This is a genomic window from Modestobacter sp. SSW1-42, from assembly GCF_046635825.1.
Taxonomy (GTDB): Bacteria; Actinomycetota; Actinomycetes; order Mycobacteriales; family Geodermatophilaceae; genus Modestobacter.
In genome coordinates this window covers 1,019,560-1,071,953 of sequence record NZ_JBISCA010000001.1, presented here as the reverse complement: position 1 = coordinate 1,071,953, position 52,394 = coordinate 1,019,560, and the positions used below count along the sequence as shown (strand labels likewise).

Sequence of the window (52,394 nt, the reverse complement as noted above, 5' to 3'; positions counted from 1 at the left end):
CCCACGTGTTACTCACCCGTTCGCCGCTAGGGCACCACCCGAAGATGGGCCTCGCTCGACTTGCATGTGTTAAGCACGCCGCCAGCGTTCGTCCTGAGCCAGGATCAAACTCTCCGTAGATGATTTGATCGCAGCTGAGACCAAGAGTTGGCACTCTCGTTCAATCAACCAAAGGAATCCCTCACGACACCCGAAGATGCCGCTGGGGGTTTGTTACTTGGCACTGACTTTCGGCACGCTGTTGAGTTCTCAAGGAGCGGACGCGCAGTGAACCAGACCCTCTCGGGTCGTCGTCACCAGCTTGTGTTGTCCTGCTCGGCGCTTCGGGCCCGGCCTCGCGGTCGTCCCCGGCGCAAAGAGAAAGTTACGTGGCTCCGGCGGCGGTGTCAAACCCGGGGTCGGGTGACGCGCGCCACCTGCCCGGAACGTGCCCGTCACCTGGCGTTCACACGCCTCGAGTGCCCAGGTCAGCGCCCGGATCAGGCTCCGGCGGCGCCCGCGGGGTCCGCTGCCGGGCAGTGCACGCCCGCCACGGAGCGCTTCCCCTTGCGCAGGACCAGCCACCCACCGGGCAGCCACTCCCCCGCTGCCGGCACCGCGTCGGCGTCGGTGACGCGCACGTTGTTCACGTAGGCGCCTCCCTCCTTCACGGTGCGCCGGGCCTCCGACAGCGAGGACGCCAGACCGGCCGCCTGCAGCAGCGCCGACACCGGGACGGCCGGGTCCGCGACCTCGACGGCGCCGGCCTCCCGGAGAGCGGCCTCGAGCGTGCCGGCGTCCAGGTCGGTGAGCTCGGCGCGGCCGAACAGCGCCCGGCCGGCGGCCTCGGCCTGGGCCAGCTCCGCCGGTCCGTGCACCAGCGCCGTGAGCTCCTCGGCCAGGGCCCGCTGCGGCGCCCGGGAGGCCGGCCGCTCCTGCGACTCGGCGATCAGCGCCGCCACCTCCTCCGGCGGCCGCTCGGAGAACAGCGGCAGCCAGGCTCGGGCGTCGACGTCGTCGAGGGTGAGCCAGTACTGGAAGAACGCGTAGGGGCTGGTGAGCTCCGGGTCCAGCCAGATCGTGGCGCCCTCGGTCTTGCCGATCTTCTTCCCGTCGGCGGTGGTGATCAGCGGGGTGCCGAGGGCGTGCACCGCAGCACCCTCGGTCCGGCGGACCAGGTCGATGCCGGCCGTCAGGTTGCCCCACTGGTCCGACCCGCCGGTCTGCAGCGTGCAGCCGTGCCGGCCGTGCAGCTCGCGGAAGTCGTTGGCCTGCAGGATCTGGTAGCTGAACTCGGCGTAGCTGATCCCGGCGTCGCTGTTGAGCCGGGCCGACACCGCCTCCTTGGCCAGCATGCGGTTGACCCGGAAGTGCTTGCCGAGGTCGCGCAACAGCTCGATCGCCGACATCGGCGCCGTCCACTCGAGGTTGTCGACGTAGATGGGCGCCCGGTGCCCGTCGTCGGAGGCCGGGCGGTCGAGGAAGGGCGCCACCCGGCGGCGGATCCGGTCGACCCAGGCAGCGACCTGGGCCGGGTCGTTCAGGACGCGCTCCGAGGTCGGCCGCGGGTCACCGATCAGCCCGGTGGCCCCGCCGACCAGCACGATCGGCTGGTGCCCGGCCCGCTGCAGGGCGCGCAGCACCATGAACTGGATCAGGTGCCCGACGTGCAGGCTGGCCGCGGTCGGGTCGAACCCGCAGTAGTAGGTGACCGGCCCCTCGGCGAGGTGGGCGCGCAGGGCGTCCTCGTCGGTGCTCAGGGCGATCAGCCCACGGCGGTGCAGCTCGTCGATCACGTCGGTCACGACTGCCCATCCTGCCTGATCACCCTGGCGGCGCAGGCCGGCGCCGGGGCCTGCCCCCGGCCCGGAACACGCTCACCGACGGTGCGTCGGTCTCCCAGAACCGCCAGGGCAGCTCCGTGGCCACGCTGATGCCGACCCGCGGCCCGGCGGTGACCAGGGCCGGCGGGGTCCCCCGGTGCAGGCGCACCGGGGAGGCCGGGTCGAGCAGGTGCGCGTCCTTGTCCGCGGGGCCGATGGCCAGCGCCTGGGTGAGCTTGGCCGGTCCGCGGGCCAGGTCGCGCAGCGCCTTCGCCGCGGGACGGCGGACGGCGGCCAGCTCCTCCCCCACGACGACCTCTCCGGCGCGCAGCAGGACCGCCGAGCCGCGCCCCGCCGGGCCGACGACGACGTTGGCGCACCAGTGCACGCCGTAGCTGAAGTACACGTACAGGCGTCCGGGCGGGCCGAACATGATGGCCGCCCGCGGGGTCGGGCCGCGGTGCGCGTGCGACGCCGGGTCCTCCCCCTCCCCCGAGTACGCCTCGACCTCGGTGAGCCGCACGGCCACCTGCCCCTCGGGGCGGTCGGTGACCATCCAGCAGCCCAGCAGCGACGGGCCCACGACGTCGACCGGCCCGAGCAGGTCCGCCTCGGTGAGGAGGGGACCCGGCCCGGGCCGGTCGACGGGTTCGGCGGGAGAGCTCAGAGCGCCGCCGCCACCGGGGAGAGCGTCGACCACTCGGTGTGCCGGCGGGCCTGCTCGGCCAGCGAGCTCAGCTGCTCGGCCACCCGCTCGGGAGCCGTGCCACCGCGTGCCCGCCGGGCGGCCAGCGCCCCGTCGACGTGCAGCACCGAGCGGACCTCCGGGGTGAGCCGCTCGTCGATGGCGGCCAGCTGCTCGTCGTCCAGCTCGTCGAGCTCGAGGCCGGCCTCCTCGCAGAAGGCGACCATCGCGCCGCTGATCTCGTGCGCGGACCGGAACGGCACGCCGTTGGACACCAGCCACTCGGCCACGTCGGTGGCCAGGGCGAAGCCCTGGGGTGCGGCGGCCTCCATGACCTCGGGGCGCAGGGTGAGGGTGGCGATCATGCCGGTGACCGCGGGCAGCAGCAGGAGCAGCTGCTCGACGGAGTCGAAGACCGGCTCCTTGTCCTCCTGCAGGTCGCGGTCGTAGGCCAGCGGCAGGCCCTTGAGCATGGTCAGCAGCCCGGTCAGGTTGCCGACGAACCGGCCGGCCTTGCCGCGGGCCAGCTCGGCGATGTCGGGGTTCTTCTTCTGCGGCATGATCGACGACCCGGTGGCCCAGGCGTCGTCGAGCCGCGCCCAGCCGAACTCGGTCGACGTCCAGAGCACGACCTCCTCACCCAGGCGGGAGAGGTGGACGCCCAGCAGCGCCGCCACGAAGCAGAACTCCGCGGCGAAGTCACGGTCGCTGACCGCGTCGATGCTGTTGTCGGCGGCCCGGTCGAAGCCGAGCTCGATCGCGACCGCGTCGGGGTCCAGGGCCAGCGAGGAGCCGGCCAGCGCGCCGGAGCCCAGCGGGCTGACCGCGGCCCGCCTGTCCCAGTCGAACAGCCGCTCCACGTCGCGGGAGATGGCGTGCGCGTGCGCCAGCAGCTGGTGGGCGATGAGCACCGGCTGGGCGTGCTGCAGGTGGGTCATGCCCGGTGCGGCGACGTCCCGGTAGCGCAGCGCCAGCCCGATCAGCGCCTTCTCCAGCCCGGCCAGCTCGTGCACCAGCGCGCGGACGTTGTGCCGCAGGTACAGCCGCAGGTCGGTGGCGACCTGGTCGTTGCGGCTGCGGCCGGCGCGGAGCTTGCCCCCGAGGGTGCCCAGCTTGTCCAGCAGCCCGCGCTCGAGCGCCTCGTGCACGTCCTCGTCGGCCTCGACGGGGGCGAAGGTGCCCGCGGCGACCTCGGCGGACAGCTCGGTGAGCGCGCCGATCATCCGGGCCAGCTCGTCGACGGTCAGCAGCCCGGCCCGCTGCAGCACCCGGGCGTGCGCCCGGGAGCCGGCCAGGTCGTAGGGCGCCAGCCGCCAGTCGACGTCGGTCGACTTCGACAGGGCCGCCATCGCCGCCGAGGGCCCGCCGCCGAAACGACCGCCCCACAGCCGGGTGTGGCCGCCTCCGGTGCTCTCGCCGCTGACCTCGCTCACGGTGCGCTCTCCTCCACGTCGTCGTCCAGGTCGGTGTCCGGCCCCTGGGGTGCCGGTGCGGCGGCGGCGCGCTCGGCGAGCGCGCGCAGCCGGTCGGCCAGGGCCGGGCCCCCGTCGGGGGCGCGGGAGACGACCATCAGAGTGTCGTCCCCGGCGATGGTGCCCAGCACGTCGGGGAGGCCGACCTTGTCCAGCGCCGAGGCGAGGAACTGCGCGGCGCCGGGCGGGGTGCGGACGACGGCGAGGTTGGCGCTGCCCTCGGCGCTGGTGAGCAGCTCGGCCAGCAGCCGGGTGAGCCGGGCCGGCGCGGACTGGGCCGGGCGCAGCGGGGCGTTCTCCGGCGGCAGCACGTAGGACGCCGGCGCCCCGTCGGACCCGCGCAGCTTGACCGCGCCCAGCTCCTCGAGGTCGCGGGAGAGCGTGGCCTGGGTGACCTCGACCCCGGACTCGGCCAGCAGCCGGGCCAGCTGGGTCTGGGAGGTCACCGGCCCGGCGGTGATCAGCTCGGCGATCCGGGCGTGCCGGGCCGAGCGGGTCAGCGCCGTGGTCACCCCGATCGCTCGAGCAGCCACAGCAGCAGCGCCTTCTGCGCGTGCAGCCGGTTCTCCGCCTCGTCCCACACCGCGCTCTGCGGCCCGTCGATCACCTCGGCGGCGATCTCCTTGCCCCGGTAGGCCGGCAGGCAGTGCAGGACCACGGCGTCCGACGCCGCGCGGGCCAGCGCCGGCTCGTCGAGGGCGTAGGGCACGAAGGGCGCGCTGCGGGCGGCGTACTCGCCCTCCTGCCCCATCGACACCCAGGTGTCGGTGACCAGGACGTCGGCGCCGTCGGCGGCCGCGTCCGGGTCGGCGGTCCACTGCACCGACCCGCCGGTGTCGGCGGCGATCCGCGCGGCGCGGGCCAGCACCGCCGGGTCGGGCTGGAAGGTCTCCGGCGAGCCGATGCGCACGTGCATCCCGGCCAGCGCGCCACCCAGCAGGTAGGAGTGCGCCATGTTGTTGGCGCCGTCGCCGAGGTAGCTCATGGTGAGCCCGGCCAGCTGCTCGCGGCGCTCGAGCACGGTCTGCAGGTCGGCCAGGATCTGGCACGGGTGGTAGGCGTCGGTCAGCGAGTTGACCACCGGCACCCGGCTGACCGCGGCCATCTGCTCGATCCGCTCGTGGGCGCCGGTGCGCCACACGATGGCGGCGACCTGGCGGTCCAGCACCCGGGTGGTGTCCTCGACCGACTCGCCGCGCCCGAGCTGGCTGCTGCCGGCGTCGATGACCAGGGGCTGGCCGCCGAGCTCGGTGACGCCCACGGAGAAGCTGACCCGGGTGCGGGTGGAGGGCTTGTCGAACAGCAGCGCCACGGTGCGCGGCGCGCCGTTGGCCGCACGCAGCGGGGTGGGCGCCTCGGTGGTGTGCCGGCCGGCCTTCAGCGAGGCGGCCAGCGCGAGGACCTCGGCCTGCTCCTCGGGCGTGAGGTCGTCGTCGGCGAGGAAGTGGCGGGTCACTGGTCGGCCTCCTGCAGGGCGGCGTCGAGAGCGGCGGGCAGGGCGGCGACGAAGGCGTCGATCTGGGCGTCGGTGACCACCAGCGAGGGGGCCAGCCGCAGCACGTCGGCGGCGACGGCGTTGGTGAGGAAGCCGGCGGCCCGCAGGTGGGCCTCCAGCGCGGCGGCGACCGGAGCGGTGAGGACGACGCCGAGCAGCGCACCCCGGCCGCGGACGCCGCTGACGCCGGCGTGCCCGAGGCCCTCGACGCCGGCGGTGAACCGGTGCTCGATCTCCTTGGCCCGCTCCAGCAGCCCCTCGTCGCGGATGGTGTCCAGGACCGCCAGCGCCGCGGCGGCGGCGATCGGGTTGCCGCCGAAGGTCGAGCCGTGCGAGCCCGCGGTCATCAGGTCCGCGGCGGCGCCGAAGGCGAGGGTGGCGCCCAGCGGCAGGCCCCCGCCCAGCGCCTTGGCCAGGGTGATGACGTCGGGGGTCAGGCCGTCGGCCTGGTGCGCGAACCACGACCCGGTGCGCCCGGTGCCGGTCTGCACCTCGTCGACGGCGAACAGCGCGCCCACCGAGCGGGCCGCGGCCTCGGCGGCGGCCAGGTAGCCGGCCGGGGCGGGCAGCACGCCGCCCTCCCCGAGGATCGGCTCCAGGAACACCATCGCGGTGTCGTCGGTGAGCGCGAGGGCGTCGGCGTCGCCGTAGGGCACGTGCCGGACGCCGCCGGGCAGCGGCGCGAAGGCCGCGGACTTGCCGGGCTGTCCGGTGAGCGCCAGCGCGCCCATCGTGCGGCCGTGGAAGGAGCCGAGCGCGGTGACGACCTCGGTCCGGCCGGTCAGCCGGCTGATCTTGAACGCGGCCTCGTTGGCCTCGGCGCCGGAGTTGGCGAAGAAGACCCGCCCGGGCCGGCCGGCGAGCTCGATCAGCCGCTCGGCCAGCACCAGCTCGGGCTCGTGCATCGCCAGGTTGGACACGTGGCCCAGCAGCTGCGCCTGCGCGGTGATCGCGTGCACGACCGCCGGGTGGGCGTGACCGAGGATCGTGGTGGCGATCCCGCCGAGCAGGTCGGTGTACTCGCGGCCGTCGACGTCCCAGACGCTCGCACCGGCGCCGCGGGCCAGTGCCGCCGGCGGGGTCTTGTAGTTCCCCATCATCACCGCCGACCAGCGGGTGGCCAGCTCCTCGGTGTGCGTGGTCATGGTGCGGCCCCCTCTTCTGCGTCGGCCGGGACGACCATCGTCCCGGTGCCCTCGGTGGTGAACATCTCCAGCAGCAGGGCGTGCGGCAGCCGGCCGTCGACGACGGTGGCCCGCTTCACCCCGCCCTCGACCGCGCGCAGGCAGGCGGCCATCTTCGGGATCATCCCGGCGTCCAACTCGGGCAGGATCTCGGCGAGCTCGCGGGCGTCGATCTGCTCGACCAGCGAGTCGCGGTCGGGCCAGTTGGCGTAGAGCCCCTCGACGTCGGTGAGGACGACGAGCTTCACCGCGCCCAGCGCGACGGCCAGCGCGGCGGCGGCGGTGTCGGCGTTGACGTTGTGCACCCGGCCCGCGGCGTCGGGCGCCACGGTGGCCACGACCGGGATGTGCCCGGCCTCCAGCAGCGCGGTGACCGGGGCGGGGTCGACGGCGACGACGTCCCCGACCAGCCCGACGTCGACCGGCTCGCCGTCGACGACGGCCGCGGTGCGCTCGGCGGTGAACAGGCCGCCGTCCTCGCCGGACAGGCCGACGGCCAGCGGTCCGTGGGAGTTGATCAGGCCGACGACCTCCGGGCCCACCTGACCGGTGAGCACCATGCGGACGACGTCGATCGTCTCCTCGGTGGTGACCCGCAGGCCGCCGCGGAACTCGCTGCTGATGCCCAGCCGGTTGAGCATGGCGCTGATCTGCGGGCCGCCGCCGTGCACGACGACGGGGAGGATCCCGCAGGTCCGCAGGAAGACCATGTCCTCGGCGAAGGCCCGGCGGCACTCCTCGTCGACCATCGCGTGGCCGCCGTACTTGACCACCACGACGTTGCCGTGGAACTCCCGCAGCCACGGCAGCGCCCCGGTGAGGACGGCGACCTTGGCCGCGTCGCCCGCGGGGTCGTTCACCCGCATCACCCGGTGGGTGCCGATGGTGCGCCGCGGCGGGACCTCGTCGGGGGCGACGTCCGGCGGGGTGGGGTCCTGGGCGGTGCTCACGTCGTTGCTCATCCCGCTGGTCACGTCGAGTAGGCCGAGTTCTCGTGCACGTAGGCGATGGACAGGTCGTTGGTCCAGATCGTCGCCTCCTCGGTGCCGGCGCGCAGGTCGACCTCGATGGCGATCGCGCGGCCGGAGAGGTCGACGCCCTCGCGCGGGTCGCCGATGGCGCCGCCGCGGCAGACGGTGACGCCGTTGATGGTCACGTCGACCTGGTCGGCCTCGAAGGCGGCGTCGGTGGTGCCGATCGCGGCGAGCACCCGGCCCCAGTTCGGGTCGTTGCCGAACAGCGCCGTCTTCAGCAGGTTGTTGCGGGCGCAGGCCCGGCCGGCGGTCAGCGCGTCGGCGACGCTCGCCGCGTTGCGGACGGTGATCGCGATGTCCTTGGTCGAGCCCTCGGCGTCGGCGAGCAGCTGCATGGCCAGGTCGGTCATCGCCGCGGTCAGCGCCTCGGTGACCTCCTCGGCCGTCGGGGTGACCCCGCCGGCGCCGCTGGCCATCGCGACGACCGTGTCGTTGGTCGACAGGCAGCCGTCGGAGTCGACCCGCTCGACGCTCACGCTCGTGGCCCGGGCCAGGGCGGCCTGCAGCACCTCGGCCGGGACGACGGCGTCGGTGGTGAGGACGACGAGCATGGTGGCCAGGCTCGGGGCGAGCATGCCCGCGCCCTTGGCGATGCCGCCGACGGTCCAGCCCTCGCGGCGCACGACGGTCGTCTTGGGCACCGAGTCGGTGGTCATGATCGCCTGGGCCGCGGCCGTGCCACCGTCGGCGGAGAGCCTGGCGACCGCGGCGCTGACCCCGGGCAGCAGCTTGTCCATGGGCAGCCGGACGCCGATGAGGCCGGTGGAGGCCACCGCGACGTCGATCGCGCCGATGCCCAGCTCGGCCGCCACGTGCTCGGCGGTCGCGTGCGTGTCCTGGAACCCCTCGGGGCCGGTGCAGGCGTTGGCGCCCCCGGAGTTGAGGACGACGGCCTTGAGCCGGCCGCCGCTGAGCACCTGGCGGCTCCACTGCACCGGCGCGGCCGGGAAGCGGTTGGTGGTGAAGACGGCGGCCGCGGCGTCGTCCGGGCCGTCGTTGACGACCAGCGCGACGTCGGGGTTGCCCGAGGTCTTGAGCCCGGCGGCGACGCCGGCGGCGCGGAACCCGGCGGGGACGGTCACGGTCACGGGGCGACTCCGACGAGCGGGAGACCGGTGGTCTCGGGGAGGCCGAGGGCGAGGTTGGCGCACTGCAGGGCGGCGCCCGCGGTGCCCTTGGTGAGGTTGTCGACAGCGGCGACGACGACGAGCCGGCCGGCGTCGGGGTCGACGGCGAGCTGGAGCTGCACGGTGTTGGCGCCGAGCACCGCCGCCGTGGTGGGCCACTGGCCCTCGGGCAGCAGCTGCACGAAGGGCTCGTCGGCGTAGGCCTCGGCGTACGCGGCGCGGGCCCGGGCGTCGGTGACACCGGGGGCCAGCGGGGCCGAGCAGGTGGCGAGGATGCCCCGGCTCATCGGCACCAGGGTCGGGGTGAAGCTCACGGCGACCTCCGTACCGGCGGCCTGCGACAGGTTCTGCACCATCTCCGGGGTGTGCCGGTGGACCCCGCCGACGCCGTAGGCGCTGGCCGAGCCCATGACCTCGCTGCCGAGCAGGTGGGTCTTGGCCGACTTGCCGGCGCCGCTGGTGCCGCTGGCGGCCACGACCACGATCTCGGGGGCGACCAGGCCGGCGGCCAGCGCCGGGGCCATGGCCAGGGTGACCGAGGTCGGGTAGCAGCCGGGGACGGCGATCCGCCGCGCGCCGGCCAGCTGCTCGCGCTGGCCGGGCAGCTCGGGCAGCCCGTAGGGCCAGTGCCCGGCGTGCTCGCCGCCGTACCAGCGGGCCCAGGCGGCCGGGTCGTTGAGCCGGTGATCGGCGCCGCAGTCGATGACCAGGACGTCGTCGGGCAGCTGGGCGGCGATGGCCGCGGACTCCCCGTGCGGCAGCGCCAGGACGACGACGTCGTAGCCGGCCAGGCTCGCGGCGTCGCTGGGCTGCACCTGGAGGTCGGCGTACGGGGTGAGGTGCGGCTGCAGCTCGCCCAGGCGTCGGCCGGCGCTCGTGTTGGCGTGCACCCCGGCCAGCCGGAGGGAGGGGTGCCCGGCCAGCAGCCGGCACACCTCACCGCCCGCGTACCCGGTGGCGCCGGTGACCCCGACCGTCCACGTCTGTCCGCTGCTCACCTGCATGACCATACAGGGTCCTGCATGACTGTTCACCGTCGGGGCCGGACGGCCCACCCGTCTCAGGGCTGGTAGGTGACCTGTTCGGCGATCGCCAGCACGTCCTCACGGGACAACGTGTCGGGTGCCTGGAGCAGGAAGACCGGCCCGTCCGGCACCTGGCCCATGACGTACCACATCCGCGCCGGCTCGGGCTCGTCCGGGAAGCCCGGTCCGGTGAACGGGTCGGGCACCGAGGCCACCTCGGCCGGCCGGCCCTGGACGGTCACCGGCTCCACCGGCTCGCCGTAGGTCAGGTACTGCAGGTACCCGGGCACGCGGTAGTCGGTCTCCCAGCGGCCCCACATGCTCACGTGCAGCCCGTTGCGGAAGCTCGGGTCGGCCTGGTCGGTGAGGCTGAGGTTGCTGCCGGACTCGTAGCCGGTCACCGACCAGCCCTCCGGCGCCAGGCCCACCTGGACCGCCACCGGCTGCGGACGCTCGACGACGGACTCGGCCACCGCGACCACGGCGTCGAGCCGGCCGTAGGTGTCCCCCTCCCCCCACACCTGCAGCCACCTGCCGTCGGGGCGGTGCCAGAAGAGCTCGGCCAGGGTGTCCGAGCAGACCTGCACGGGCGGCTCCGTCCGGTCCAGCGAGCCCGGGACCGGGTCGCACTCGGGTTGGTCGCGGACGCTCAGCCGGTAGTCCGCCGGTGTCCCGGCCACGGTCGTCGTCCCGGAGTCCAGCACGCCGGTCGGCGGGGACGCGGAGTTGCCGGGGCCGAGGTCGCGGGGGTCGCGTGCACTGACCGTGAACGTGAAGCCGGGCTCGTCCGCCGAGCGGTACTCGGCGATCCAGCCGGGGGGTTCCACGCCGTAGGGCGTGGGCCCGCCCACCTGGGTGAGCTGCGCGGCGAGCCCGACCGGGGCGGGGTCCAGGGACCACGGGAAGGTGACGGCCTCGGCGGCGACCAGGGCCAACCCGCCGGGCGGGTCGATCGGCCCCGCAGGCGTCGGGGCCGGAGGGGGCAGCGGGGACACGGGCAGCGTGGCCTCGCCGGCCGGGGGCGAGGCGTCCGGCGACCGGCCCTCCTCCGGCGCGACGACGACCGCAGTCGTCCACGCCGCGGCGACGGCGAGCACGGCCGCACCGGTCCGGACGGCGAAGCGCCGACGGGGGCGCCTGCTCCGGGGCCGCGGGGCGGTGCGCGCCGCGTGGGCGTCGCAGACCAGCTGCCGGGCGGCCACCACCGACGCGGGTGCGTCGTCCCGGTCGGAGGTCTGCAGCACCTGCAGGAAGGCCGCCGGCAGCGGAGGCAGGTCGGCGTCCTGGACCGCCGCGCTCGAGGCGAGGAGGGCGTCCAGTTCCCGGTCAGTGAGCATGGTCGGTCTCCTCCGTGTGGGCGGTGGTGGCGAGGACGGTCCTCAGCCGGGTGCGGGCCCGGTACAGCCGCGTGCGGGCAGCGCCGGTGGTCAGACCGAGAGCCGCGGCGGCCCCTGCCGGGGTGAGGCCCTCCCAGGCGATGAGGGTCACCAGCTCGCGGTCCTCGGGCGAGAGCTGGGCGAGCGCGTCGCGCATCCGCTGCGTGGCCACCGACTGCTCGTGGACGACCGCCGGGTCGGGCACGGTGTCGGGCACGAAGGAGGCCGCGAGCCGGGTGCCGAGGCGGCCGGTCCGCCCGGCGCTGCGCAGGCTGTTGGCCAGGCAGTGCCGGGCTATGCCGAACAACCACGGGCGGGCCTCGGCCGGGTCGGCGGGCAGGTCGCCGCGGCGCCGCCAGGCGGTCGCGAAGGTCTCGGCCACGACGTCCAGCGCGTCCTCGCGGGTGGCGCAGCGACGGAGCACATAGCCCAGCACCGCCGTCCCCACCGTCCGGTAGACCTCGGCGAAGTGGTCGTCGGCTCCAGGTGGGCTGGTCATCGGGGCCCCTGCATCGAGATCACGTCCGACACATGTCCGGCTCGCGCCGATCGTCACAGGTCGCCCCCAGCGGGCGCCCGGGTCAGCGGAGGAGGCGGTCCAGCAGCGCGAAGGTGCGCCGGGCCATCAGGTCGGAGCCCATCTCCCGGACGGCGCGCACCCGCGCCCGGGCGCCCATCTCGGCCCGGCGCCCCGGGTCGGTGAGCAGGTCGCTGATCGCGCGGGCGAGCGCGGCCTCGTCGCCGACCGGGACGACCACGACGTCCTCCCCCACCGCGCCCACCACGTCACCGACGGCGGTGCTGACACAGGGCAGGCCGGCGGCCATCGCCTCCAACAGGGTCAGCGGCAGCGCCTCGCGGCGGGAGGACAGCGCGAAGAGGTCGACGTCGGCGAGGAAGGCCGGAGCGTCCTCCACGAAGCCGGTGAAGGTGACCGGCAGGCCCGCGGCCAGCGCGCGCAGCCGGTCGGCGTCCCGGCCGTGCCCACCGATGACCACCTCGAGCTCGTGGCCCTCGGCGACGAGCCGGCGCACCGCGCCGAGCAGCAGGTCGAAGCCCTTCTGCTCGGTGAGCCGGCCGAAGGCGCCCAGCCGCGGCGGGCTGTGCCCGGCCGGCCCGGAGGCGACCGCGGGCACGTGCACCCCGTTCGGGACGACGCCGGTGCGCTCGCGCGGGACGCCCAGCTCGCCGACCACCTGCGCGCGGGCGTCCTGGCAGGTGCCCAGGACGAGGCCGAACCCGGTGTAGAGGTCGGCCAGCCGGCGCCGCTGGTCACCGGCGCCGGTGTCGCCGGGCAGGTGCAGGACGCCGGCCGCGGGCGCGGTGGCCTGCGCGGCGGTGACCGCGGAGGCGTTGGAGCCGGGGTCGACGAGGTTGACCAGGACGGCGTCCGGGCGCTGGGCGGCCAGCGCGGCGCGGACCTCCGGGGCGTCGGCGCGGTGGCGGGCCAGCGGCACGACCGTCGTCGGCACGCCGGGGACGCGGCGGGCGAAGCCGTCGGCCACCGGCTCGGCGACCACCAGCGACGCCGTCCAGCCCGAGTCGGCGGCGTGCCGCAGCAGGTGGGACAGGTAGACCTCGGCCCCGCCCCAGGCGTCGGAGTCGGCGACGACGCTGATCCGGGGGCTCACCGGGTGCCCACCAGCTCGCGGGCCGCGGCGAGCACGGCCGCCACCCGCACCGACGCCGCACAGCGGAAGTCGATCGGGCAGACCAGGTGCGGGCACGGCGCGCACGGGACGTCGGCGACCACCGCACGCTGCCGCGGGCCGGTGTGCGCCCAGCGGACCGGGTCGCCGGGCAGGAAGACGGTGACGCTGCGCGCGCCGACGGCGACCGCCAGGTGCGCGGACCCGGTGTCGTTGCCGATCAGCAGCGCGCTGTCGGCCAGCAGCGCGGCCAGTCCGCCCAGGCTCGTGGTGCCGGTCAGGTCGGTGACCGGGGCCCGCATCCGGTCGCGGACGGTGGCGCTGATGTCCCGCTCGCCGGGCACCCCGGTGAGGACGACGTCCCAGCCGTCGGCGGCGAGCGCGTCCCCGACCGCGGCGTAGCGCTCGGTCGGCCACTGGCGGGTGGCCGCGGAGGCGCCGGGGTGCAGGACGACGTACCGGCCGGGCGCCAGGCCCGCGGCGGCCAGGGTGGCGGCGTGCTCGGCGCGGTCCGCGTCGGTGAGCGGGAAGTGCATCGCCGGGGCCGGCCCGGCCGGCAGGCCCAGGTGCTCCAGCAGCCGCACGTGCCGCTGCGCCTCGTGCAGGTCCAGCGGGTAGCGCAGGTGGAGGGGCTCGGCGCCCGCCGGCGGCTCCCAGCCGGTCGGGGCGAAGCCGCCCACCAGCCGGGCGCCCAGCGACGCGGCCACCCGGTTGGCCGCCGGCCGGTCGCCGTAGGCCTGCAGGGCGAGGTCGAACTCCCGGTCCCGGGCGGCGGCCAGGAACGGCTCCCAGCCGGCCGGGTCCGGGGTCCGCTCGGGGATGCCGTCGGTGCCGGGGAAGGGCAGCAGCTCGTCGACGTCGTCGGCGTAGCGGTCGACCACGCCGGCCATCTCCGGCCAGGTGATCAGCGTGACGTGCAGGTCGGGACGGGACTCCCGCAGCCGGCGCAGCGCCGGGGCCGAGCACAGCAGGTCACCGAGGCCCACCCGGAGTCGCACCAGGGCGATCCGCCGGACGGCCGGGTCGGCGAGCGGGAGGGTCACGGGGGCATCCTCTCCGCACAGCCGGGCCGCGCGCCCGTCGGGGCCGCGCGACCGGGTGGCGCCCGACCGGATGGCGCACGCCGGGCGTCCCGCCCGGGTCCGTGCTGTACTGCCGTCCCGGACCGGAGACGACGGTCCACCGACCCGGAGGTGGCAGGGGTGCACGTCCTGCGGCTGTGCAGTGTCTTCGAGCCGATCGCCGCGCCCGCGGACGCCGGGACGGGGCTGGACGCCCGGACGGCGCGGTTCGACCCGATCGGCGGGATGCAGAACCACACCGCGGCGCTGACCCGGTGCCTGGACGAGCAGGGCCACCGGCAGACCGTGCTCACCTCGCGCCTGGCCGGCCCCCGCCGCTCCGACCGGCAGGGCCTGGGCGCGCTGGTGCACCGCACCGGTGCGCGCACCCGGCGCGCCCGGCAGCTGTGGGCGCTGGCCGCCGTCCCCCGCGCCCTGCGCCGGACCGGCACCCCTGTCGACGTGGTGCACGCCCACCAGGGCGAGGACCTCGCGACGCTGCTGCTGGGCCGCCTGGCCGCCCGGCGGCACCGCTGCCCGCTCGTCGTGACCGTGCACTGCAGCGTCGGGCACACCCTCACCGCCCACTCGCTGCACGCCCGGGTCGTCCGGGCGGTCGGCGGGTCCATCGAGCGCCGCACCCTGCGCCGGGCCGACGCCGTCGTCGTCCTCACCGCGCGGACCGCGGCGGCGCTGCGTGAGGACGGCGTCCCGGCCGACCGGATCAGCACCATCCCCTCCGGGTTCGAGCCGGCGGTGTTCGAGCGCGTGCCCGCCGGCGGACGACGGGACCGGCCCCGGATCGGCTACGTCGGCCGGCTGGCCGCGCAGAAGCGGGCCGACCTGCTGGTCAGCGCCTTCGGCGCCATGCAGCAGGAGGCCGACCTGCTCGTGGTGGGCGACGGCCCCGAGCGCGAGCGCGTCCACCGGCTGGTCCGCACCAGCCCGGCGGCCGACCGGATCACCACGACCGGGTTCGTCGAGCACTCCGCCGTCCCGGGGGTGCTGGCGTCGCTGGACCTGCTGGTGCTCCCCTCGGCCTACGAGGAGATGGGGTCCGTGCTGGTCGAGGCGATGGTCGCGGGCCTGCCGGTGGTGGCCAGCGACGTGGGCGGGATCCCCGAGGTGGTCGTGCACGGCGAGACCGGGCTGCTGGTCCCGCCCGGTGACGTGCCCGCGCTCACCGCCGCCCTGGACCGGCTGGTCGCCGACCCCGCGCTGCGCTCCCGGCTGGCGGAGGGCGCGCGCGAGCGGTCCCGGCACTACTCCTGGCCGCACCTGGCGACCCGCGTCGCCGACGTGTACCGGCGGGTGCGCAGCGGCGAGCCGGCGCTGCCCGTCGCCGCGTGACCGGTCCGCAGGTCGCCGTCCTCGTCCCGGTCCACGACCAGTCGGCCTGGCTGCCGCGCGCGCTCGACGGGCTGCTGGCGCAGGAGGTGAGCGACTGGGAGGCCGTCGTCCTGGACGACGGGTCGCCCGACCCCTCCGCCGTGACGGCGGTGGTCACCGCGCTCGGCGACCCCCGCGTCCGGCTGGTCGCCTGGCCGGACAACCGGGGTCTCGGTGCCACCCTCAACGCGGGCCTGGACGCGGCCGCAGCCCCGGTGGTGGCCTACCTGCCCGCCGACGACGTCTGGGCGCCGGACCACCTCACCGCGCTGCTGGGCGCGCTGGAGGACCCCGCGGTGGCCCTGGCGCGCAGCGGGCTGACCGAGCCCGCGGACACGCCGTACGCCCAGCTGGTGCAGGTCGCCCACCGCCGCACGGCGCACCGGTGGACCGAGCGCGCCGAGCTGGAGGCCGACGACCTCGACCGGCTGCACTGGTCGCAGGTGTCGGCGGCCGGGCGCACCGCCGACACCGGCCGGGTCACCTGCACCTGGACGCGGCACCCCGGGCAGCGGTCGCGGGCGATCCGGGAGTCCTCTGACGGCGGGCTCAACGTCTTCCGCAGCCGGTACCGGGTCGCCCAGCCGCTGCGCTTCGCCTCCACCGACAGCGGGGAGGTCGACGAGGTCGCCCGCTACGCCCGCTTCCGCGACCGCGCGTACGCCGAGCCCGACGGGCTGTCGGTGCTGATCGTGGGCGAGCTGGCCTTCAACCCCGAGCGGGTGCTGGCACTGCGTGAGCGCGGGCACCGGCTGACCGGGCTGTGGACGAGCGACGGCCTGGGCGACTCGACCGTGGGACCGCTGCCCTTCGGCCACGTGCCCGACCTCGACCGGGACCGCTGGCGCGACGAGGTCACCCGGCTCCGGCCCGACGTGATCTGGGCGCAGCTCAACTGGCGGGCCGTCCCGTTCGCGCACGCGGTGCGCGACGCCTTCCCCGGCGTCCCGTTCGTCTGGCACTTCAAGGAGGCGCCGCAGCGCAGCATGGTGCGCGGCGAGTGGCCGCTGCTGGCCGACCTGGTCACCGGCGCGGACGCCTGCCTGCTGGCCACCGCCGAGGAACGCGACTGGTTCGCCGGGGCTCTGCGCGGCCGGGTCGACCCGGCCCGGCTGGGCGTCCTGGACGGCGACCTGCTCAAGCGGGACTGGCTGGACGCACCGCTGTCGCCGAAGCTGTCCGACGCCGACGGCGAGCCGCACACCGTCCTGGTGGGCCGGCCGGCCGGGCTGGACGCCGGCTGGCTGGTCGACCTCGCCCGCCGCGGCGTGCACACCCACCTCTACGGCCGGGTGCGGGCGCCGGGGCCGACCGGGTCGTGGACGAGCTGGCTGGACGAGGCGCTGGCCGCCGCTCCCGACCACGTCCACCTCCACCCGGCCGTCGGGCCCGAGGACTGGGTGCGCGAGCTCTCGCAGTACGACGCCGGCTGGTTGCACCGCTCCTCCAGCGACAACGGCGGCGACCTGCGCCGGGCCAGCTGGGACGACCTCAACTCCCCCGCCCGGCTGCCGGTCTGCCTGGCCGCGGGGCTGCCGCTGCTGCAGCCGGACCACCCCGGGTCGCTGGTGAGCGTGGCGCGGGTGCTGCGCGAGGACGGCACCGGGCTCTTCCACCGCTCGCCCGACGACGTCGCCGACGCGCTGGCCGGGGAGCTGGCGACCCGCAGCGGCGGCCGGGCCGCGCTCGCGGTGCGGGAGCGGTACACCTTCGACGCCCACGCCGACCGGCTGGTCGAGCTGTTCGGCTCGATCGCACGCTAACGCGTCGTCCGACGAGTTCCGGTGTGCCGGCCGGTCTCTGGGACATGACGACCACCACCAGCACCCTCACCCAGCTGTCCACGGCGATGTTCCCGGTCCGCGACCAGGACGCGGCCCTGGCCTCCTACACCGACGTCCTCGGCTTCGAGGTGCGCGCCGACGTGCGCTTCGGCCCCCGGGGCGAGCACCGGTGGGTCGAGGTCGCCCCGCCGGGGTCGACCGCCCGGCTCTCGCTGACGCCTCCGGGTGGCGACCAGCCCGCCCACGCCGCGATCGGCATCGACTCGACCGACGTCCTGGCCGAGCACGCCCGGCTGGCCGCGCGCGGCGACGTCGACCTGGACCCCGTGCCCGACCCCCTCCCGGGCGCACCGCTGGTGTTCGCGCTGCGCGACCTCGACGGGAACACGATCTGGGTGGTCTCGGCGGAGCCGTCTGCCTGAGGCCCCCAGCCGATCAGCAGGAAGCGCGCAGCGGTTCTGTCAGACCCCTCGGGCAGGGTCTGCCCGAGGTCGGCGAACGGTGCCGGCCTGGGGAGGAGACCCATGCAGAGCACCGACCTGCCCGGCGGCATCGACCTGGTCGAGGAGGACGGCGGCCCGGTGCTCCGGCTGCGCGGCGAGGTCGACTCCCTCGTGGTCGACGCCTGGGACGCGGTCCCGCACGGGGGACGCTCGGCGGTCGCCGTCGACCTCTCCGCGGCCACCTTCCTCGACGGGCCGGGGCTACGGCTGCTGCTGCGGGCCACCGAGGGGACCCGCCGGTCGGGCCGGGTGCCGGAGCTGCGCCGGGCCTCGCGCACGGTGCAGCGGATGGTCGAGATCGCCGGGATGGGGAGGTCGTTCGCCGCGGTCCCGTGACCGGCGCGCGCCCCCGGGGCTGAGCGGGCAGGATCTCCGGCGTCCCGTCGACCGCTCCGCGCAGCGACCCCAGCCCCAGGAGACGTCCCCCCGTGAGCCCGTTCGACCGGATCGTGATCGTCTTCAACCCGCACAGCACCGGGAACGCGCCCCGGTCGGCCGAGGAGCTGCGCGCCGAGCTGGCCCGGCGGCTGCCGGCGGTGCCGGTGGAGATGCGGCCGACCGCGCACGCCGGCCACGCCCGCGAGATCGCCCGCGAGGTCGCGGCGACCGGCTGCCCGCTGCTCGTCTCGGTCAGCGGCGACGGCGGCTACAACGAGGTCGTCGACGGCACGATGCAGGCCGGCAACGACCGGGCCGTCTGCGCGGTCCGGGCGGCCGGCAACGCCAACGACCACCGCCGGACGACGCGCGAGCACCACCTCGCCGACGCGATCGTGGCCGGCGACGTCCGGCGGATCGACCTGCTCCGGCTCACGCTCGGCACCGGTGACGGGGCCGAGACCCGGTACGCCCACTCCTACATCGGCGTCGGGCTCACCCCGGTCGTCGCGGTCGACCTGGAGCAGGGCGGCAAGGGCTCGTGGCGGGAGATCGTCTCGGTGGTCCGCGGGTTCGCCCGCTTCCGCCCGTTCCCCGTCCGCACGGAGGACGGGCAGCGGCGGACCATCGACAGCCTGGTCTTCGCCAACATCTCCCAGATGGCCAAGTACGCGACCCTCACCCAGGGCGCGGCTCCCGACGACGGCCGGTTCGAGGTGGTCACCCAGCGGCGCACCGGCAAGCTGCGGGTGCTGGCCACGGCCCTGCGCGCGGCGACCCGCGGGCTCGGCCCGCAGCCGAGCGCCACCCACTACGCCTTCACCACGCTCGCCCCCATGCCGCTGCAGCTGGACGGCGAGCTGGTCGAGCTGGCGGCCGGCACGGCGGTCGCCGTCGACATCGCGCCCCGGGCGCTGGCCACCCTCGTCTGAGCCGGCCGGGCTCAGCCGGGCAGCGGCGCGGTCCGGTCGGGGCGCCGGTCGGCCCAGGAGACGAGGCCGGCGGCCACCATCAGCAACGCCGGGACGAGGAGCTGGGCGAACCCCAGGGCGACGACCAGCGACCACGCCAGCGACCCGGCCGCGAGCACACCGACCACCACCGGGGCAGCCGGACCGCGCGCTGCCCGCTCCGCGACGAGCGCACCGGCCGCGCACAGCAGGGGCACGCCGAACAGGGCCACCGCGAACGCCCCGCTGTCGTCCCAGACCGCCCGGCCGTACCAGGCGGCGAGCCCGGCGACGAGCGCCAGCGACACGACGAGCAGCGCGGACGATCCCCGCGAGGGAGCGGTCATGGTCGGCCTCCTGTGGTCCAGGTCGACCATGACAGCCGACCGACCGGACGTCGAGGGGCCACGCTCCGGCGGGCTCAGCCGACGGGGTCGGTGTCCCCGTACGGCCGCAGCCGCAGCTGACGCGCCGCGCCTTCCGGGGTCGTGCGGCGCAGCGTCTCGAGGTCGTCCGCGCCGGCGCGCAGGAAGCGCCCCGACCACTGGTCGAGCTCACCGGCGGCGATGGCCACCGCGAGCGCGACGACGTCCTCGGGGCGGGTCCACGCGGTGCGCCCGGCGTGCACCGGCATCGCCCGGGTCATCGCCGTGTCGATCACGCCCGGAGCCAGGTCGAAGGCGCGCACGCCGTGCGCGGCCCCGGCGGAGTCGATGCCCTCCGTGATCCGCATCTGCGCGGACTTGCCCGCGGAGTAGGCGCTGTAGACGTCGCTCCCCCGCGTGCCCAGCCCGCTGCCCAGCCCGATCACCCGGCCACCTCCGGCGGCGACCATCCCGGGGACGACGGCGTGCGCGAGCAGGAACGGCCCGCGCACCTGGCTCTCGACCACCGACCACCACTGCTCGGGGTCGGCCTCCCACAGCGGCACCTCGGCGGCGTCGATCAGCCCCGCGTTGTTCACCAGCAGCGTGACCGGCCCGAGCTCGGCGACCACCTGGGTGACCGCGGCCTGCACGGCGTCGGGGTCGGTGACGTCGGCGGCCACGGCCAGGGTGCGGGCACCGGTCGCGTCGGCGACCTCGTCCATCGCGGCGACCAGCCGGTCACCGGAGCGGGCGAGGCCGGCCACGGTGACGCCGCGCTCGGCCAGCCCCTGCGCCAGGTACCGGCCGATGCCGGCCGAGGCGCCGGTGACCAGGGCGACGGTGCCGCTGAGGTCCGGACTACGCACGGAGGGCCGCCCCCGTCGCAGAGGCCGCCGACGCGACGGCTGCCTCGAAGGCGGCCCGGGCCTCCTCGGTGGTCAGCGTGCGGTCGGCCGCGCGGAAGGTGAACGCGTAGGCCAGCGACCGGCTGCCGGCCGGGATCGGGGTCCCGGTGTAGACGTCGAACAGCCGCAGGTCCTCCAGCAGCTCCCCCGCCCCGGTGGCCAGCGCGTCGCGCACCAGCGCCTCCGGGTGCTCGTCGGCGACGACCAGGGCGGCGTCCATGTGCACCGGCGGGAACGTCGAGATCACCGGACCGACCGGCACGCCCCCCAGCGGCAGCGCGTCCAGGTCGAGCTCCATCGCGCAGGTGCGGGCCGGCAGCTCCAGCGCCGCGCACACCCGCGGGTGCAGCTCGCCGGCGTGGCCGACCACGGTCTCCCCCACCAGCAGCTCGGCGCAGCGGCCGGGGTGCCAGGGCGCGAGCTCACCGGCGCGCACGGTCAGCTCGACGCCGGCGGCCTCGGCCACCACGCGGGCGGCCTGCACCGCGTCGGCCCAGCCGGCCGGGCGGCCCGGCCCCCACCAGCCGCGCGGCTCACGCTGCCCGGTCAGCACCACGCCCACGTGCCAGGGCTGCACCGGCACCGCGCCCAGCAGCGCGGCGAGCGTCTCGTCGTCCGGACGGCGGTCGACGCCGGGCACGGGAGCCGTGCCGGTCAGGCCGCCGGGGAAGACGGCGCCGTGCTCGAACAGCGCCACGTCGCGCTGACCGCGGGCCAGGTTGCGGGCGAGAGAGCCCAGCAGCCCGGGCAGCAGCGTCGTCCGCAGCGCCGGGGCCTCCTCCGACAGCGGGTTGCGCAGCGTGATCAGCGTGCGCCGCTCGTCGTCGGCGGGGATGCCGAGGTCGTCGAGGACGGCGGTGCCGAGGAACGGGTAGGACGGCGCCTCGACGTAACCGGCGTCGGCCAGGGCGCGGCCGACGCTGCGGCGCCGCCGCTGGCGGTCGGTGAGCCCGCGGCCGGCGGGGGCGCTGGGCAGCACCGACGGGATCTCGTCCAGCCCCACGGACCGGACGACCTCCTCGACCAGGTCGGCGGGGTCGGTGAGGTCACCGCGCCAGGACGGCGGGGTCACCTGCAGGCGCTCACCATCGGCGTCGACGGAGGCGCCGATCCCCCGGAGCACGTCCACGACCTGGGACGCCGGGTAGTCGACGCCGGCGATCCGCCCGGGGAGGGCGGCGTCCAGGGCGATGACCGGACGCGGGCTGCGGACGTCGAGGTCGACCGGCGCGCCGACGACGCGGGCGCCGCCGTGCTCGGCGAGCAGGGCCGCGGCGCGGGCGAGCGCCACGACGGTGACCTCGGGGTCGGTGCCGCGCTCGAAGCGCTTGGCCGCCTCGCTGGGCAGCTTGTGCCGGCGCACGCCGCGGGAGACGCCGGTGGGCGCCCAGTGGGCGGCCTCCAGCAGCACGTTGGTCGTCCCGTCACCGATCTCCGTGGACGCTCCGCCCATCACCCCGGCCAGCCCGATCGGGCCGGACCCGTCGGCGATCAGCAGGTCGTCGTCGGTGAGCGCGCGGTCGACGCCGTCCAGGGTCGTCAGCCGCTCGCCGGCGCGGGCCAGCCGCACCTCGATCGGGCCGCTGAGCCGGTCGCGGTCGAAGGCGTGCATCGGCTGCCCGAGCTCGAGCATCACGTAGTTGGTGACGTCGACGGCCAGCGAGATGCTGCGCACGCCGCTCTGGGCCAGCCGGCGGCGGATCGCCCAGGGGCTGGGCGCAGCCGGGTCCAGGCCCTCGAGCGCCACCATGGAGAACCGGTCGCAGCGGTCGGGGTCGGCGACGGTGACCTGCCAGGCCGGCTCACCGGACCAGGCGGGCGGGGTGAGCGCCGCGGGGTCGCGCCAGTCGACGGCCAGTGCGGCGGCCAGGTCGCGGGCGATGCCGCGCAGGCTCATCGCGTAGCCGCGGTCCGGGGTGACCTCGAGGTCGAACACGACGTCGTCCAGGCCGAGCAGGCCGGCGGCCGGCGTCCCCGGGGTGTACCCGTCCTGACCCAGCACGAGGATGCCGGCGTGGTCCTCGCCGATGCCCAGCTCGCGGACCGAGCAGATCATCCCGTCGGAGACGTGGTCGTACGTCGTCCGGGCGGCGATGGCGAAGTCCCCGGGCAGCACCGCACCCGGGAGGGCGGCGACCACGAGGTCACCCACGGCGAAGTTGCGCGCACCGCAGACGATGCCGCGCGGGGCGTCCTCACCGACGTCGACCTGGCAGTACCGGATCGGCTTCTTGAAGCCGGTGAGCTCCTCGATCTCCAGCACCCGGCCGACCACCAGCGGGCCGGTGGTGACCGGCGGGCGGAGGACGTCGTCGACCTCCAGGCCCAGCCGGATGAAGGCGGCGTCGAGCTCCTCGACCGTGATCCCGGCCGGGAGGTCGACCATCTCGGACAGCCAGCTGACAGGGACCTTCACTCGTTCACTCCGTTGCTCCGCAACACGTTCGCTCCGCTCCTCGCTCGCTGGCGCTCGCTGCGATGCTCACTCACTGGTCGACTCCGAACGCTGTGGTGAACCGGACGTCGCCCTCGACGATGTCGTGCATGTCGCCGACGCCGGAGCGGAACTGCAGGGCGCGCTCGATGCCCATGCCGAAGGCGAACCCGGTGTAGACCTCCGGGTCGATGCCGCAGGCGGTGAGCACCCGGGGGTTGACCATCCCGCAGCCGCCCCACTCGACCCACTGCGGGCCGTCGCGGTGCTCGGGGAACCAGACGTCGAACTCCGCCGAGGGCTCGGTGAAGGGGAAGAAGTGCGGCCGCCACCGGGTCTGGGCGTCGGCGCCGAACAGCGACCGGGCCAGGTGGTCGAGGGTGCCGCGCAGGTGGGCCATCGTGAGCCCCTTGTCGACGGCCAGGCCCTCGACCTGGTGGAACACCGGGGTGTGCGTGGCGTCCAGCTCGTCGGTGCGGTAGACCCGCCCGGGGGCCACGACGTAGATCGGCGGGGTGCGCTCGAGCATGGTGCGGGCCTGGACCGGGCTGGTGTGCGTGCGGAGCACCAGGCCGGAGTCCTCCGGCGCGACGAAGAACGTGTCGGCCAGCGACCGGGCCGGGTGGTCGGGGCCGGTGTTGAGGGCGTCGAAGTTCAGCCACTCCGCCTCGAGCTCCGGGCCGTCGGCGACCTCGTAGCCCATCCCGACGAAGACGTCGGCGATCCGGTCGGTGAGGGTGGTCAGCGGGTGCCGGGCGCCGCGCGGGGCGCGGTCCCAGGGCAGGGTGACGTCGACGCGCTCCTCGGCCAGCACCCGCTCGTCGCGCTCGGCCTCCAGCACGGCCAGCCGGGACGCGTAGGCGTCGGTCACCGCCACCCGGGCGGCGTTCACCCGCTTGCCGGCGTCGGAGCGGGCCGCCGGCGGCAGCGCACCGAGCTCGCGGCGGGCCAGCAGCACCGGCGCGCGGTCGCCCAGGTGGGCCGGCCGGACCGCGGCCAGCTCGGCCAGGTCGGCGGCCGCGGCGAAGGCCGTCACCGCGGCGTCGACCGCGGCGTCGAGGGCCTCCGGGGACAGCGCGGCGACCTGCTTGGGGTCGTAGGGATCGTTGGCGCCAGACACGGGAGGCCATTCTGCCCGGCGGAGGACTCCCCGCGCGCCCGGGTTCCCGATGGTCACGCCCCACCCGGTCCCAGGGCCTCACCCACAGGGGTGGTCCGGCCCGGCAGGGACGCAAGGGCCGGCCGCGTGGTGCCGATCCCCGCGACGTGACCACCACCGCCATCCCGACCGCGACCCTCGACGAGGTGCTGCGCGCCGGCAGCGTGCACAGCGTCTACCAGCCCATCGTGGAGCTGGGCACCGGCCGCGTCGTCGCCTACGAGGCGCTGGCCCGTGGACCGCAGGGGCCACTGCAGACCCCCGACGCGCTCTTCGCCGCCGCCCGCACCGCCGACCGGCTCGCGGAGCTGGACGCGCTGTGCCGGTCGGCCGCCCTGCGCGGGGCCGTCGCCGCCGAGCTGGGCGCCCCGCTCACGGTCTTGGTCAACGTCGAGCCCGCCGTCCTGGAGTCCGCGCCGCTGGAGGAGCTGCTGGCCATCGCCACCACCGCCCCGGCCGGGCTGCGGGTGGTCGTGGAGATCACCGAGCGCGCGCTGGCGACCCGCCCGGCCGACCTGCTGCGCGCCGTGGCCCGGGTCCGCGAGGTCGGCTGGGGCATCGCCCTGGACGACGTGGGCGCGGACTCCATGTCGCTGGCCTTCATGCCGCTGCTGCGCCCCGACGTGGTCAAGCTGGACCTGCGGCTGGTGCAGCAGCGCCCCGGCCCCGCAGTGGCCGAGATCATGAACGCGGTCAACGGCTACGCCGAGCGCACCGGCGCCCTGGTGCTCGCCGAGGGCATCGAGGACGAGGCGCACCTGGCCACCGCACGCGCCCTGGGCGCCAGCCTCGGCCAGGGGTGGCACTTCGGCCGGCCGGGCGCCACCGCGGTCCGCGACCGCGCGGTCGGCGAGCTGCGGCTGCCCGTGCCCCCGGCCCCCGGCGCCGAGGCGCAGGTGTCCCCGTTCGGCCTGCTGCCCGCGGGCACCGAGCTGCGCGTCGCCCCCAAGGCGCTGCTGATCGAGCTGAGCAAGCACCTGGAGCGCCAGGCGATGCGGCTCGGCGAGACCTGCGTCGTCGCCGCCACCTTCCAGGAGGCGCGGCACTTCACCCCGGCCACCACCCAGCGCTACCGCGACCTCGTGTCCCGCACCGGCTTCGTCTGTGCGCTGGGCGCCGACCTGCCGCTCGAGCCGGTGCCCGGTCTGCGGGGTGCCCACCTCGACCCGGCCGACCCGGTCCGCGGCGAGTGGGACGTCGTCGTCCTCAGCCCGCACTTCAGCGCGGCGCTGCTGGCCCGCGACCTCGGTGACGGTGGTCCCGACGCCCAGCGCCGCTACGAGTACGCCCTGACCTACGAGCGCACCACCGTCGAGCAGGCCGGCGTCTCGCTGGTGGCCCGTGTCGCCGCCCGGCCCGCGCCGCCGCAGCCCGCGGAGCACGACGCGGTCGACGCACCGCTGGCGCACTCGGCGCTGCTCGGGCCGGCGCCGGACGAGCCGCTGCTGCTGCGCGCCCTCGGTGCGACCACCAGCGGGGTGGCGATCACCGACATGACCGCGCCGGACCAGCCGCTGATCTACGTCAACAGCGCCTTCGAGGCCCTCGCCGGCCTGCCCGCCGCGCAGGTGCTCGGCCGCAACTGCCGCTTCCTGCAGCACCCCGACACCGACCCGGCGACGATCAGCCGGATGCGGTCCGCGATCAGCGCCGGCCAGGAGTTCCGCGCCACGCTGCTCAACCAGCGGGGCCCCGACCGCGAGCTGTGGTGGAACGAGATCCACCTGGCCCCGGTCATCGACGCCTCGGGCGCGGTCGTGCAGTACATCGGGGTGCAGACCGACGTCACCCACCGGGTCAACGCCGAGCGGGAGCTGCTGACCGAGCGGGACCGCACCCGCCAGCACCTGGCCCGGATCGAGGAGCTGGCCTACACCGACCCGCTCACCGGGCTGCCCAACCGCCGCCGCTTCGAGGAACGGGTGGAGTCCGCGCTCTGGCAGGCCCGGCTGGACGGCGGCGCGGTCGCGCTGCTGTTCCTGGACCTCGACGGCTTCAAGGCCGTCAACGACGCGTTCGGCCACGGCGCCGGCGACGAGCTGCTGCAGGTCGTCGCCGGGCGACTGCGCGGCCGGCTGCGCCGCAACGACCTGCTGGCCCGCCTCGGCGGCGACGAGTTCCTGGTCGGCCTGCTCGGGTTGGACCCGGCGAGCGCGCGGGCCGAGGCCGAGCAGGTGGCCGAGGAGCTGCGCGCGGTGCTCGACGAGCCGGTGCTCCTCGCCGGCAGCCCGGTCACCGTGCGGGTGAGCATCGGTGTCGCCGTCCACCCCGAGGACGGCGACCAGTTCGGCCCGCTGCTGCACCGCGCCGACGCCCGGATGTACGCGAGCAAGCACCCCGCCGACCGCTGACGGCGACCACCCGAGGGCCGAAGTCGCGACTTCGGCCCTCCAGTCCTCAAGGCCGACCGCGATCCTCCCTCCGGGGCCGAGATCGCGACTCCGGCCCCTGGTGAGTTCAGGGCTGGGCGAGCTGGGTGGCGTAGAGGCAGATGGCGGCGGCGACGGAGAGGTTGAGGCTCTCGGCCCGCCCGCGCATCGGGATGCGCACCCGGGCGTCGGCGGCCGCGGCGAGCGCGGGGTCCAGCCCGCGGGCCTCGTTGCCGAACAGCCACAGCACCGGACCGGCCAGCAGCCCGTCGCCGGCGGCGGCGTCCAGCGCGACCTCTCCCCCGCCGTCGGCGGCGAGCACCGTCATCCCGGCGGCCTGCACCTGACCGATCAGCTCCGCCAGCGGTGCGCTGCGGACGACGTCGACGTGGAACAGGCTGCCGGCGCTGCTGCGCACGACCTTGCCGTTGTAGGGGTCGGCCGAGCCGGCGCCGAAGACGACCGCGCCGGCCCCGCAGGCGTCGGCGGTGCGCAGCACGGTGCCGGCGTTGCCGGGGTCGTTGAGCTCGGCCAGCGCGACGGCCAGCCGCGGCGGGTCGCTGACCAGCCGCTGCGCCGGGACGTCGCGCAGCGCGCACACGGCGACCAGCCCCTGCGGGGTGACCGTCTCCGACAGCACGGCCGCGGCCTTGTCGGTGACCAGCCGGACCGGCACCCGGGTCCCGGACAGCAGCTCGTGGTGCGCGGCCGCGGCCGCCTCGGTGGCGAACACCTCCAGGACGGCGTCCGGCTCGACCGCGGCCTGGGCGAGGGCCTCGCTGACCGCCTGCCGGCCCTCGGCGAGGAAGGCGCCCGCGTCGTCCCGGCCGCTGCGGCGGGTGAGCTTGCGGGCGGCGACGACCCGCGCGGAGCGCTCGGTCAACACGTCGGGCACGGGGTTCCTCTCACGGTGGGCGGACAGACGACGACGCCGTCGCCGAGTGGGTCACGAGGACCCACCGGCGACGGCGTCGCGGGTGCTACGAGGTGGTGCTCAGGCGGCGGTGGGCGCCTGGGCGCCGGTCGCCTGCGGGTTCGCCAGCAGCGCGGCCCGGGCGGAGGCCACCAGCGAGGTGAAGGTGGCGGGCTCGTTCACGGCGAGCTCGGCCAGCACCTTGCGGTCCAGCTCGATGCCGGCCAGCTTCAGGCCCTGCATGAACCGGTTGTAGGTCATGTCGTTCTGCCGCGCCGCGGCGTTGATCCGGGTGATCCACAGCTTGCGGAAGTCACCCTTGCGGACCTTGCGGTCGCGGTAGTTGTAGGTCGCGGAGTGGAGGATCTGCTCCTTGGCCTTGCGGTACAGCCGGGACCGCTGGCCCCGGTAGCCGCTGGCGGCCTCGAGGGTCGTACGACGCTTCTTCTGGGCGTTGACCGCCCGCTTCACGCGTGCCACGTGGAAGCTCCTGTCTGCTCGTTCGGGAGGGGGGCGGGATCAGATGCCGAGGAGCTTCTTCATCCGGCTGGTGTCCGCCGGGTTCAGCTCAGCCGTGCCGGAGATCCGCCGCTTCCGGGAGCCGGACTTGTGCTCGAACTTGTGCTGGTTGTTCGTGTGCTCGGCCACCAGCTTCCCGCTGCCCGTGACGCGGATCCGCTTGGCGGCGCCCTTGTGGGTCTTGTTCTTCGGCATGTCCTCGTCCTGTTCGTGGATGTCCGCACCGGGAGCAGCGGGTGCTCCCGGCGCGGGCGGTCTGGTGCGGTGGTGCAGGTCGGTGCCCAGGGGTGTCCGGCTCAGGCCGGAGGCGCCTGCTCGGCCGGTGCCTGCTCCCCCGCTGCTGCGTGCTTCTCCGCCTTCGCGGTGCGCCGGACGGCGTCGGAGGCCGCCTGGTTCCGGTGCGGAGCGATCACCATGACCATGTTGCGGCCGTCCTGCTTGGGGTTCGACTCCACGACCCCCAGGTCGGACACGTCCCCGGCCAGTCGCTGCAGCAGCTTGTAGCCCATCTCGGGGCGGGACTGCTCGCGACCGCGGAACATCACGGTGATCTTGACCTTGTCGCCGCCCTTGAGGAAGCGCTCGACGTGGCCCTTCTTGGTCTCGTAGTCGTGCGGGTCGATCTTCAGGCGCAGCCGCATCTCCTTGATGACGGTGAGCGCCTGGTTCCGCCGGGCCTCGCGGGCCTTCTGCGCGGCTTCGTACTTGAACTTCCCGTAGTCCATGAGCTTGGCGACGGGCGGGCGCGCCATGGGCGCGACCTCGACGAGGTCGAGCTCGCTGTCCTGCGCCAGCCGCAGCGCCTCGCCGATCGACACGATGCCGACCTGCTCGCCCTCGGGTCCGACGAGGCGGACCTCGGGGACGCGGATACGGTCGTTGATACGGGGCTCGGTGATGGCCTCTCCTCTGCTGCTGCGGGGAGGAGCCGCACCCGTCCCGGGGCACCGACGGAAAAGGCCCCGTGAGCTGGTCGCTCACAGGGCCCACTCGCCGACTGCCGCAGCCGCACCCTCGTCGAGGGTGCGGTCACGGCGACGACCGGACAGGCCGGTCGTCTTCCGGGGACCTGAGCGCCTGTGACGGCACCAGGTGGGAGCGGGCTCCTCTTTGGTCGGTGGCCGGGATCTCGCGAACTCGGCCACCGGGTGGTTCTCGCGCCTCGGTGGAGCAGGTGGAGGCGCGCTCACTCTACAGCGCCGGGGGCCGGTCCGTCATTCCCGGGTGCGCGGCCGGCTCAGTCGGGGTAGAGCAGGTCCTCCTTGGGCGGCGCGGCGGCGGCCGCGCGGGCCTGGTGGTCGCTGAGCAGCGCGCGCAGCCCGCGCACCGCGACGAGCGCCCGCTCGCCGTCGGCGGCCTGGACGGCGGAGACCGCGAGCTCGTCGTCGTTGGTGAGCAGCAGCGTGGCCCACGGCGAGTGCTGGTCGAACCGGACCGCGCGCACGGCGCCCCACGGCACCTCGTGGTTGATCATCACGTTGCGCACCCGCAGGCCCGAGGCGTCGGCGTCGACCCGCGAGCGGCCCACCACCAGCACGCCGGCGCCCATCGCCAGGCCCAGGCCGACCATGGCCAGCTGGTCGGCGGTCTGGAAGGACACCACGCCGGTGGTCGAGCTCTTCAGCAGCACGGCCACCACGGTCATGGCGGCCACCAGGCCCGCCGCGGCCAGCGCCGTGATCAGCCGCAACCGGCGCGGGACGGCGGAGACCGGGGGCGGCGGGGTGGGGGGCACCCCACCATCGTGCACGCTCCCGGAGCCGACGTGCAGCGCCGCCCGCAGCCGGTGCGTCACACGGGCGCAACACCGAGGCCGCACCATGGTGAGGTGACCGACCCTGAGCTCGCCCCACCGGAGCAGAGCCCCGGCGACGACGCCCCGGCCGTGGCGCTGCTCCCCCTGGCCGGCTACACCGTGGCGGTCACCGCGGCCCGGCGCAGCGAGGAGCTCGGCGCGCTGCTGGACCGCCGCGGTGCCCGGGTCGTCCACGCCCCGGCCATCCGGATCGTGCCACTGTCCGACGACACCGACCTGGTGGCCGCCACCCGCGAGGTGCTGGCCCAGCCGGTCGACCTGGTGGTCGCCACCACCGGGGTCGGTTTCCGCGGCTGGCTGGAGGCCGCCGAGGCCTGGGACCTCCCGCTGCGCGAGCACCTGCTCACCTCCCGGGTGCTGGCCCGCGGCCCGAAGGCGCGCGGGGCGATCCGCGGCGCCGGCCTGGTCGACGCCTGGTCGCCGGAGTCCGAGAACTCCGCCGAGGTGCTCGAGCACCTGCTGTCGGGCGCCGAGGGCCCGATCCGGGGACGCCGGATCGCCGTCCAGCTGCACGGGGACCCGCTGCCGGACCTGGTGGCGGGGCTGCGCCAGGCCGGCGCCGACGTGCTGACCGTGCCGGTCTACCGCTGGGTGCTGCCCGAGGACACCGCGCCGCTGCGCCGGCTGGTCGCGACCATCGCCGCCCGCGGGGTCGACGCGGTCACCTTCACCAGCGCCCCGGCCGCGGCCAGCCTGCTGCAGGTCGCCGGCGAGGAGGGCGTGCGCTCGGGGGTGCTGGCCGCCTTCGCCGACGCCGTCCTGCCGGTGGCCGTCGGCCCGGTGACCGCCGCCCCGCTGGAGGCCGCCGGCATCCGCACGGTGCAGCCCGAGCGGGCCCGGCTCGGGGCGCTGGCCCGCTCGGTGGTCTCCGACCTGCCCGCCCGGCACCCGGTGCTGACCTCGGGCCCGCACACGCTCCAGGTGCGCGGGCACGCCGCGGTGCTCGACGGCCGGCTGGTCGAGCTGCCGCCGGGGCCGATGGCCGTGCTGCGCGCGCTCGCCCGCCGTCCCGGCGTCGTCGTCTCCCGGCCGGACCTGCTCGGCGAGCTCTCCGGTGGGGGCGACGCGCACGCCGTCGAGATGGCGGTCACCCGGCTGCGCGCGGCGCTGGGTGCCCCGGTGGTCGAGACCGTCGTCAAGCGCGGGTACCGCCTGGCCGTCTGAACGAGGGCCCGGACGGACGGCGGGGCGGCCGCTCCCCCGCAGGAGGACGACCGCCCCGGACGACGGTGCTGGGTCAGCCGACGGGCTGGGCCTCCCGCGGCGCGGGGACCGGCTCGACCGCCGCGACGCCCTCGGGGCGGCGGGAGGCGGCGGTGCGGGCGTGGGTGGCGTACAGGGTCAGCCCGACGAAGGCCAGCCCACCCACGAGGTTGCCCAGCACGGTCGGGATCTCGTTCCACACCAGGTAGTCCATGACCGAGAAGTCGCCACCGAGCATCAGCCCGGAGGGGAACAGGTACATGTTCACGATCGAGTGCTCGAAGCCCATGTAGAAGAACAGCAGGATCGGCATCCACATCGCGATGACCTTCCCGGACACCGACGTCGACATCATCGCCGCGACGACCCCGGTGGAGACCATCCAGTTGCACAGCACGGCGCGCAGGAACAGCGTCAGCATCCCGCCCGCGCCGTGGTCGGCGTAGCCGACGGTGCGGCCCTCGCCGATCGACCCGATCCGCTCGCCGATCTCGTTCGGCGGCACGGAGAACGCGTAGGTGAAGATCACCGCCATGATCACCGCGACGGTGAGGGCGCCGGCGAAGTTGCCGGTGAACACCAGCCCCCAGTTGCGCAGCATGCCGCGCACGGTCACGCCCTTGCGCTTGTCGATCAGCGCCAGCGGGACCAGCGTGAACACGCCGGTGAGCAGGTCGAAGCCGAGCAGGTAGAGCAGGGAGAAGCCGACCGGGAAGAGCAGGGCGCCGACGATCGCCTGCCCGGTCTGCACGGTGACGGTGACGGCGAAGGCGGCGGCCAGGGCCAGGATCGCGCCGGCCATGAAGGCGCGGATCAGGGTGTCGCGGGTGGCCATGAAGACCTTCGCCTCACCGGCGTCGATCATCTTGGTCACGAAGTCCTTGGGTGCCACGTAGGACATGGGTGCTCCTCAGCTGCAGAGGTCGAGGGGGGTACGGGTGGCCGGGTCCGGCCGGGGAGGTCACCAGCGGTAGTCGAGGAACTTGCCGTCGAGGGTGATGACGACCCGGTCGCCGTCGGGGTGGGGACGCCGGGCGATGTCGACCTTGAAGTTGATCGCGCTCATGATCCCGTCGCCGAACTCCTCGTGGATCAGCTCCTTGAGCGCCGGCCCGTAGACCGACATCGCCTCCAGGAGCCGGTAGACGGTCGGGTCGGACATCGCCGCGGCGTCCGACCCGCGGTAGGGCTGCAGCTGCAGGCTCTCGGCCACCGACTCGTCGAGCTCGAGCAGCGCGCAGACACCCTCGGCCTGGTCGCGGCTCATCGGGTGCTGGCCCAGCAGTGCGGCGGTGCACCAGACCGGCGGTGCGCCGATCCGGTCGGCGATCTGCGACCAGGTCAGGCCGCGCCTGATCCGCGCGGCGACCACCAGGTCGGCGGCGTCGGACTTCGGGAGGATCGGGGACATCGAGCTCCTGTTCCGGGAGGGCGCCGCTGTGCGGCGCCTGTGACCCGACCGTAGGGAGCCCGCGTGACGCTCCCCGCTCACCTGCGTTGCCGCTGCGGTACGTGCACCGCACGCCGTCCCGGACGGCGTCGTGCGGTCGCGGGAACCTGACCGGAACGCCTCCGGACGTGCCGCGGGGCGGGGCGCCGGCCGCGCCCCGCCCCGCCGTCCCGGCCGCCGGTCAGACGCCGGCGAGCCGGTTGCCCGGGCGCAGGTAGACGACCCAGGTGACGACGACGCAGACGACGTAGAAGGCGATGAACGCGAGGTAGGCGCTGTCGCCGGTCCGCGTCTCCAGGAACGACTGGCGGAAGGCCAGGTTGACCAGCACCCCGCCGAAGGCGCCGACCGCGCCGGCGATGCCGATGAGCGCCCCGGAGCGACGCAGCGCCAGCCGGTCGGCGGCGTCGGAGTCCCCGCCGGCGGCGACGTCGTCCATCGCCTTCGCCCGGAAGATCGCCGGGATCATCTTGTAGGTCGAGCCGTTGCCGATGCCGCTGAGGACGAACAGCGACACGAAGCCGACCAGGAACAGCGGCAGGGACTCCTGCCGGCTGGCCAGCAGCACCACCGAGGCGCCGGCCGCCATGGCGATGAAGGTCCAGAAGGTGATCCGGGCGCCGCCGAACCGGTCGGCCAGCGAGCCGCCGAGCGGGCGGATCAGCGAGCCCAGCAGCGGCCCCAGCCAGGTCAGCTGCGCGGCCGCCAAGGGGGTGGCGAAGTCCTCGGTGAACTGGTTCTGCAGCACCTGGCCGAAGGCGAACCCGAAGCCGATGAACGAACCGAACGTGCCGATGTAGAGGAACGACATGATCCAGGTGTGCGGCTGGCGGGCGACCTCCCGCATCGCCCGCGGCTGGTTGCGCGCCGAGGTCAGGTTGTCCATCACCAGCGCGGCGCCGACCGCCGCCAGCACGATGAACGGGATGTAGACGAGGAGCACGATCCGCGGGCTGTCGGCCCCCGCGGTGGCCAGCACCAGCAGGCCGATCAGCTGGACCACCGGGACGCCGAGGTTGCCGCCGCCGGCGTTGAGCCCGAGCGCCCAGCCCTTGAGCCGGGTCGGGTAGAAGGCGTTGATGTTGGTCATGGAGCTGGCGAAGTTGCCGCCGCCCACGCCGGCCAGGCAGGAGACGAACAGCAGCGTGGAGTAGGAGACGCCGGGCTCCAGCACGATCGCGGTGGCGACGGTCGGCACGAGCAGCAGAGCGGCGCTGATGATCGTCCAGTTGCGGCCGCCGAACTTCGCGACCGCGAACGTGTAGGGCAGCCGGACGAACGCCCCGAGCGCCGTGGGCAGGGTGGTGAGCAGGAACTTGCCGGCCGGGTCGATGCCGAACACCGGCTCGGGCAGGAACAGCACCATCACCGACCACAGGCTCCAGATGGAGAAGCCGATGTGCTCGGAGAAGACGGAGAAGAAGAGGTTGCGGCGGGCGACGCGCTTGCCGCTGGACTCCCAGAAGGCGGGGTCCTCGGGGCGCCAGTCGTCGATCCAGCGCCCGCCGAGGCGGCCGGGCTGGTGCGGGGTCGGCGGAGCGGTGGTCTCGGTGACGGAGCTGGCCATGGCGGGACGGTGACGGGTCGGTGTGGCCTGGTCGTTGCCGAGGCGGTGACCTCGTGTTCCGTTGTGCTCACTGCCCCTGCCCCGCTGTGGTGAGGGCCGGCGTCGGCCAGGTGCGTCACCGCCCGGACCGGGCCATGATCACCGCGTGACGGACTTCCGAGGTGACGAGCGCACCCCCGGCCGCGACCTGGTCGAGACCGGCGAGCTGGTCGCCGGGTCGATGACCCGCGCCGTCGCCGGGCTGCTGTTCGACCCCGACGGCAGCGCGGTCCGGCTGGACGAGCGGCTGGCCTCCTGCCTGCGCGACGCCGCCACCTCCGCCGCAGAGCTGCCGCTGACCTGGGAGCGCGCCCGCGCCGGCGCCGTCCTCGCCTTCGCCGCCGAGCTGTCGGTCACCCGCGCCCACCAGGGCCGGCCGGTGCGCGGCGACGGGTTCTTCAGCGTCACCACCGCGGCGCGCTCGGCCGCCGAGCGCCTGGTCGAGGACGTCGTCCAGGCCGCGCGCACCACCACCGAGGAGCGCCGCGTGCGGCACCTGGGCTACCTGGTCGCCGAGGTCGTGGTCTCCCCCGAGGTCGACACCGCGCTGGCGGCCCGGGCGCTGCAGCTGGCGCAGTCGTGCAGCTGGCGGCAGCTGGTGTTCCTGGCCGCGGTCGGCCGGCGCGACCGCGTGCCGCTGCCGCTGGGGTCGCTGGAGGACGAGCCGCGCGCGTGGCGCGCCTGGGGCGCCCGCGAGGACGTCACCGACCTGCAGCGCGCCGGCCTGCTCGACCCGCCGCCGACCGCCGCCCGGCCCGGCGCGGTCCGTGCCCGGCTGCGCCCGGCCGACCTGCGGCTGACCCGTCGCGGGGTGCTGGTGCACCGGCTGCTGGCGCTGGACTTCGTCCGCGAGGACGACGTCACCGCGGCGCTGGCCGACCTGGACCTGTCCCCCGCCTGACGAAGGCCCCCTCTGACGGCGGGCCCCTGCGCGAGGGCCTGCACAGGGCGGACGATGGACCCCGCCGGGCACCCCGGCGGGACGGAGGGCACGTGCACCCCGACGACGACGTCGACGGCCCCGCCGCCGGATGGCCGCTCGCCGTGCTGCTCACCGACGACCGCACCGACGCCGAGGCCCTGGTCACCGCCGCGCTGGCCGGACGACGCCGGGAGCCCGCGGCGCTGCGGCGGGCGGTGGCCCGCGCCGCCCTCGACGCCGTCGACCACCCCGGGCCCACGCCGGTGTCCCCGCTCCGGGACCCCGCCGCCGAGGCGCTCACGGCCGCGCTGCGCGCCGTGCCGCGGCGGACCCGCGTGCTGGCCGTCGTCGGCCTGCTCGACCCGTCGTCCGCCGCGGAGCTGGGGGCCGGACCGGCGGAGACCGACGCGGCCGCGACCGCGCTGGCCGCCGAGCTGGGCCGGCAGGACGCCCGGGTCCTGGCCGAGCGGGAGCGCTACGAGGCGCCGTTCCGCGCGCCCGGTTCGCCGCCGACGGTGCGCGAGCCCGACCGGACGCCGCTGACGGACCGGCTCCTCGCCCTGGCGGCCGGCACGGCGCTGACCGCGGAGCAGGCGGCCGCGCTGCAGCAGGGCGCCGGTGAGCGGCGCCGGTCCCGCCGGAGGGCCCGGCGGCGGGTGCTCGCCGCCGTGCTGGTGCTGGCCGGGCTGGCTGGGCTGGTCCGCGTCGTGCCCTGGCCCGGCGCGCCGGCCGCCGCCGTCGACGTCTTCGCCGGACCTCCCCGCGGGTCGCTGGCCGGGGACGCCGACTTCCTGGCCGAGCTGGCCGCGCAGGGCTGGGCGGGCACCGACCTGGCCACGGAGTCACCGCCGGCCGACCGCCGGGTGGTGTGGGCGGCCGACGTCGACGGTGGGCGGGCCGCGCTGGTCGTGAGCGGCCAGGGCCAGGACTTCGCCGCCGCCTGGTTCGCCGGGCTGCCCGGTGCCGCGCCGCGCACCATGCGCGTGCAGGCGGTCCGGCTGGGTCCCGACCGCACCCTGCCGGTGGCGCTGGCCGCGCCGGTGCGCGGCGGGCTCGTGGTGGTCGGCGCCCCCGGCGACGTGGTCGAGGTGTCGCCCCGGCCGGAGGTCGCCGCCGACGGCACGGTGGGCCGCACCTCCTCCCCCGTGCCCACCGACGACGGGGTCGCCGTGGTCGAGCTGCCGCAGTCGACGCGCACCGACTCCCCGGCGGTGCGGTTCACCGTCGTCCGCGACGGGCAACCGCTGCCGGCCGGGCCGCTGGACCTGGTGAGCGAGCCCGACCCGGGGCCGCCGTGGCTGCCGCGCCTGCGGTCGGCACCCGAGCCGGCGGCCGGCGACGACGCGGCCGGCGACCAGCTGCGCGCCCTGCTCGGTCGCCTGGGCCAGCGCGCCGACACCACCGGGACGACGGTGCTGTGGGCCGGCGACCTGCCCGGGGAGGCCGGCCGGCCGGTGCGCACCACCGTGTACGCGGTGCCCCAGCCCTCGGGGGCCGTCGTCCTCACCGCGCCCTACGGCACCGCCGCCGACCTCAGCGGCCGGACCGAGAGCTCGACGTGCGTGACCGGGGTACAGCCGGCCGGGCCGCCGCTGGGGCAGCGGGTGGTCCCGGTGCTCTGTGACCTCGGCGGGCCCGCGCCGGTGCTGCTCGTGGTGGGTCCGCGGCGTGCGGACGCGGTGCGGCTGCTCGACCCGGCCGGCGCCGTCCTGGACGAGCTCCCGCTGGACGACGGCGTCGCGGTGGTGACCGACCCCGGTGCCGTGACCGCGGTCGAGGTGTCCCTCCCCGACGGCCGCACCCTCGGCGCACCGGTGCTCGAGGAGACCGACCTGCGGGGCTGAGCCGGGTCAGCGGGCCGAGCGCGCGTAGGCCCCCGGCGTCGTGTCCAGCATCCGGCGGAAGTGCCGGGTCAGGTGCGACTGGTCGGCGAACCCGGCCGCGGTGGCCACCTCGGCGGCGGGCATGCCGGCCAGCAGCAGCCGGCGGGCCAGGTCGATCCGGCGGCCGGTGAGGTAGCGGTGCGGCGGCAGGCCGTGCCGCCGGGTGAAGGCCCGCACCACCGACGTCGGGTGCACGCCGAACGTCTCCGCGGTCTCGGTGAGCGACAGCCCCTCGGCCACGCGGGCGTCGATCAGCTCGCGCACCCGGTCGGCGAGGGCGTCGTCGCGGACGTCGGGGGCGGCGACCACCGCGCGGTCGAGGTGCTGGGCCAGCCGCTCCAGCACGAAGCCCAGCCGGCTCTCCGCCTCCAGCGCGTCACCGCCCGGGCTCAGCGCCGCGTGCAGCGCCGACAGCCGGGCCCGCAGCGCCGGGTCGTCGACGGCGGGCTGGTCGACCGCGGTGCCCACGCGGTCGGCGCCCAGGGTGCCGGGGTCCAGGTACAGCACCCGCTTGCGGAACCCGGCGGCCGACGACGACCGCCCGTCGTGCGGGACGCCGGGCGGCAGGAGGGTGACCAACCCGCGGGTGGCGCCGTGCGGGTGGCGGTCCAGGTCGTAGCGGACCGCGCCGTCGTCGACCAGCAGCAGCGTCCACGCCTCGTGGGTGTGCGCCGGGTAGACGTGGTCGGTGAAGTGCGCGTGCAGCACCTCGGTCAGCCCGGGCACCGCGGGGCGCCACGCCGTCACCTCGGCCACGTCAGGAACGTACAAGACCCGGGGCCCCGACCGGCGCGACGCTGACCGACATGACCTCCCCCGACGAGCTGCCCCGCTGGGCCACCAAGATCGCCGTCCTGCTGCGCGACGACCTCGCCCCGTGGCAGGCGCTCAACGTCACCTCGTTCCTGGTCAGCGGCATCGTCGCGACCGGGCCGGAGCTGGTCGGCGAGCCCTACGAGGACGCCGACGGCACCGGCTACCTGCCGATGATCCGGCAGCCGGTCATGGTCCTGCAGGGTCCCGGTGAGCTGCTGGCCACCGCGCGCACCCGGGCGCTGGAGCGCGCGCTCACCCCGGCCGTGTTCACCGCCGAGCTGTTCAGCACCCCCGGCGACGTGCAGAACCGGGCCGCGGTCAAGGCGGTCGCCGGCACCGACCTCGACCTGGTCGGGCTCGCCGTGCACGGCCCGAGGAACGCCGTCGACAAGGTGGTGAAGGGCGCCCGCATGCACCCGTGACTCCGCCGCCGAAGCCGCGCCTCCGACCGCGGGAACCCGAGGACGGCCGAAGTCTCGACCATGGCCGCCTTCCTCGACCACGGGGCCAAAGTCGCGACTTCGGCCCCCCTGGGGATCAGGTGGTGACGACGAGGTGGCCGGACTCCTCGTGGACGGGGAAGACGCGCAGCGGGGCGGCGCCGCCGGGGCTGGTGCCGTCGGTCCAGCGGAACGTGTAGAGGTGCAGCGGGCAGACCAGCACGTCCGCGTCGGTCTGCCCGTCGGCCAGCGGCCCGCCGGCGTGCGGGCAGGCCGCCTGGGTGGCGTGCAGCGAGCCGTCGCGCAGCCGGAACACCGCCACCTGGACGCCGTCGACGACGAACGCGCGGCCCTCCCCCGGCGGCACCTCCTCGACCCGGCCGACGACGTGCGGGGTGCCGGTCGCAGCCGGTGCGGTGGCCGGCGCCTCGACGCCGGTGTGCGTGATGCTCATCGGACCGGCACCAGCGGCAGCTCGACCAGCGGCAGGGCCGTGCGGAACTGGCCCGGGGTGGCCGGCGCCTTGCCGTCCTGGCCCCACGGGTCGGTGTAGGCGTCGATCGACTGCTGCATGTTCGCGTCGAGGTCGGCGACGATGCCCTCGCTGTCCTCCAGCAGCACCGCCTTGATCCGCTCCAGGCCGATCCGTGGGACGAAGTCGTAGGTGCGCTCGAGCCAGTTGGCGTTCTCGCGGTAGTACTGCATGAACCGGCCGGCCAGCTCGATCACCGCCTCCGGGGAGTCGACGGTGGCCAATAGGTCGCCCTTGCGGATCGTGGCCCCGGCGGCCCCGCCGACGTAGACCTCCCACTTGCCATTCCCGACCGCGACGACGCCGACGTCCTTGACGTAGGCCTCGGCGCAGTTGCGCGGGCAGCCAACCACCGCGAGCTTCATCTTCGCCGGGCTCTCGATGCCCTGGAACCGCGTCTCCAGGTCGATGCCGAGCTGGGTGGAGTCACCCAGCCCGAAGCGGCAGAAGTCGCTGCCGACACAGGTCTTCACGGTGCGGAAGCTCTTGCCGTAGGCGTAGCCCGAGGGCATGCCCAGGTCGTTCCACATCGCCGGCAGGTCCTCCTTGCGGACGCCGAGCAGGTCGATCCGCTGACCGCCGGTGATCTTGACCATCGGGACCTCGTACTTCTCGGCCACGTCGGCGATCGTGCGCAGCTGCGCGGGCGTGGTGACCCCGCCCTTGATCTGCGGGACGACGGAGAACGTGCCGTCGCGCTGGATGTTGCCGTGCACCCGGTCGTTGATGAACTTCGCGTCGTTCTCCTGCACGTAGTCGCTGCCCCAGATCATCCGCAGCAGCGAGGTCAGGCCCATCTTCGACTTGGCGTCCTCCTGCCCGCCGGGGGCGAGCGCGGCGAAGACGGCCGAGACGCTGAGCAGCCCCTGCTCGCGGATCGCCTCCATCAGGGCCGGCTTTGCCATCGGGATGCCGGGGACGTACCAGCTGGCGGTGGGGTCCTCGACGACGTCGCCGTCGGCGGCCCACTCGACGACCTGCTTGACCAGGCCCTTGCAGGAGCCGCAGCCCTTGCCGGCGCGGGTGCGGTCCATGACCGCCCCGACGCTGCCGCAGCCGCCGGCGACCGCCTCGCAGATGGCGCCCTTGGTGACGCCGTTGCAGTTGCAGACCTGCGAGTCGTGCGGCAGCTCGGCCACGCCCACCTCGGCGGCGCCGTCGGAGAGGTCGACCAGCAGCTTGATCCGCTCGGCCGGCAGCGGGGTGCCGCGGTCGAAGGCCTGGGTCAGGTAGGCGACCTTGCGGGTGTCGCCGAGCAGCGTGGCGCCGATCAGCTTGTCGTCGCGGACGACGACGCTCAGGTGCACGCCGCGATTCGGCTCGGAGATCACCAGGAACTCGTCGCTGTCGCGCTCGGGCCGGTTGACGCCCATGGTGGCCACGTCGACCCCGGCGACCTTGAGCTTCGTCGCCGTCCGGGAGCCGTGGTACTCGGCGTCCGGGTCGGTGCCGGTGAGCAGGTCGGCGAGCACCCGGGCCTGCTCCCAGACGGGTGCGACCAGGCCGTAGAGCTCGCCGCGGTGCTGGGCGCACTCGCCCACCGCGTAGACGTCGGGGTCGTCGGTGCGCAGCTGGTCGTCGACGACGATGCCGCGCTCGACCTCCAGCCCGCTCATCAGCGCGACTTCGGTGACCGGCCGGATGCCGGCGGCGATGACGAGCATGTCGGCGTCGATCGCCCGGCCGTCGGCCAGCACGACGCCGCGCACCCGGTCGGGGCCGATGACCTCGGTGGTGCGGGTGGCCAGGTGGACGACAATGCCGAGCGACTCGACGCTCTTCGCCAGGATGGCGCCGGCCTCCGCACCCAGCTGCTGGTTCATCAGGTGGCCGCCGGCGTGCACGACCTCGACGGCCAGCCCGTGGCCCTGCAGCGCGCGGGCGGCCTCCAGTCCCAGCAGCCCGCCGCCGACGACCACGGCCTTGTCGTGCTCGGCGGCCGCGGCGAGCATCGCCCGGGTGTCGTCGATGGTGCGGAACCCGAAGACGCCGGGCAGCAGTTGCTCCTCGCCGCGGTACAGCCCGGTCATCGGCGGGATGAACGAGCGGCTGCCGGTGGCGATGACCAGCTGGTCGTAGGGCGTCGTCGTCCCGTCGGCAGCGTGCACGACCTTGGCGTGGGTGTCGATCCGCACCACCCGGACGCCGGCGCGCAGGCCGACGCCGTTGTCGGCGTACCAGTCGTGGCTGTTGAGGACGATGTCGTCCTCGTGCTCCTCGCCGGCCAGCACGTGGCTGAGCATGATCCGGTTGTAGTTGCCGTGCGGCTCCTCGCCGAACACGGTGATCGCGAACTGCTCGCCGCCGCCGCGCTCGAGCACCTCCTCGACCACCCGGGCCCCGGCCATGCCGTTGCCGATGACGACCAGGCGCTGACGGGTGTCGATCCCGTCGGCCTCGTCCATCGCGAAGTGCAGCGTGCTCACGCCCTCGGGGCGCCCACCGAGCACAGCGGTCATCACACCTCCACCAGTCCCAGGTCGACCACGATCTCGCCGGTGACGCCCACCGGCGCCGCCGCGTGCAGTTCGACGACGGTGCCGCCGTCGAGGTCTTCGACCACGCGCAGCGGCACGTGGCAGTCGCCCCTGGCCCCGATGGGGAACCAGCGCATCGGCTCCCCGTCGCGCACGAGCAGCAGGTAGACCAGCTCGTCGGTGGAGTTGCCGCCGCGGAAGTACAGCGCCTGCGCCGTCTTCCCCTCCGGCACCTGGTAGCGCAGGGCCGGGTCGACGGGGCCGGGCTTGCCCAGCCCCTCGCCGGTGATCGGGTAGACGCCGGACAGGAAGCGCGGGGTGCTCTTCACGCTGGTGGTCCTCCTCCGTGACGGGGCGTGCGGGGTGTGGGCCGTGGGGGTCTGGTGTGCCGGGGTCGCGGGCTGGGCGGCCCCCTCGGGGGCCGGGATGCGTTCCGCGGCGACGCCGACCCGGGTGACCGCGACCGCGCAGACCTTGAAGGCCGGCATCCGGCTGGTGGGGTCGAGGGCGGGGTCGGTGAGCGCGTTGGCGCTGGCGCCGCCGCCCCAGTGGAAGGGGACGAAGACGACGTCGGGGCGGATCGCGTCGGTGACGTGGGCGTGGAAGCGGGCCCGGCCGCGGCGGGTGGCCAGCTCGACCGCGTCGCCGGAGGCGATGCCGAGGGACCGGGCGAGGTCGGGGTGCAGCTCGGCGCGCGGCGTGGGGGCGATGAGCTGCAGGCTGCGGGAGCGGCGGGTCTGGGTGCCCGACTGGTACTGGGCGAGCACCCGGCCGGTGGTGAGCACGTAGGGGTACTGCGCGTCGGGCCGCTCGTGGGCGTCGACGTGCTCGACCCGGGTGAACTGGGCCCGCCCGTCGGGGGTGGCGAACCGCTCGGTGAACAGCCGCGGGGTGCCGGGGTGCTCCGGGGTGGGGCAGGGCCAGAAGACGCCCTGCTCGGCGTCGATGCGCTCGTAGCTGATCCCGGCGTAGTCCGCCGCCCCACCGGCGCTGGCCCGGCCGAGCTCGGCGAAGACCGTCCCGGCGTCCCCGCTGAACCCGGCGGCCCCCAGCCGGCCGGCCAGCTCGGCCAGCAGCTGGAGGTCGTCGCGCACGCCGTCGGGCGCGCTCATCGCCTGACGACGGCGGATGACCCGGCCCTCGAGGTTGGTCATCGTGCCCTCCTCCTCCGCCCACATGGCGGACGGGAGGACGACGTCGGCGAGCTCGGCGGTCTCGGAGAGGAAGAAGTCGCTGACGGCGAGGAAGTCCAGGTCGCCGAGCCGGCTGACCACGCGGCGGGCGTCGGGGGCGGAGACGGCGATGTTGGAGGCGAGCACCAGCATCGTGCGCACGCCGCCGTCGGTGCCGAGCGCGTCGAGCATCTCGAAGGCGCTGCGGCCGGGGCCGGGGATCGACTCCGGGTCGACGCCCCAGACGGCGGCCACGTGGGCCCGGGCCGCCGGGTCGGTGATCTTCCGGTAGCCGGGCAGCTGGTCGGCCTTCTGCCCGTGCTCGCGACCGCCCTGCCCGTTGCCCTGGCCGGTGACGGTGCCCCAGCCGCTGCCCGGCCGGCCGGGGAGGCCGAGGGCCAGCGCGAGGTTGATCCAGGCGAGCGCGGTGTCGGTGCCGCTGCGGTGCTGCTCGGCGCCGCGGGCGCTCAGGATGATCGACCGTTCCCCGCGCGCCAGCGCGAAGACGATCCGCCGCTGCTGCGCGACAGGGACGCCGGTGAGCCGCTCCACGCGGTCGGGCCAGTACCCGGCGACCCCGGCCCGGACGTCGGCGAACCCGGTGGTGCGCGCGGCGACGTACTCCTCGTCGACGAGGCCCTCGGCCAGCGCGATGTGCAGCAGCCCGTTGGCCAGCGCCAGGTCGGTGCCCGGCAGCGGCTGCACGTGCAGGCCGGCGTTCTTCGCGGTGCTGGTGCGGCGAGGGTCGATGACGATGTGCTCGGCGCCCCGCTCGCGGCCGGCGTCGAAGTACTGCATCGCCGGGGGCATGGTGTCGGCCGGGTTGCTGCCCACCAGCACGACGACGTCGGCCTCGGCGACGTCGGCCAGCGGGAACGGCATCCCGCGGTCGAGGCCGAACGCCTTCACCGAGGCCCCGGCGGCCGAGGACATGCAGAACCGGCCGTTGTAGTCGATGGCGCTGGTGCGCAGCGCGACCCGGGCGAACTTGCCGAACTGGTAGGCCTGCTCGTTGGTCAGCCCGCCGCCGCCGAAGCAGCCCACGGCGTCCCGGCCGTACCGCTCCTGGGTGCTGCGGACGGCGGCGACGACCCGGTCCAGGGCGTCGTCCCAGCTGCTCTCGACCAGCGGGCTGGTGCGGTCGCCGGGGACGGCGCGCACCAGGGGGCGCAGCAGCCGCTCAGGGTGGTCGAGCAGCTCGGGCGCCGACCAGCCCTTGGAGCACAGACCGCCGCGGTTGACCGGGAAGTCGGCGGGCACGAGCGTGGCCGGGCGGTCGCCGGCGGTCATCGTGACGCCGCACTGGAGCGAGCAGTACGGGCAGTGGGTGGCGGTGGTGCGCGTGCCGGTCGCCGGGTGCGGCAGCGAGACGGCGGTGGACACGAACCGAGACTGCTGCGGCACGGTTTCCCGCCCGCTGCGCCTGCGTCAAGGTCGCGTTCCGTCGGCCTCACACCCGGCCGGCGGTGGCCGTGCGGACGAGGGCGGGGGGTACGGCCGCTGCTCGTGCTCTGCTCACCACCGTGAGCAGAGCACGAGCGGCGGCGGACCCGACGACGCTCAGCCGGGCAGCTGCCGACGGAGGGACGCCGGGGCGCGGCGTGACCACGCCGCGTGCAGCAGCTCGTCGAGCAGGCCCGGGGCGACGACGGCCAGGTCGACGCGCACGCCCGGGACGCCGGCGCCCCAGCTGAGCAGCGCGACGCCGGGCTGTGCCGCGACCGCCCGGGCGAGCTCCTCACCGACCAGCACGTGCAGCACGCCGTCCTCGGGCACGGTGGCCAGCACCGTGCCGGCGCCGACCCGGAACGAGCGCCGTCCGTGGTGGTCGGCCTCGGTCACCCCGGGCAGCGCGAGCACCGCGGCGACGGCCCGGTCGAGTTCCACGCCCGCACGGTAGGGCCGCGCGGCGGTCAGCGGTCGGCGTGGCGCCACAGCGCCCCGCGCAGCCCACCGGGCAGCGCTGGCCGGCGTGCTCGTCGGGTCGTCGCTGAGGCGCCGCCCCTGAACGTGGCGCGGGATCAGTCCCAGGAGCCGCGCAGCCGCTTGGTCTGCCCGCGTTCCTTCTTGGCCTTGATCCGGCGCTCCTGCGACCCGCGCGAGGGCTTGGTCTTCCGGCGTGCCGGCGGCGGCGCCGCGACGGCCGCCCGCAGGACGGCGGCCAGCCGGGCCCGGGCGGCCTCCCGGTTGCGCAGCTGCTGCCGGTGCTCGCTGGCGGCGATGGTGAGCAGGCCGTCGACCAGCCGGGGCCCGAGCCGCTCGGTCAGCCGTGCGCGCTGGGTCTGCGTCAGGCCGGGCAGCTCCAGCGGCGCGACGACCAGCTCGACCCGGGAGTCGGCGGTGTTCACGCCCTGCCCGCCCGGCCCCGACGAACGGGAGAACCGCCACGACAGCGCCGACGCCGGGACGACGAGCGAGCCGACGACCGGCAGGTCCCCGAACGCGTCGTCACCGGCCACGGGCCCATCCTCCCTGGTGACCGGCGGCGCCCACCACCGAGTTCCCCGCCCGCGGTCCGTCACCGGTCCGGGGGACGTCCGCCCACACCGGGTCACGGCGGCGTCGCCCGGTCGGGTGCTCGTCACCCACTCGGCTCGCCGGTGCGGTGACTGCGTGTGACGCTCAGTGCGTGACGACCCGGAGCGCGAGCCACCTGCAGCTGGTCACCGGCACCGCGTTCACCGGCAACTCCGCCAGTGAGCAGCCCGCGGCGCGGACCGACGACGACCGCGCGTTCGCCGCCGCCCAGGACGAGCGCTTCCGCGACCTGCTGGCCCGCGCCGAGCAGCTCGACGCCGTCACGGCCCCCCGCCCGGTCACCGGCACCCGCGCCCGGCTGGTCGTCCCGCTGACCGTCGGGCTCACCGTCCTGCTGGCCCTGCTCGGCGACCAGCCCTGGCAGCTGCCGCAGCGGGTGGGTGGCGCGGTGGGCGCCGTCCCGCAGTCGCTGGTGACCTTCCTGCTGATCTGCGGGGCGCTGTGCGTCTGGGCCGCCGGCCGGGCCGTGCGCCCGGAGCGCACCTTCGACTCCCCCGGCGCCGTCCGGGTGTGGTGGCTGGTCGTCATCGGCGCGATGGTCGTCTCGCTGACCGCCACGCTGTCGCTGACGTCCTACGCCGGCACCGGCGAGCAGCCCGGCGCCCTGGCCGTGCGCTGCCTGGTCCCGCTGGTCCCCGCGCTGCTGGCCGGTGCGCTGGCCCACGCCGACGGACGCGGCTCCCGCATCCGCGCCGCGCTGGGCACCGGGGTGGTCACCGTGCCGATGACCGCGCTCGGGTGGTCGCTGCTGGCCTCCTCCGGCGCCGCGGCCGGTCTCGGCGACGTCCTGGCCATGACCCTGCTGTCCGGGGCCGCGCCGCTGGCGCTGGCCCTGGCGTTCGTCGCCGCCGACCACCGGCGGGTCCGCACCGCCCGCTGACGTCACCCGGCAGGCCGCGGCGCGGCACCATGGACCCCGTGACCAGCCTCGCTGCCGCGCTCGCCGACGGACCGGTCGTGCTCGACGGTGGGCTCTCCACCGAACTGGAGTCCCGGGGGCACGACGTCACGTCCGCGCTGTGGTCGGCCCGGCTGCTGCGCGACGACCCCGCGGCGATCGTCGCGGCGCACGCCGCCTTCGCCGCGGCCGGCGCCCAGGTGGCGACCACGGCCAGCTACCAGGCGACCCTCCCCGGCTTCACCGCCGCCGGCATCGGCGCCGACGAGGCCCGCGCGCTGGTGGCCCGCTCCGTGGCGCTGGCGCGGGAGGGCGCCCCCGGGGGCTGGGTCGCCGGCTCCGTGGGCCCGTACGGGGCCTACCTGGCCGACGGTTCGGAGTACACCGGCGACTACGTGGCCTCCGTCCCGGTCGCGGCGCTGCGCACGTTCCACCGGCCGCGGCTGGCGCTGCTCGCCGAGGCCGGCGCCGACGTGCTGGCCTGCGAGACGCTGCCCGCGGCAGCCGAGGTCGAGGCGCTGCTGCACGAGGTCACCGCCCTCGACGTCCCGGCGTGGATCTCGGTCACGGCGGTCACCGGGCCGGACGGGGTCGTCCGCACGCGCCGGGGCGAGCCCGTCGCCGACGTCCTCGGCATGGTCCGCGGGGTCGGGCAGGTGGTGGCCGTGGGCGTCAACTGCACCGATCCGGCGACGGTGGCCCCGGCCGTGGCGGCAGCGCAGGCGGCCAGCGGCAAGCCGGTCGTGGCCTATCCGAACAGCGGCGAGACCTGGGACGCCGTCGCCCGCCGCTGGACCGGCACGCCCGGGGTCGGCGACGTCCGGGCCTGGGTGACCGCCGGCGCCCGGCTGGTGGGCGGCTGCTGCCGGGTGCGACCGGACGACGTCCGCGCGATCGCGGACGCCGTCCGGTAGCCGTGCCCTAGGCGGGCACCGGGTCCGCTCCCGGCCGGCCGCCGGGCCGGCAGCGCACCAGCCGCCGCACCGTGAGCCAACTGCCGCGCAGCGCCCCGTGCCGCTCGAGCGCCTCGATCGCGTACGCCGAGCAGGTCGGCGTGAAGTGGCAGCACGCGCCGCGGCGCGGGCTGACCTCCCGCTGGTACACCCGCACGGCCGCGACCAGGCGGTCGGCCACCCGGCCGCCGGGCGTCTCGGCCCGCACCCGGCGCAGCGTCGTGGGTGCGACCAGGAACAGGTCCAGGCCGCAGCCCAGCGCCTGGGCCAGGCAGCAACCGGTGTTGAAGAACAGCAGGTTGCGGAAGCACGAGTCGTTGCGCGCGTACCCGGGCCCGTACCCGCCGTAGCCCGGCGGCGGGCCGTAGCCGTAGCCCGGCGGCGGGCCGTAGCCGGGACGGCCGAAGCCGCGTCGTCGACGCGGTCCCCCGCCGCCCCAGCCCCAGACGAAGACCATCAGAGGATCGGGTTGCCGCCGGTGACCGCGAGCCGGGCACCGGAGATGTAGCTGCCCTCGTCACTGGCCAGCAGCACGTAGGCCGGGGCGAGCTCGGCGGGCTGGGCGGCCCGGCCCAGCGGCACCTCCGAGCCGAAGCTGGCGACCTGCTCGGCCGGCATGGTGGCCGGGATGAGCGGGGTCCACACCGGCCCGGGAGCCACGCTGTTGGCCCGGATGCCCTTGTCGCCGTACATCTGGGCCAGGCTGGCGGTGAAGTTCGCGATGCCGGCCTTGGTCATGGCATAGGGCGCAAGGGTGGGCTTGGGCATGTCCGAGTTGACCGACGAGGAGTTCACGATCGCCGACCCGGGCGCCATGTGCGGGACGGCGTCCTTGCACAGGATGAACATCGCCGTGAGGTTGGTGGCCACGGTGTGGTCCCACTCGTCGTCGCTGATCTCGTCCAGCGTCTGGTGGGTCATCTGGAACGCGGCGTTGTTGACCAGGATGTCGATCCCGCCGAGCTCCTCGAGCGCCTTCGGGATGATCGTCTTGGCGTGCGCGCGGTCGGACAGGTCGCCCGGCACCAGCACGCACTTGCGGCCGGCCTGCTCGACGTACTTCGCGGTGTCCTGCGCGTCCTCGTGCTCGCTCAGGTAGGAGATCAGGACGTCGGCGCCCTCGCGGGCGAAGGCGATGGCGACGGCGCGGCCGATGCCGCTGTCTCCGCCGGTGATGACCGCGCGCTTGCCGGTGAGCTTGCCGGAGCCGACGTAGCTCTCCTCGCCGTGGTCGGGCTTGGGCGTCATCTCGGCGAGCACACCGGGCGGGGTCTGCTGCTGCTCGGGCTGGGACTCGGGGCGGGGCGACGACACGGGGGTCCTCCTGCGATCTGGCGAGCGGCGGCACTCCAGCGCTCTTCTCACGCGACCGGCGTCGAGCCGGTCCGGTGCCGCTTCGCAGACCGCCTACCCGCCCGGGGCGGTACGGAACCCGCCCGCCCGCGCCGGAGACGAAGACGGGCCGGGCCCTGGTCGAGCTGCACACGTGGTGCAGCCCCACCAGGGCCCGGCCCGGTCCACAGCGTGTTCCCCGGCCCCGCTGCAGGGGCCTGCCGCGAGCGTGCGAGCGGGGGGGGGGGGGGGGGGGGGGGGGGCAGTGGGGTCCTTACTTCAGGCGGCGCGGTGGCTCCGCAGCGCGGCGGGGGCGGCGAAGCGGCCGGCCACCACGGTGCCGGGCTGCTCCCAGCGCATCTCCAGACGGCGCCGTCCGGCACCATCGACCACAGGCACCCAACGGAGCTCGGGGCACAGGTTCTCTCGCATGTCATCCACCTCTCGTTAACCTTTCGTTCACCTACTGTCCCACTCATCGCCACTTCATGCACGGACCGGGACACCGTGTCCTGGTCGTGACCTCCCGACGGGTGACCAGGCCGTCGCCGGAACAGCGCAGGCATCGGGCACGCTGGAGGGCACGATGACGCTCTCTCCCGCCGGCACCGACTCGACTCCGGCCGACTCCCCCGCCTCCGCGCTGCCCTCCGCCGGAGCGCGGCCGCTGATCGCCGACCCCGACGACCTCACCGACGTGATGGCCCTGGGCACCGACCCGGACGCCGTCTTCGCCCGGTTCGCCGAGTGGGCGGAGGAGTCGGGCACGGTCCTGTACCCGGCGCAGGAGGAGGCGCTGATCGAGCTGGTCAGCGGGGCGAACGTCGTCCTCGCGACCCCCACCGGCTCGGGCAAGTCACTGGTCGCCACCGGCGCGCAGTACGCCGCCCTGGCCGGTGACCGGGTCAGCTTCTACACCGCACCGATCAAGGCGCTGGTCAGCGAGAAGTTCTTCGCCCTGTGCGGGGTCTTCGGCGCGGCCAACGTCGGCATGCTCACCGGCGACGCCAGCGTGAACGCCGACGCCCCGATCATCGCCTGCACCGCCGAGGTGCTGGCCAACATCGCGCTGCGCGAGGGGGCCGACGCCGACATCGGCCTGGTCGTGATGGACGAGTTCCACTTCTACGGCGACCCCGACCGCGGCTGGGCCTGGCAGGTGCCGCTGATCGAGCTGCCCAACGCCCAGTTCCTCCTGATGAGCGCCACCCTCGGCGACGTCACCACGCTGCGCGAGGACCTCACCCGGCGCACCGGCCGGCCCACCGCCCTGGTCGCCCACGCCGAGCGCCCGGTGCCGCTGTCGCACTACTACGCGACCACGCCGATGCACGAGACGATCGACGAGCTGCTGAGCACCAAGCAGGCGCCGGTCTACGTCGTCCACTTCACCCAGGCCTCGGCGCTGGAGCGCGCGCAGGCGTTGATGAGCGTCAACGTCTCCACCAAGGAGGAGAAGGCCGCGATCGCCGACATGATCGGCGGGTTCCGGTTCTCCTCGGCCTTCGGGACGACGCTGTCGCGGCTGGTCCGCCACGGCATCGGCGTCCACCACGCCGGCATGCTGCCCAAGTACCGGCGGCTGGTCGAGCAGCTGGCCCAGGCCGGGCTGCTGAAGGTCATCTGCGGCACCGACACCCTGGGCGTGGGCATCAACGTGCCGATCCGCACCGTGGTGTTCTCCGCGCTGAGCAAGTACGACGGCACCCGCACCCGGCTGCTCAACGCCCGCGAGTTCCACCAGATCGCCGGCCGGGCCGGGCGGGCGGGCTATGACACCGCCGGCACCGTCGTCGTCCAGGCGCCCGAGCACGAGGTGGAGAACCTCAAGCAGTTCGCCAAGGTCGCCGACGACCCGAAGAAGCGCCGCAAGCTGGTGCGCCGCAAGGCCCCCGAGGGCATGGTGCCCTGGAGCGAGGCCACCCAGCAGCGCCTGATCAACGCCGACCCCGAGCCGCTGAGCAGCCACTTCAAGGTCTCGACCGGCATGCTGCTGAACGTGCTGGCCCGGCCCGGCGACCCGTTCGCGGCCATGCGGCACCTGCTCACCGACAACCACGAGCCGCGGTCGCGGCAGCGCCGGCACGTCCGCGAGGCCATCGGCATCGCCCGCGGCCTGCTGCAGGCCGGGGTCGTCGAGCGGCTCGCCGAGCCCGAGCCCGACGGCCGCCGCTACCGGCTGACGGTCGACCTGCCGCCGGACTTCGCGTTGAACCAGCCGCTGTCGACCTTCGCGCTCGCCGCGATCGGGCTGCTGGACGCCGAGAGCGACACCTACGCCCTGGACGTCGTCTCGGTCATCGAGGCCACCCTGGACGACCCGCGGCAGATCCTGGCCGCCCAGCTGAACAAGGCCAAGGGCGCCGCGGTCGCGCAGATGAAGGCCGAGGGCATCGAGTACGACGAGCGCATGGAGCTGCTGGAGGAGATCACCTACCCCAAGCCGCTGGAGGAGCTGCTCGAGTACGCCTTCGAGACCTACCGCTCGTCCAACCCGTGGGTCGCCGACGCCCAGCTGTCCCCGAAGTCCGTGGTGCGGGACATGTGGGAGCAGGCGATGACCTTCCGCGAGCTGGTGAACACCTACCAGCTCACCCGCTCCGAGGGCGCGGTGCTGCGGTACCTCTCCGACGCGTTCAAGGCGCTGCGCTCCGGCGTCCCGGCCGACGCCCGCACCGAGGAGGTCACCGACCTCGTCGAGTGGCTGGGCGAGCTGGTGCGCCAGGTGGACTCCTCGCTGCTGGACGAGTGGGAGGAGCTGACCAACCCCTCCGGCCCGCTCGACGCCCCGGTCGCGGTGCCGGCCCGCCCGCGCCCGCTCACCGGCAACGAGCGGGCGTTCACCGCGATGGTGCGCAACGCGCTGTTCCGCCGCGTCGACCTCATCGCCCGGCGCCGCTGGTACGACCTGGGTGAGCTCGACGCCGCGTCGGGCTGGGACGCCGACCGCTGGGGCGAGGTCGTGCAGGCCTACTTCGCCGAGCACGGCGAGCTCAACACCGGCGGGAACGCCCGCGGCCCGGCGCTGCTGATCGTCGACAAGTCCGACGCCAGGCTGTGGCGGGTGCGCCAGATCCTCGACGACCCGGCCGGTGACCACGACTGGGGCTTCGACGCCGAGGTGGACCTGGACGCCTCCGACGAGGAGGGCGTGCTGGTCATGCGCGTCGTGGACGCCGGCCGCAAGTAGAAGAGCCCTCCTGCCCCCCACGCCTCGCTCGCTCGGCGCGGGCCCCTGCAGGAGGGTCGAAGGGGCCGGAGGTCAGGGGCGGCGACGGGAGGTGGGGCCGGGCGGCGGCGGGACGACGGCGTCGGGTGACCGGCGGCGGCGGAGCTCCAGCGCCAGGCTCTGCTCGCCGCGGGCCATCGCCCAGCGGTGGTTGGCCGCGAACGCCGGGCGCAGCAGCCAGCTCAGCCGGGCCAGCAGCGGCTTGGCGGCGCCGACCTCCCAGTCGTAGGTGAGGACCACCTCGGGGCCGTCCGGGGTGAAGGTCCAGCGGCCGGAGCCGACCAGGTCCCCGGTGGCGGCCAGCGCGAAGCCGGTGTCGGTCATCGTCTCGGTGATGGTCAGCGTCCAGCACAGCGTGTACGGCAGCCAGCCGGTGGTCACCAGCTCGACGCTGCGGCCCACGCCGTCCGGCCGGCCGTCGGCGACCGGCACGACGTCGAGGTAGACCGCGGGCCACCAGCGGGTGAGCGACCCGGGGTCGCTGAGCACCGCCTGCACCTCGGCCACCGTGCCGGCCACCCGCCAGACGCTGCGGAACCGGTAGGACGGCGCAGGTCGGGGCACGGGCCGAGCCTGCGCGGTACCCGGCGGGCTGTCCATGCGGGACGTGTGACCCGACTCTCAGCGACCTGCCCCTCGCGGGTGATCAAGACGGGACCGTCCGGTGACGATGCACGTGGCATGAGGCCCGGCGTCGCGACCACGACGTCCCCTCCGCCAGTCCGAGGACGGTTCCCCGAGATGAGCTCACCCCGCGTCGCGCCGCGGCTGCGCGCTGCCCTGCTCCGCCTCCACCCGCCGACCGAGCTGGTCGAGCACACGCGGTGGCTGTTCTGCCTGTCCAGCGTCGCCTCCGTCGGCCTGACCAGCCTCGCCGTCCTGTCCGGGGACGACACCGGCTGGTCGTTCCTGCTGGCCGGGATCGCCGCAGCCACCTTCCTGACCTCCTGGCTCACCCGCTACCGCCGACGCCGGGCACCGCTGGTCGCCGACCTGGCCGACATGCTCGCCCTGGTGCTGTTCGCCGCTGCCTGCCCCCGGCCGGTGCTCGCGCTCGGGGTCGCCTTCCCCGCGGTCTGGTACCGGGCCGTCTACGGCGACACCCGCCGCATCGTCGGCTACGGGGTCGGGGTCTGCCTGGCCCTGACCGCGGGGCTGCAGGCCTGGACGCTGGTCCCCGGGCACGGCGCGCAGCTCGCCGCCTCCGCCGTCCTGGGCAACCTGCCGGTGCTCATGCTGACCGTCTTCGTCGTCCGTCACCTGGCGGTGGGCCTGTTCGAGCGCGAGTCCACCCAGGCCCGCGACGCGGCGCTGGCCGCGCTCGGCGGGCAGCTGCTCGGCGTCACCGACCGGGCGGCGATCCTCCGGACGGCGTGGGCGACGGCCGAGGCGGTCTGTGCGGCCACCCCCGGCCTGCGCGCGGCGGTGCTGCACCACGACGGCGACCTGCTGCAGGTGCGCGGCTGCGCCGGGGAGTTCCTCCGTCCGCTGACCAGCCTCCCCGCGAGCATGCTCGCCGGGGGCGACGACGGCGCCGGCCCCCGGC

The 52,394-nt window shown here is 75.4% G+C and carries 49 protein-coding genes and 1 rRNA gene (1 of these 50 running past the window's edge); 14 read left to right on the top strand and 36 right to left on the bottom strand.

All coding sequences use genetic code 11. The features are described from left to right. From ACGBYP_RS05280 to ACGBYP_RS05215, 14 genes are all read right to left on the bottom strand, one after another. Positions 1 to 120: ribosomal RNA gene (locus tag ACGBYP_RS05280) — 16S ribosomal RNA — on the bottom strand; the annotation flags it as partial. Positions 121 to 479: 359 nt separating this feature from the next. Beyond that, positions 480 to 1,784, bottom strand: a complete 1,305-nt coding sequence (gene tyrS, locus ACGBYP_RS05275) for a tyrosine--tRNA ligase (RefSeq protein ID WP_411582211.1) — start codon at positions 1,782 to 1,784, stop codon at positions 480 to 482. 19 nt (positions 1,785 to 1,803) lie between these two features. Further along, positions 1,804 to 2,502, bottom strand: coding sequence for a DNA-3-methyladenine glycosylase (locus ACGBYP_RS05270; protein WP_411582210.1), 699 nt, complete (start codon positions 2,500 to 2,502; stop codon positions 1,804 to 1,806). Next, entirely contained in the window at positions 2,466 to 3,920 is a 1,455-nt protein-coding gene (gene argH / locus ACGBYP_RS05265; protein WP_411582209.1) for an argininosuccinate lyase, read from the bottom strand. The genes ACGBYP_RS05270 and argH overlap by 37 nt, the downstream gene beginning before the upstream one ends. Next, the gene (locus ACGBYP_RS05260; protein WP_411582208.1) at positions 3,917 to 4,492 is read right to left on the bottom strand and encodes an arginine repressor; all 576 of its coding nucleotides are present in this window, start codon (positions 4,490 to 4,492) and stop codon (positions 3,917 to 3,919) included. The genes argH and ACGBYP_RS05260 overlap by 4 nt, the downstream gene beginning before the upstream one ends. Further along, complete coding sequence (gene argF / locus ACGBYP_RS05255) at positions 4,468 to 5,415, bottom strand: ornithine carbamoyltransferase (RefSeq protein WP_411582207.1); 948 nt, start codon at positions 5,413 to 5,415, stop codon at positions 4,468 to 4,470. Before argF ends, ACGBYP_RS05260 begins: the two co-directional genes overlap by 25 nt. Next, positions 5,412 to 6,599, bottom strand: a complete 1,188-nt coding sequence (locus ACGBYP_RS05250; protein ID WP_411582206.1) for an acetylornithine transaminase — start codon at positions 6,597 to 6,599, stop codon at positions 5,412 to 5,414. Before ACGBYP_RS05250 ends, argF begins: the two co-directional genes overlap by 4 nt. Then, positions 6,596 to 7,600, bottom strand: a complete 1,005-nt coding sequence (gene argB / locus ACGBYP_RS05245; RefSeq protein ID WP_411582205.1) for an acetylglutamate kinase — start codon at positions 7,598 to 7,600, stop codon at positions 6,596 to 6,598. Before argB ends, ACGBYP_RS05250 begins: the two co-directional genes overlap by 4 nt. Before the next feature lie 8 nt (positions 7,601 to 7,608). Beyond that, positions 7,609 to 8,760: a bifunctional glutamate N-acetyltransferase/amino-acid acetyltransferase ArgJ gene (gene argJ, locus ACGBYP_RS05240; protein ID WP_411582204.1), complete on the bottom strand. Its 1,152-nt coding sequence runs from the start codon at positions 8,758 to 8,760 to the stop codon at positions 7,609 to 7,611. Further along, positions 8,757 to 9,803, bottom strand: a complete 1,047-nt coding sequence (argC, locus tag ACGBYP_RS05235; protein ID WP_411582203.1) for an N-acetyl-gamma-glutamyl-phosphate reductase — start codon at positions 9,801 to 9,803, stop codon at positions 8,757 to 8,759. Before argC ends, argJ begins: the two co-directional genes overlap by 4 nt. Positions 9,804 to 9,859: 56 nt before the next feature. Then, entirely contained in the window at positions 9,860 to 11,161 is a 1,302-nt protein-coding gene (locus ACGBYP_RS05230) for a hypothetical protein (protein ID WP_411582202.1), read from the bottom strand. Beyond that, complete coding sequence (locus ACGBYP_RS05225; protein WP_411582201.1) at positions 11,151 to 11,699, bottom strand: RNA polymerase sigma factor; 549 nt, start codon at positions 11,697 to 11,699, stop codon at positions 11,151 to 11,153. The genes ACGBYP_RS05230 and ACGBYP_RS05225 overlap by 11 nt, the downstream gene beginning before the upstream one ends. 82 nt (positions 11,700 to 11,781) lie before the next feature. Further along, a complete protein-coding gene (locus ACGBYP_RS05220; RefSeq protein ID WP_411582200.1) occupies positions 11,782 to 12,831 on the bottom strand; it encodes a glycosyltransferase family 4 protein in 1,050 nt (349 codons plus the stop codon). Next, positions 12,828 to 13,892 carry a glycosyltransferase family 9 protein gene (locus tag ACGBYP_RS05215; RefSeq protein WP_411582199.1) on the bottom strand — a complete coding sequence of 355 codons (1,065 nt, stop codon included), beginning with the start codon at positions 13,890 to 13,892 and terminating at the stop codon, positions 12,828 to 12,830. The genes ACGBYP_RS05220 and ACGBYP_RS05215 overlap by 4 nt, the downstream gene beginning before the upstream one ends. A 159-nt stretch (positions 13,893 to 14,051) precedes the next feature. On the opposite strand from ACGBYP_RS05215, the gene ACGBYP_RS05210 reads away from it, so the two are divergent. From ACGBYP_RS05210 to ACGBYP_RS05190, 5 genes are all read left to right on the top strand, one after another. Beyond that, positions 14,052 to 15,260 carry a glycosyltransferase family 4 protein gene (locus ACGBYP_RS05210; RefSeq protein ID WP_411582198.1) on the top strand — a complete coding sequence of 403 codons (1,209 nt, stop codon included), beginning with the start codon at positions 14,052 to 14,054 and terminating at the stop codon, positions 15,258 to 15,260. Then, positions 15,257 to 17,062 (top strand): glycosyltransferase, encoded by a 1,806-nt coding sequence (locus ACGBYP_RS05205; protein ID WP_411582197.1) that lies wholly within the window; start codon positions 15,257 to 15,259, stop codon positions 17,060 to 17,062. The genes ACGBYP_RS05210 and ACGBYP_RS05205 overlap by 4 nt, the downstream gene beginning before the upstream one ends. Positions 17,063 to 17,106: 44 nt before the next feature. After that, on the top strand, positions 17,107 to 17,505 hold the full coding sequence (locus ACGBYP_RS05200) for a VOC family protein (RefSeq protein ID WP_411582196.1): 399 nt from the start codon (positions 17,107 to 17,109) through the stop codon (positions 17,503 to 17,505). 102 nt (positions 17,506 to 17,607) lie between these two features. After that, positions 17,608 to 17,922, top strand: a complete 315-nt coding sequence (locus tag ACGBYP_RS05195) for an STAS domain-containing protein (protein ID WP_411582195.1) — start codon at positions 17,608 to 17,610, stop codon at positions 17,920 to 17,922. Positions 17,923 to 18,014: 92 nt separating this feature from the next. After that, entirely contained in the window at positions 18,015 to 18,896 is an 882-nt protein-coding gene (locus tag ACGBYP_RS05190; protein ID WP_411582194.1) for a diacylglycerol/lipid kinase family protein, read from the top strand. Positions 18,897 to 18,907: 11 nt separating this feature from the next. On the opposite strand, the gene ACGBYP_RS05185 is transcribed toward ACGBYP_RS05190, so the two are convergent. The 4 genes from ACGBYP_RS05185 to pheS all read right to left on the bottom strand — a co-directional run bounded on the left by ACGBYP_RS05185 (position 18,908) and on the right by pheS (position 23,741). After that, positions 18,908 to 19,261 (bottom strand): hypothetical protein, encoded by a 354-nt coding sequence (locus ACGBYP_RS05185; protein ID WP_411582193.1) that lies wholly within the window; start codon positions 19,259 to 19,261, stop codon positions 18,908 to 18,910. A 74-nt stretch (positions 19,262 to 19,335) separates the two neighbouring features. Then, positions 19,336 to 20,148 carry an SDR family NAD(P)-dependent oxidoreductase gene (locus ACGBYP_RS05180; protein WP_411582192.1) on the bottom strand — a complete coding sequence of 271 codons (813 nt, stop codon included), beginning with the start codon at positions 20,146 to 20,148 and terminating at the stop codon, positions 19,336 to 19,338. Continuing rightward, the gene (gene pheT, locus ACGBYP_RS05175; protein ID WP_411582191.1) at positions 20,141 to 22,603 is read right to left on the bottom strand and encodes a phenylalanine--tRNA ligase subunit beta; all 2,463 of its coding nucleotides are present in this window, start codon (positions 22,601 to 22,603) and stop codon (positions 20,141 to 20,143) included. The genes ACGBYP_RS05180 and pheT overlap by 8 nt, the downstream gene beginning before the upstream one ends. A gap of 70 nt (positions 22,604 to 22,673) precedes the next feature. Continuing rightward, positions 22,674 to 23,741, bottom strand: coding sequence for a phenylalanine--tRNA ligase subunit alpha (gene pheS, locus ACGBYP_RS05170; protein WP_411582190.1), 1,068 nt, complete (start codon positions 23,739 to 23,741; stop codon positions 22,674 to 22,676). Between the two features lie 146 nt (positions 23,742 to 23,887). Between pheS and ACGBYP_RS05165 the strand changes: the two genes are divergently transcribed. Then, the gene (locus ACGBYP_RS05165; RefSeq protein ID WP_411582189.1) at positions 23,888 to 26,131 is read left to right on the top strand and encodes a diguanylate cyclase domain-containing protein; all 2,244 of its coding nucleotides are present in this window, start codon (positions 23,888 to 23,890) and stop codon (positions 26,129 to 26,131) included. A gap of 106 nt (positions 26,132 to 26,237) precedes the next feature. Here the strand turns inward: ACGBYP_RS05165 and ACGBYP_RS05160 are convergent, their stop codons facing one another. The 5 genes from ACGBYP_RS05160 to ACGBYP_RS05140 form a co-directional block, all read right to left on the bottom strand. Next, positions 26,238 to 27,044: a TrmH family RNA methyltransferase gene (locus ACGBYP_RS05160; RefSeq protein ID WP_411582188.1), complete on the bottom strand. Its 807-nt coding sequence runs from the start codon at positions 27,042 to 27,044 to the stop codon at positions 26,238 to 26,240. 99 nt (positions 27,045 to 27,143) lie between these two features. Continuing rightward, positions 27,144 to 27,542, bottom strand: a complete 399-nt coding sequence (gene rplT, locus ACGBYP_RS05155; protein WP_411582187.1) for a 50S ribosomal protein L20 — start codon at positions 27,540 to 27,542, stop codon at positions 27,144 to 27,146. 39 nt (positions 27,543 to 27,581) lie between these two features. Beyond that, positions 27,582 to 27,776, bottom strand: coding sequence for a 50S ribosomal protein L35 (gene rpmI, locus ACGBYP_RS05150; protein WP_411582186.1), 195 nt, complete (start codon positions 27,774 to 27,776; stop codon positions 27,582 to 27,584). 101 nt (positions 27,777 to 27,877) lie between these two features. Next, positions 27,878 to 28,465, bottom strand: coding sequence for a translation initiation factor IF-3 (infC, locus tag ACGBYP_RS05145; protein ID WP_411582233.1), 588 nt, complete (start codon positions 28,463 to 28,465; stop codon positions 27,878 to 27,880). 353 nt (positions 28,466 to 28,818) lie between these two features. Further along, positions 28,819 to 29,316 carry a PH domain-containing protein gene (locus ACGBYP_RS05140; RefSeq protein WP_411582185.1) on the bottom strand — a complete coding sequence of 166 codons (498 nt, stop codon included), beginning with the start codon at positions 29,314 to 29,316 and terminating at the stop codon, positions 28,819 to 28,821. A 93-nt stretch (positions 29,317 to 29,409) separates the two neighbouring features. Between ACGBYP_RS05140 and ACGBYP_RS05135 the strand changes: the two genes are divergently transcribed. Continuing rightward, positions 29,410 to 30,561, top strand: coding sequence for a uroporphyrinogen-III synthase (locus ACGBYP_RS05135; protein WP_411582184.1), 1,152 nt, complete (start codon positions 29,410 to 29,412; stop codon positions 30,559 to 30,561). A gap of 73 nt (positions 30,562 to 30,634) precedes the next feature. Here the strand turns inward: ACGBYP_RS05135 and ACGBYP_RS05130 are convergent, their stop codons facing one another. From ACGBYP_RS05130 to ACGBYP_RS05120, 3 genes are all read right to left on the bottom strand, one after another. Then, on the bottom strand, positions 30,635 to 31,501 hold the full coding sequence (locus tag ACGBYP_RS05130; protein ID WP_411582183.1) for a formate/nitrite transporter family protein: 867 nt from the start codon (positions 31,499 to 31,501) through the stop codon (positions 30,635 to 30,637). A 60-nt stretch (positions 31,502 to 31,561) separates the two neighbouring features. After that, positions 31,562 to 32,011: a cyanase gene (gene cynS / locus ACGBYP_RS05125; protein WP_411582182.1), complete on the bottom strand. Its 450-nt coding sequence runs from the start codon at positions 32,009 to 32,011 to the stop codon at positions 31,562 to 31,564. Positions 32,012 to 32,231: 220 nt separating this feature from the next. Further along, a complete protein-coding gene (locus tag ACGBYP_RS05120) occupies positions 32,232 to 33,617 on the bottom strand; it encodes a nitrate/nitrite transporter (protein WP_411582181.1) in 1,386 nt (461 codons plus the stop codon). 145 nt (positions 33,618 to 33,762) lie between these two features. Between ACGBYP_RS05120 and ACGBYP_RS05115 the strand changes: the two genes are divergently transcribed. Both ACGBYP_RS05115 and ACGBYP_RS05110 read left to right on the top strand, forming a co-directional pair. Further along, positions 33,763 to 34,557 carry a hypothetical protein gene (locus tag ACGBYP_RS05115; protein ID WP_411582180.1) on the top strand — a complete coding sequence of 265 codons (795 nt, stop codon included), beginning with the start codon at positions 33,763 to 33,765 and terminating at the stop codon, positions 34,555 to 34,557. A 92-nt stretch (positions 34,558 to 34,649) separates the two neighbouring features. Further along, positions 34,650 to 36,422, top strand: coding sequence for a hypothetical protein (locus ACGBYP_RS05110; RefSeq protein ID WP_411582179.1), 1,773 nt, complete (start codon positions 34,650 to 34,652; stop codon positions 36,420 to 36,422). A gap of 6 nt (positions 36,423 to 36,428) precedes the next feature. On the opposite strand, the gene ACGBYP_RS05105 is transcribed toward ACGBYP_RS05110, so the two are convergent. Further along, a complete protein-coding gene (locus ACGBYP_RS05105) occupies positions 36,429 to 37,217 on the bottom strand; it encodes a helix-turn-helix domain-containing protein (protein WP_411582178.1) in 789 nt (262 codons plus the stop codon). A gap of 50 nt (positions 37,218 to 37,267) precedes the next feature. Between ACGBYP_RS05105 and ACGBYP_RS05100 the strand changes: the two genes are divergently transcribed. After that, entirely contained in the window at positions 37,268 to 37,699 is a 432-nt protein-coding gene (locus ACGBYP_RS05100) for a DUF2000 family protein (protein ID WP_411582177.1), read from the top strand. Positions 37,700 to 37,814: 115 nt separating this feature from the next. Here the strand turns inward: ACGBYP_RS05100 and ACGBYP_RS05095 are convergent, their stop codons facing one another. The 5 genes from ACGBYP_RS05095 to arfB all read right to left on the bottom strand — a co-directional run bounded on the left by ACGBYP_RS05095 (position 37,815) and on the right by arfB (position 44,357). Then, on the bottom strand, positions 37,815 to 38,171 hold the full coding sequence (locus ACGBYP_RS05095) for a Rieske (2Fe-2S) protein (RefSeq protein WP_411582176.1): 357 nt from the start codon (positions 38,169 to 38,171) through the stop codon (positions 37,815 to 37,817). After that, positions 38,168 to 40,708 carry a nitrite reductase large subunit NirB gene (gene nirB / locus ACGBYP_RS05090; RefSeq protein ID WP_411582175.1) on the bottom strand — a complete coding sequence of 847 codons (2,541 nt, stop codon included), beginning with the start codon at positions 40,706 to 40,708 and terminating at the stop codon, positions 38,168 to 38,170. Before nirB ends, ACGBYP_RS05095 begins: the two co-directional genes overlap by 4 nt. After that, positions 40,708 to 43,281: a molybdopterin oxidoreductase family protein gene (locus tag ACGBYP_RS05085; RefSeq protein ID WP_411582174.1), complete on the bottom strand. Its 2,574-nt coding sequence runs from the start codon at positions 43,279 to 43,281 to the stop codon at positions 40,708 to 40,710. Before ACGBYP_RS05085 ends, nirB begins: the two co-directional genes overlap by 1 nt. A 177-nt stretch (positions 43,282 to 43,458) precedes the next feature. Beyond that, entirely contained in the window at positions 43,459 to 43,785 is a 327-nt protein-coding gene (locus ACGBYP_RS05080) for a hypothetical protein (protein ID WP_411582173.1), read from the bottom strand. A 134-nt stretch (positions 43,786 to 43,919) separates the two neighbouring features. Further along, positions 43,920 to 44,357, bottom strand: a complete 438-nt coding sequence (arfB, locus tag ACGBYP_RS05075; protein WP_411582172.1) for an alternative ribosome rescue aminoacyl-tRNA hydrolase ArfB — start codon at positions 44,355 to 44,357, stop codon at positions 43,920 to 43,922. A 170-nt stretch (positions 44,358 to 44,527) separates the two neighbouring features. On the opposite strand from arfB, the gene ACGBYP_RS05070 reads away from it, so the two are divergent. Continuing rightward, positions 44,528 to 45,316, top strand: coding sequence for a hypothetical protein (locus ACGBYP_RS05070; protein WP_411582171.1), 789 nt, complete (start codon positions 44,528 to 44,530; stop codon positions 45,314 to 45,316). Between the two features lie 29 nt (positions 45,317 to 45,345). After that, positions 45,346 to 46,248, top strand: a complete 903-nt coding sequence (mmuM, locus tag ACGBYP_RS05065; RefSeq protein ID WP_411582170.1) for a homocysteine S-methyltransferase — start codon at positions 45,346 to 45,348, stop codon at positions 46,246 to 46,248. A 7-nt stretch (positions 46,249 to 46,255) separates the two neighbouring features. Here mmuM and yidD read toward each other — a convergent pair whose 3' ends face one another. From yidD to ACGBYP_RS05050, 3 genes are all read right to left on the bottom strand, one after another. After that, positions 46,256 to 46,744: a membrane protein insertion efficiency factor YidD gene (gene yidD, locus ACGBYP_RS05060; protein WP_411582169.1), complete on the bottom strand. Its 489-nt coding sequence runs from the start codon at positions 46,742 to 46,744 to the stop codon at positions 46,256 to 46,258. Further along, entirely contained in the window at positions 46,744 to 47,601 is an 858-nt protein-coding gene (locus tag ACGBYP_RS05055; protein WP_411582168.1) for an SDR family oxidoreductase, read from the bottom strand. The genes yidD and ACGBYP_RS05055 overlap by 1 nt, the downstream gene beginning before the upstream one ends. A gap of 297 nt (positions 47,602 to 47,898) precedes the next feature. Further along, positions 47,899 to 48,051: a hypothetical protein gene (locus ACGBYP_RS05050; protein ID WP_411582167.1), complete on the bottom strand. Its 153-nt coding sequence runs from the start codon at positions 48,049 to 48,051 to the stop codon at positions 47,899 to 47,901. Positions 48,052 to 48,205: 154 nt separating this feature from the next. On the opposite strand from ACGBYP_RS05050, the gene ACGBYP_RS05045 reads away from it, so the two are divergent. After that, entirely contained in the window at positions 48,206 to 50,809 is a 2,604-nt protein-coding gene (locus ACGBYP_RS05045; RefSeq protein WP_411582166.1) for a DEAD/DEAH box helicase, read from the top strand. A 72-nt stretch (positions 50,810 to 50,881) separates the two neighbouring features. Here ACGBYP_RS05045 and ACGBYP_RS05040 read toward each other — a convergent pair whose 3' ends face one another. Beyond that, on the bottom strand, positions 50,882 to 51,412 hold the full coding sequence (locus ACGBYP_RS05040; RefSeq protein WP_411582165.1) for an SRPBCC family protein: 531 nt from the start codon (positions 51,410 to 51,412) through the stop codon (positions 50,882 to 50,884). Between the two features lie 177 nt (positions 51,413 to 51,589). Here ACGBYP_RS05040 and ACGBYP_RS05035 point away from each other — a divergent pair, with 177 nt between their 5' ends. Continuing rightward, positions 51,590 to 52,394, top strand: the beginning of a protein-coding gene (locus ACGBYP_RS05035) for a putative bifunctional diguanylate cyclase/phosphodiesterase (protein ID WP_411582164.1). The gene runs 1,502 nt beyond the window's last position; only the first 805 of its 2,307 coding nucleotides appear in the window; its start codon is at positions 51,590 to 51,592; its stop codon lies beyond the right edge, outside the window.

Coding starts and splice junctions, on each gene's coding strand:
- ACGBYP_RS05250 (WP_411582206.1), bottom strand. CDS start 6,599: ATGACCACGCACACCGAGGAGCTGGCCACCCGCTGGTCGGCGGTGATG.
- argB (WP_411582205.1), bottom strand. CDS start 7,600: ATGAGCAACGACGTGAGCACCGCCCAGGACCCCACCCCGCCGGACGTC.
- argC (WP_411582203.1), bottom strand. CDS start 9,803: ATGCAGGTGAGCAGCGGACAGACGTGGACGGTCGGGGTCACCGGCGCC.
- ACGBYP_RS05230 (WP_411582202.1), bottom strand. CDS start 11,161: ATGCTCACTGACCGGGAACTGGACGCCCTCCTCGCCTCGAGCGCGGCG.
- ACGBYP_RS05225 (WP_411582201.1), bottom strand. CDS start 11,699: ATGACCAGCCCACCTGGAGCCGACGACCACTTCGCCGAGGTCTACCGG.
- ACGBYP_RS05200 (WP_411582196.1), top strand. CDS start 17,107: ATGACGACCACCACCAGCACCCTCACCCAGCTGTCCACGGCGATGTTC.
- ACGBYP_RS05195 (WP_411582195.1), top strand. CDS start 17,608: ATGCAGAGCACCGACCTGCCCGGCGGCATCGACCTGGTCGAGGAGGAC.
- ACGBYP_RS05185 (WP_411582193.1), bottom strand. CDS start 19,261: ATGACCGCTCCCTCGCGGGGATCGTCCGCGCTGCTCGTCGTGTCGCTG.
- rpmI (WP_411582186.1), bottom strand. CDS start 27,776: ATGCCGAAGAACAAGACCCACAAGGGCGCCGCCAAGCGGATCCGCGTC.
- ACGBYP_RS05130 (WP_411582183.1), bottom strand. CDS start 31,501: ATGTCCTACGTGGCACCCAAGGACTTCGTGACCAAGATGATCGACGCC.
- cynS (WP_411582182.1), bottom strand. CDS start 32,011: ATGTCCCCGATCCTCCCGAAGTCCGACGCCGCCGACCTGGTGGTCGCC.
- ACGBYP_RS05120 (WP_411582181.1), bottom strand. CDS start 33,617: ATGGCCAGCTCCGTCACCGAGACCACCGCTCCGCCGACCCCGCACCAG.
- ACGBYP_RS05100 (WP_411582177.1), top strand. CDS start 37,268: ATGACCTCCCCCGACGAGCTGCCCCGCTGGGCCACCAAGATCGCCGTC.
- ACGBYP_RS05095 (WP_411582176.1), bottom strand. CDS start 38,171: ATGAGCATCACGCACACCGGCGTCGAGGCGCCGGCCACCGCACCGGCT.
- nirB (WP_411582175.1), bottom strand. CDS start 40,708: ATGACCGCTGTGCTCGGTGGGCGCCCCGAGGGCGTGAGCACGCTGCAC.
- mmuM (WP_411582170.1), top strand. CDS start 45,346: ATGGACCCCGTGACCAGCCTCGCTGCCGCGCTCGCCGACGGACCGGTC.
- yidD (WP_411582169.1), bottom strand. CDS start 46,744: ATGGTCTTCGTCTGGGGCTGGGGCGGCGGGGGACCGCGTCGACGACGC.
- ACGBYP_RS05050 (WP_411582167.1), bottom strand. CDS start 48,051: ATGCGAGAGAACCTGTGCCCCGAGCTCCGTTGGGTGCCTGTGGTCGAT.
- ACGBYP_RS05045 (WP_411582166.1), top strand. CDS start 48,206: ATGACGCTCTCTCCCGCCGGCACCGACTCGACTCCGGCCGACTCCCCC.